The sequence below is a fragment of the Vogesella indigofera genome (assembly GCF_003633895.1).
In the GTDB taxonomy this organism is placed as follows: domain Bacteria; phylum Pseudomonadota; class Gammaproteobacteria; order Burkholderiales; family Chromobacteriaceae; genus Vogesella; species Vogesella indigofera.
Map to the genome: position 1 here is coordinate 280239 of NZ_RBID01000011.1, position 55482 is coordinate 335720.

The following is a 55482-nucleotide window of genomic DNA, read 5'->3' on the forward strand; positions in this document are numbered from 1 at the left end:
CTGTCCGCGGCATAGCCTGCCTGACAGTATCCGGCGCCGGCACCTTTGTCCGGCGATGGCCGTGCCGCGCAGGACAGACCTGCTCGCCGCGCGGCGGCAATTCTAGGGGAGTGCATCATGCATCGCATTTTGAAGTACGGCCTGCTGGCGGCGTGGCTCACGGTCGGCGGCAGCGCGCTGGCCGCGCCAGGCGGCACGGTGTTTACCGCCAACGAACAGGCGGCGTCGATCAGTCGGGTGCGGCTGGCGGATGGCGCCGCCAGCCACGTCAAGCTCGACATCGCACCACACAACCTGCAGCTGACTCCGGACGGCAAGCGGCTGCTGGTGGTGGGCGTCAGCGTGCACGCCGGCCACCATGGCAACAGCGCCGACGACGGCCGCCTGCTGGTGTTCGATGTGGCCGACACCGCCGCCCCGGCGTTCAGCCTGGCGGTGGCCGGCCATCCGGCGCACGTGATTACCGACCGCAGCGGCCAGCTGGCCTTTGTCAGCGATGCCGCCAACAACGTGCTGCAGGTATTCGATCTTGCCAGCCGCACCCTGCGGACGCGCATTGCTACCGGCGCCTATCCGCACGGCCTGCGCCTCAGCCCGGACGGGCAGCAGATCTACGTTGCCAACATGAAGGGCAACAGCGTGTCGGTGATCGATGTCGCCAGCCTGCGCGAGGTGGCGCAGATCGCGGTCGGCCGCGCGCCGGTGCAGGTGGCCTTCCTGCCCGACGGTCGTCACAGCTATGTGTCGCTCAGTGGCGAGAACAAGGTCGCCGTCATCGATGTGGTGCGGCGGCAGCTGCTGGACAAGATCGCGGTCGGCAATACGCCGGTGCAGCTGTTTGCCACCCCGGACGGCAAGTTGCTGTACGTCGCCAATCAGGGCAGCGCGGCGCAGCCGGACGAGCGGGTGTCGGTGATCGATACCGGCCGCGGGCAGGTGACGGCCACGCTGCGCACCGCCGCCGGCGCGCATGGCGTGGTGGTCAGCGCGGATGGTCGCCATGTGTTCGTCAGCAATATGGGCGCCGCCAGTTTCTCGGTGATCGATGTCGCGCAGCAGCAGGTGATCGCCAGCCACGCGGTGCAGGCGGGGCCGAACGGTATCGCCTACGCCGCCGATGCGGCCGGCAACTAGGCGCGGTGCGTGCTTGGATTACGCATGGCCGCGCGCGGTGCACTTTGATGCAGTGCGCGGCAAGCTGGCCAGCGCGGTGACGCCGACAGCGCGCGGCTACCAGCGCAGCGTGGCGAAGCGCGCCACCAGAAAATCCAGCAGCGCGCGTACCGCCGGCGACAGGTGGCGGCGCGACGGGTACAGCGCGTAGATAGTCATCGCTGGCGGCTGCCAGTCCGGCAGTACCTGTCGCAGGCGACCATCCTGCAGCAAAGTATTGGCGAGATAGGTCGGCTGCAGGCTGATGCCGCCGTCGGCCAGCGCCGCGTGCAGCAGCACGGTGGCGTCGTTGGCGGTGAAGCGGGTGGCCACGTTGACGGTTTCGGACTGCTCGCCGCGCTGGAAGCGCCAGCTGCTGCGGCCAACGTTGCTGTGCCCCAGGCAGCGGTGGCCGGCCAGCTCGGCCGGTGTCTGCGGCGTGCCGGCGGCGGCCAGATAGCCGGGGCTGGCTACCAGCACCGAATCGCATACCGCCAGCGGCCGCGCGATCAGCGCCGGGTCCGGCTCGCTGCTGATGCGGATCGCCAGATCGATGCGCGCTTCCACCAGGTTCAAGGTGGCATCGCCAACATTCAGGTCAATCTTCAGCTGCGGATGCTGCGCCAGAAACTCGGCGATCGCCGCCGCCAGATGGGCATGGCCGAAGGACATGCTGCTGGTCAGTCGTAGCTGGCCGCGCAAGCTGCCGTCCGCTGTCGCCACCTCGTCTTCCACTTCGGTGACCAGTGCCAGCAGCTGCTGGCAGCGGCGCAGCGCCTGCTCGCCGGCATCGGTCAGCGTCACGCGCCGGGTGGTGCGCTGCAGCAGCCGCGCGCCCAGCCATTGCTCCATCTCCGCCACGTAGCGGGTGACCATCGCGCGTGACATCTCCAGCCGCTCGGCGCTGGCGCTGAAGCTGCCGCTGGCTGCCACGTCGGCGAATACCCGCATCGCGGTGACTCTGTCCATGTTATCTGCTCGATTTATGCAACAAATATGCGCATATTATCGCGTTTATCTGCGCGGATAGAGAAACTATAGTGACGTCCATCAACCCGCGGCACTGGCCGCCATGAAAGGACACCCCATGTTTCGCACCACACTGATCGCCGCCTCCCTGGCCCTGAGCGCTACCGCCGCCCACGCCGCCCAGCCCTTGCAGCTGAAGGTGTACAACGCCGGCGAAGGCAGTTTCCACGCCAATGCCGTGGTGGTCAGCGGCGAGCACGAGGCGATGGTGATCGACAGCGGCTTTACCCGAGCCGATGCCTACCGCATTGCGGCCAACGTGCTGGACAGCGGCAAGACGCTGAAGACCATCCTGATCAGCAATGCCGACCCGGACTACTACTTCGGCGCCGAGGTACTGAAGCAGCTGTTCCCGCAGGCGCAAGTGGTGGCCACCCCGGCGGTGGCCGGCAAGATCCAGGCCAAGCTGGCCGGCAAGCTGGCGTTCTGGGGGCCGAAGATGGGCGTCAATGCACCGCAGCAGCCCATCGTGCCCAGTGCCTTGAAAACAGACACCCTGAGCGTGGACGGTGAAAAGATCGAGCTGCGCGGCACCCGTGGCGTGCTGGCGCACCGTCCGTATGTGTGGATTCCGTCGCTGCGCGCCATCGCCGGCAACGTCGCCGTGTTCAGCGGCCTGCACGTGTGGACCGCCGACACCCAGCAGCCGGCCGAGCGCCAGGCCTGGTTGGCGCAGCTGGACGAGATGGCCGCGCTCAAGCCCGCCATCGTGGTGCCCGGTCACATGGCCGCCGGCAGCAAGCTGGATAGCACGGCCATCGACTACACTCGCCACTACCTGCAGCGTTTTGACAGCGAGGCGGGCAAGACGGGCAATGCCGCCGAGCTGATCGCCGCCATGCAGCGCGCCTACCCGCAGGCCGGCATGGGGCTGGCGCTGGACATCGGTGCCAAGGTGAACAAAGGTGAAATGAAATGGTAAACGCCACCCTGCATTACTACTACGACCCGCTGTGCGGCTGGTGCTACGGCGCCGCGCCACTGCTGGCCGCCGCGGCCAACGTTGCCGGCCTCGCCATCGCGCTGCACGCCGGCGCGATGATGAGCGGCTCCAATCGCCAGCCGGTCACGCCGCAGCTGCGCCAGTACGTGATGGGCCACGATCAGCGCATCCAGCAGCTCACCGGCCAGCCGTTCGGCGATGGCTACTTCAACGGCCTGCTGCTGGATAGTGGCGCGGTGTTCGACAGCACGCCGCCGACGCTGGCCATCCTCGCCGCCCAGGCGCTGGGCGTGGACGGGTTGACCATGCTGCACCGCCTGCAGCAGGCGCACTATGTGGACGGGCAGCGCATCGCCGATCTGCCGGTGTTGCAGCAACTGGCTATCGAGCTGGGGCTGGACGGCGCCGCCTTCGCCGGCGAATACCAGCGCCAGCAGGGCGAGTTCGCCGCCCACGTTGGCCGCAGCCAGCGCGACATGGCCGCACACGGCCTGCGTGGCTTCCCGTCGCTGTTGCTGGAATTGAACGGCCAGCTGCAGCGGTTGGAGCTGTCGCCCTATCTGGGCAAGCCGGACGCGTTTGCCGGCTATCTGCAAGGTTTGCTGGCCGGTGCGGCCAACCATGGCGCGGTCGACGCGCCGCTGTGCACGCCGGACGGCTGCCACTGAGACGCGAAGTGGCCATAGCAATAAAAAACCGCCAGCCGGAAACGGCCTGGCGGTTTTGCCATGCTGGCGCCGACTCAGGGCTGCCAGGCGGACTTGGTGGCGGCATCCTTGAACTTGCTGCGGTTGGCGTCGCTGGCTGGCGGCTCGGAATCGCCAAAAATGGCGCGGATCCAGTGGCCGTCGGTCGGGTTTGGCATGATGATGAACTTGCTGCCGAACAGCTCGCGGTCTTCTTCCATCAGCCGGGTGCGCTCGTCGACATTCTTCACGTAGTACTTGCGGCGGAAGTCGTTCAGGTTGTCGCCCAGCATCACCACCACGTCGTAGCGCTGGGCGATGTCGTTCTGCCGTGGCTCCTTGTTGGAGCTTTCCCGCTGCAGGGTGACGTGTTCGGCGTCGGCGTTGGGAAAGCCTAGCGCCTTCAGGTTGCCGATGCCGTACTCGAAGGTCTTCTCGCCCTGGTCGCGGTTGCTGACATAGAACACTTCCACGCCCTTGGATTTGGCGTAGTTGAAGAACTCCACCGCGCCGGGCATGGCGCTGAACTTGTTCTCCGGCACCCACTTGTCCCAGACCACGTCGTCGAAGAAGTCCTTGTTGTTCTTGATCAGGTAGCCCCAGTAGTTGCTGGCATTGAGGATGGTGTCGTCGATGTCGGTAATCACCGCCAGCGGTTTGTCGCCGCTCTTGCGCTTGGCCAGCGCGCGATCCAGCTGCATGCGCGCCAGGTTGTAGGCTTGGTAATACAGCGCCTTGTACTCGGCGGAGGTCTGCTTCCAGGCGACGGCGGAGATCAGCAGGTTGTTGCTGCCGTCACCACTCGGCGCGTTGGTGGCGGCCGGGGTGTCGGCGAGGGCAGGGCCGGCCAGTCCCAGGCTGAGGCAGGCGGCGGCGAGGGCGTGGCAGGATTTGTTTAGGGGTGACTTCATGCGGTGTGGTCCTCTGTTCTCATTTGTTTTTGCCAAGGGCTGCTTGGTGTTGGCAGTGTAGCGAGGCCGCGACCAGCGCCAGTGCAGGTGTCGCGCCGGCAACAGGCCGCGTCGCAATACGCCGCGTGGCCGTGGGTCGGCGCCGAGATGCCTGCGCTTGATGCTGCTGGTTTTTCCGGAACATCCGCCGCTTCATGTCGATTTTTGCGCAATGAATGAGCGTGTCGCGTCGCTTTTGTCATGAATTGTTGCGTGTCGCAAAAATGCAAACTTGCTGCGTTGCGGCCAACCTTGGCCGCAACCAGTCTCGCGCGCGCAAAAAAAAAGCCAGCGCGTGGCTGGCTGAAGTACTTCTTTCAGAGGAAATCAATCTTGTTGCGGCTTGTTGCCTGCCGACTCCTGGTGTCAGCTCAGGCGCCGCCGACGGTGGATACCACCTGCCACTTGCCGTTCTTGACCTGGTAAACCGTGACCGCGCCGTTGTTGATGTCGCCTTTGGCGTCAAACGACACCTTTCCGGTGACGCCGGTGTAGTCGGTCTTGCCGACTTCGGCCAGATACTGCTTCGGGTCGCTGGAGCCGGCGCGCTTCATCGCCTCCACCAGCACGTGTACGGCGTCGTATTCGTACGGCGAGAACACCTGGATCTCGGTGTTGAACTTGCTCTGGAATTTGGTGTTGAAGGCGGCAAAGCCCGGCATCTTGTCGCGCGGCAGGCCGCAGGCGGAGGCATACAGGCTTTCGGCGGCGTCGCCCGCCAGCTTGATGAATTCCGGGGTCTGCATGCTGTCGCCGCCCATCAGCTTGGCCTTGATCCCCAGCCGCTTCATCTGCTTGGCCATCGGCCCGGCCTGGGCGTCCATGCCACCGTAGAACACCACATCCGGCTGGGCGCCCTTGATCGCGGTCAGGATGGCGTTGAAGTCGGTGGCGGTGTTGGTGGTGAATTCGCGCTTCACCACCGTGCCGCCTTTGGCGGTGACGGCCTTGGCGAATTCATCGGCCAGGCCCTGGCCATAGGCGGTGCGGTCGTCCACCACCGCCACCGTTTTTGCCTTCAGCGTGTCGATGGCGAACTGTCCCAGCGCCGTGCCTTGCTGCACGTCGTTGGCGATCATGCGGAAGGTGGTCTTGTAGCCTTGCCGGGTGTAATCGGGGTTGGTGGCGGAGGGCGAGATCTGCGGGATGCCGGCATCGGCATAGATGCGCGAGGCCGGGATGGTGGTGCCGGAATTCAGGTGCCCGACCACGCCGACCACGCCGGCGTCGATCAGGCGCTGCGCCACCTGAGTGCCGATCTTGGGATCGCCCTGATCGTCCTCGGACACCAGCTCGAAGCGGACCTTCTTGCCGCCGATCTCCACGCCTTCGGCATTGAGGTCTTCAATCGCCAGCTTGGCGCCGAATTCGACATCCTTGCCCAGATGCGAGATCGGGCCGGTGAGCGGCGACACCTGGCCGATCTTGATGGTTTCGACGCCGGCGGCGGCGGCATTGTCCGGCGCCGCGGTGGCTGCTTCCTGCTTGCCGCAGGCGGTGAGGGACAGTGCCGCAGCGGCAAACAGACTCAGTTTCGCAAAGTTTCTCATGTGTTTTCCTGAATGTAGATCGGGGTTGCCGTGATGCCGGGGGCAGGCTGCGTCTATGCGCAGTGTTTTTTCCGCCGCCGGGTGCTGGGTGGAACGCTTTATTGCAAAACGTGGGGCCGAGCGGCGGCCAGCCGGTTAGCCGGCTCGGCTGTCGCCCTTGCTGGCCGTATCAGCGCTGGCCCTCGAAGCCGCGCAGCACATTCACCGCGTTGACGCCGATGTCGTCGACCATGTAGCCGCCCTCCATCACGAACAGGGTCGGGCGGCCGATGCTGGCGATGGTCTGGCCGATCTTGAGGAAGTCTTCGCTTTCGAGGCGGAAGTGGCTGATCGGGTCGTCCTTGAAGGTGTCCACCCCCAGCGAGATCACCACCGCGTCCGGGGCGTAGGCGGCGATGGCGTCGCAGGCGTGGCGCAGTGCCGCGCCGTAGCCGTCCCAGCCGGTGCCGTGCGGCAGCGGGTAGTTGTGATTGAAGCCCAGCCCGGCGCCGGCGCCGGTTTCGTCCCGATGGCCGAGGAAGTAGGGGTAGGAGTGGCGTGGGTCGCCGTGCAGCGAGGTGAACATCACGTCGGCGCGGTCATAGAAGATGCTCTGCGTGCCGTTGCCATGGTGGTAGTCCACGTCCAGCACCGCCACCCGTTTGGCGCCGTTGTCCAGCGCGTGCTGGGCGGCGATGGCGGCATTGTTCAGGTAGCAGTAGCCGCCCATGTACTCGGCGGCGGCGTGGTGGCCGGGCGGGCGGCACAGCGCAAAGGCGCTGTGTTCGCCCTGCGTCAACGCGGCCATGCCGGTCAGCGCCAGATCGGCGCTGGTCTTCACCGCCTGCCAGGTGCCGGCGGTAATCGCCACACCGGCGTCCATCGCGTAAAAGCCCAGCTTGCCGTCGATGTGCACCGGCTCGATATCGCTGCGCAGATCGCGCACCGGCCAGATCAGCGGCAGCGCGTCATGCTGGCGACCCAGCGCCTGCCATTCGCGCCAGGCCTGCTCCAGAAAACGCACATAGCGCTCGCTGTGCACGCGGGCATAACTGGCGCTGCCGAATTCACGCGGCGCGATGACCTCGCCGAGGCCAACGGCCTGCACCCGCGCCAGAATGGTGTCGGCGCGGCTTGGCATCTCGAAACAGGGCTTCAGGACGCCGTCCTTGAGTTCGGTGGCGTGGTGCAGACGATGGGCATTGCTGTAGATGGTAAGCATGACGTGGTGCCGTACAGAGGAAGGTGACGGCAACCAGTATGTGGCGGCGGCTCGGAATTTACTTTGCTTTAAGCGCCTGCCATTCGCTATCCTGCGATAAGAACAGACTCTCTAAGTGGTAAAATGAGTACGAACAAACCAAAAAATGAACTGGATGCCGCAGACCGGACTATTCTGCGCCTGCTGCAGCAGGACGGTACGCTGTCCAATCCCCGGCTGGCGGAGCAGCTGTCGCTGAGCGTGACGCCGTGCTGGCGGCGGCTGAAGCGGCTGGAAGACGACGGCTATATCAAGGACTATCAGGCCAATCTCGACCGTCGCAAGCTGGGGCTGGACGTGCTGGCTTTCGTGCAGATCCGCTTCAGCGCGCACGGCGGCAACGAGCCGAACGCGTTCGAGGCGGCGATGTGTGCGCAGCCACAGGTGCTGTCCTGTCACAAAATCACCGGCGACGCCGACTACCTGCTGCAGGTGGTGGCCACATCGCTGGACGCCTACAGCGATTTTGTCGAAAACGTGCTGCGCCAGATGCCGGGAGTGGCATCCATCCACTCCAGCCTGGCACTGCGCGAGGTGAAGGCCGGCAGCCGCCTGCCGGTGTAGCCGCATCAAGCGTGAAAAAGGTTGGCCGCAAGCGGAACAGGGCTTGCGGCCAACCTTGTGGTTTGTGGGGAAGGCGAGGCAGGGCGGCAGGATGGTCAAAGGGGCGGATTGTGCCTATGTGCTGGCATGGCTGCTGTCGGCCAGTTCCAGTCGCTCATGAACACCGACAAGCAGGGAGATGAATGACCGCAGCAATCGTGAAAGCTGACATTAACGATTAAGCTAACAGGCGAGAAAAAGCGCAGCTTTTGCGAGTCCCGTGAGCGGAGCGAACGTTGTTGAGCGCATTGTTAGGCGTTAATTCTTAACCCCTGCCCACGCTTCATGCCAGGCTTTGAAGTCAAAATCATCGTTGTACATAAACAAAGAAGACACCGTATCGCTTACGAGCTCTTCCATATCGTTGATAACGTCGCCACCCGTTAGAACACCAACAATCGTGCCTCCTGTGCCAGGACCGGTAGGCTCATGCTTAGACCAATGAAAGGCGAACCGCTCTTGAAGGTAACTGCGAATGTAGTCTGGCGCAGACTTCCCGCCCCAGTGTTTTTCTGGATAAAACTCGGCGAGACGGAGCCACGCATATTCCAAGAAGTCGATTACGTCGTAACTTGCTTGCCGCATATCTGCTGTTACCCCGGTATCCCAGCCTTCTTGGGCATTTTCTCGCACTGCTTGATATAGCTTTGGCAATCCCTTTATGAACCGGTAGTGACTAGGATACTCAAGGTATCGACGAGCATAAGTATTCGACGTTTCCGGAGCGTCAGAGGGTTGCTCATTTTCTTCCGGACTTTTCAGCGGCGAGATTGGCGCAGTCTTTGGCCGCTGTAGGTACCACCCAATTACTACCGCTGCGATAGTAGCAACGGCCCCCATAATTCCGGCAATGAGTGTTGAGTCCAAGGTGCGGGTACCTTTTGCCTAACGATTAAGCTAACGGGCAGACAAAAGTGTAGCTTTTGGCTGTCCAGCGAACGAAGTGAGCGACGTTAAGCACATTGTTAGGCATCACGAATTCGACTCCATTGTTCTTTGTGTTGAGCGATTTCACTTTTTACAACCGAAACCTGCCTCTCCTTACGGCTGATACCAAGCTGCTTGGAGTTGCCACGAAGTGTTTGGGCTTCGGCATGTGTAAGGATGTAGCAATCGGCTGCTCGCTCCCCATGGATTACTACTACAACCAAAAAATCAAAATTGCGTGAGAGTGAGCCTATGGTGTTGTTTGTGCTATTGTTATGCAACAAGGTAGATTTGACCTGAATTCTTAATATTTTTCCAGATTTTGTAATTGCAGTTATATCGTAGCTATCTTGATTAATTTTTATTGCTGGGTAGGCTTCAATCTCATTCTCAAGGAGACGTGTTAGGGTGAGGTACTCACCGAATTTGCCAATGAATTTCATTTTGTTCTCAATTTTTATAGCGTCTAATGCTGGAATTCAGCGGCGGTCAGACAGCGCAGCTGTCTGACCGTCTGCTGGAGCGATTTGTTAGGTGCAGGCATTAAAAAAGGCCTCTGCGTTTTTTGCAATTTGTTCTAACTGTCCGAATTCGCTAACCAATCCAGCCTCAACACACCATTCTTCGGGTGCCCCTTGCAACCCCCGCAATTCGACTTGAAAGGCAACACTGCCCAATGATGTGCAGATTGCCGATAGATGAAAGTCTTGTTCGATTGATGCCCAAGAGTGTTGACCTTGCCATGGTTTTTTGAACTCTGCGAGTTCTTGAAAGAATTGGTTTAGCCCATTGGCGTCTGTATAGGCCCAAATATCGGTTGCGGCGGAGAGTTCAAAACCTTTGAGTTCAACGTGGAAATACTCGTCTCGATGGTGAGAGAAGACGAGTTCACGGCGTGATGATGTTGAGCGAATGGATAGCAATGTGGGTTCCACTGAGCAGTACCTAACAGTATTTATCCGGACCGCGACGTCCGTATAACATTTGATATTGAGATGCCATGAATTATCGTGTTCAAACCATTGGGGCGCAAGGACCTTGTCATACCAGAGTCCGTATAACAACCATCAATCAACCGAGCTACATGCATGTGCCATGCTTAATTCCAGTGAGGGCGTCTGGAGGTCAGGGACGAATCCTGCATTGGCTGCTTCGGAGACTGAAGCTGACATTATCTAGCCACGATTGAGAACGACAGCTCAGGGTCGGTAACGGTCAGCCCTCTTTCTCGGCTTGATGCACACATGAAAAAGCCCGGCCACCAAGGCCGGGCTTGCTGTGGGTAGCAGCTAGCTATTCCACGATCAGGCGTTTGCCGTTGCCGCTGCTGTGTTTCTTCGGCAGCGTCAGCGTCAGCACGCCGTTTTCGTACTTGGCGCTGGCGCCGTCACGGTCCAGGTCGGACGGCAGCTGCAGGCTGCGCGACACCATGCCGTAGTAGCGTTCGCTGCGCAGGTTCTGCTCGTCCTTGCTTTGCTTGTCGAACTGTTTCACTTCGGCCTTGATGGTGAGCTGGGCGCCCTCGATCTCGACGTGGATGTCGTCCTTGGACACGCCGGGCAGCTCGGCCAGCACGGTGAAACCGGTGTCGGTTTCCTTGACGTCGAGCTTGATCTGCGATGGCAGCGCATCGCCGTGCAGGGGCTTGATGAAGAAGCCGTGGCCGCTGAAGTCGCGGAACAGGTCGTCAAACAGGGTGCTGCGGGAAGGAAGCAGGCTCATCGTACTCTCCTTGGATAATCATATGCTTAGGGCGGCCGAGGTGGCTGCTCACCCCCGGTATAGTGCCCGTTGGCGCAAACGACAAGGAGGGCTGGGCGGCCGGCTTGATCTGGCGCAACAGGCGTCGCCGGCCACGGCAAAACGCGGCAATCAGCCGGGGCGGCAGCTGAGGCGCAGGTAGCTGCCGGCGGTGCGCAGATCCTGCTCGATGGCGCGGCGTACCGCGTTGGCGTCGCCGGCCTGCAGCGCATCCAGCAGCGCGTGGTGGGCGTCGTTCATGGTCTTCCACACCGCCAGATCCTGATGCAGCTGGTTGGAGATCGGGCCGACGTGCAGCCATACGGTCTCGATCAGCGACAGCAGCAGCGGCGAGCCGCTGGCGCGGTACAGTTGCAGGTGGAACAGCTCGTTGGCGTCGAGGTAGCCCTTGATGTCGTCCGCGGCGATGGCGCTGTCCATCGCGCGGCACAGCTGCAGCAGCTGCTCGCGTTCGCTGGCGGCCAGGCTTTGTGCGCCGCGGAAGGCGGCTTCGCCTTCCAGCAGGATGCGGTTTTGCAGGATGTCGTCGAACTGGGTCTCCGTCAGCTGCGGCACCTGCACGCCGCAGTTGGGGATGTTCAGCAGCGCCTTTTCTGCGGCCAACCTTTGCAGCGCGGCGCGCACCGGCATCTGGCTGACGCCCAGTTCCTCGGCCAGCTGGCGGATCTTCAGCCGCTCGCCCGGCAGCCAGCGTCCCAGCATCAGCCAGTGGCGCAGCGTGTCGTAGGTCTCGTCTTGCAGGGTGGAGGCGGTGCTGGTTTTCATGGTGCGCAGTCAGGACAAATTGGCGGCAAGCATAGCAGAAGCCTGCTGTGGGCTGGGCGCGGGCAGGGCGGTGCGATGGCCTGCGTGGTGGTGATGACCGCCGGTTGCTGGGGTGGCGGTGCCGGCTGGCGATGTGTGCCTGTGGTCGGGTCGCGTATGTTGTGGTCGTCGTCGTGGCGCAAGGTTGGCCGCAAGGGTGCGGCCATTTTTGTGGTTATTGCAAATATTTGATCAAATGTTGACATGGATATTTGATCAAATTTACGATGCGCGGCATGAGCTGCGTTTTGCTGCGGCGTCCCGCGCCGTCACGACGATGAGCGAGCCGGGCAAAAACGGTGGGCGACAGGCTACAAATAATCGAGACAGTCCACAGGAGAACGACCATGAACGAGCAACTGGCCGCGTTTATACGCGAGCACAACATTCACGAAGTGGAGTGCGTGATACCGGACATGACCGGCATGGCGCGCGGCAAGATCGTGCCCAAGGGGCTGTTTCTGGCCGAAGACACCATGAAAATGTCGAAGGCGGTGCTGACCATCACCGTCAACGGCGAATTCGCCGAGTTCGAGCGCTTTGCCGGCGCCAACGATCCGGACATGGTGTGCCGTCCCGATCCCGCCACCATCCGGCTGGTGCCGTGGGCGATCGAGCCGGTGGCGGTGGTGATCCACGATTGCGAGGATTTCGACGGCACGCCGGTCGGCATCTCGCCGCGCGCGGTGCTGCGCAAGGTACTGCAACTGTACGAGGCGCGAGGCTGGCGGCCGGTGGTGGCGCCGGAAATGGAGTTCTACCTGATCCGCCAGAACACCAATCCGCACGAGCCACTGCGGCCGCCGTCCGGCCGTGCCGGCCGCTCCGAGGTGGGGCGGCAGTCGTTCTCCATCGACGCGGTCAACGATTTCGACCCCTTCTTCCAGGAGCTGTCGGCATTCTGCGAGGCGGCGCAGCTGAAGGTGGAAACGCTGATCCACGAGGTCGGCGCCTGCCAGATGGAGATCAACTTCAGCCACGGCGACGCGATGGCGCTGGCCGATCAGGTGTTCCTGTTCAAGCGCGCGGTGCGCGAAACCGCCTACCGTCACAATATCTTCGCCACCTTCATGGCCAAGCCGATGGAAGGCGAGCCGGGCAGCGCGATGCACATCCACCAGAGCATCGTGGACTGCGACAGCGGCGCCAACATCTTCTCGAATGCCGATGGCAGCGCCAGCGAGCTGTTCTTCCACCACATCGGCGGCATGCAGCGCTACCTGCCGCGGGCGATGCCGATGTTCGCGCCGTACGTGAACAGCTACCGCCGCCTCAGCCGCCATACCGCGGCGCCGATCAATGTGCGCTGGGGCTACGACAACCGCACCTGCGGCATCCGTATTCCGCCGTCCGGCGCGGTGGCGCGGCGGGTGGAAAACCGCGTGCCCGGCGTCGACGTGAACCCGTATCTGGCGATGGCGGCGACGCTGGCTTGTGGTTACCTGGGCATGGTGAACCGGATCGAACCGTCGGCGCCGATGAACGACAGCGCCTACAACCTGGACTACGAACTGCCGCGCAGCCTGGAAGACGCGGTGGAGCTGATGCAGGACTGCCCGGAGCTGGCGGCGATCCTGGGCGAGGAGTTCGTGCAGGCATTCTGCGCGGTGAAGGAAAAGGAGTTCGAGACCTTCAACCGCGCCATCACCGCCTGGGAGCGCGAACACCTGCAGCTGCACGTGTAAGCGCTTGCTGACGATCTGCGGCGCGGCGGCGTCTACGTTCGATATGGGCGTGCGCATTGGCGACTGCTCAGCGGCGCCACCATAGGTTTTCGCCTGGTCTCGCGCTGGCTCGCGAGAGCGTCAACCGCGGCTCCGCGCGGCACCGGATGAACTCACGGCTTGCGGCCAACGTTGGCCGCAAGCCAATAAAGACACTACGAAGGAGACCCCATGGCCACTCGTCATGGCATCAACTGGGACAAGGCGCAGGCGCTGCAGGTCGCCGAGCGCAATGCTTTTATCGCCCGCATGCCGCGTTCGCGTGAGCTGTCATCGCAGGCCGCCGGCCACCTGCTGTTTGGCGTGCCGCTGCACTGGATGAACGACTGGTCGACGCCGTTCTCGCTGTACGTGGCGGCGGCGCAGGGCGCGCGCTTCCAGGACGTGGACGGCCACGATTACGTGGACTTCTGCCTCGGCGACACCGGCGCCATGTTCGGCCACAGCCCCAGGCCGGTGGCCGAGGCCATCGCCCGCCAGGCGCAACGCGGCTACACCGCGATGCTGCCCAGCGAGGATGGCGTATGGGTGGCAGCGGAGCTGGCGCGCCGCTTCGGCCTGCCGTACTGGCAGTTTGCGCTGTCGGCTTCGGACGCCAACCGTTTTGCCATCCGCTGGGCGCGGGCGATCACCCAGCGCAGCCAGGTGCTGATCTTCAACGGCTGCTACCACGGCACGGTGGATGATGTGTTTGTCGACCTGGTGGACGGCCAGCCGCAAACCCGCGACAGCCTGCTGGGGCAGGTGTACGACATCACCCAACACACCCGCAGTGTGGAATTCAACGATCTGGCGGCGCTGGAAGCCGCGCTGCAGGACGGTCAGGTGGCCTGCCTGCTGGCCGAGCCGGCGATGACCAATATCGGCATGGTGCTGCCGCAGCCGAGCTTCTGGCAGGCGGCACAGGCGCTGTGCAAGCGCTACGGCACCTTGCTGCTGATCGACGAAACCCACACCATCAGCAGCGGCCCCGGTGGCTACACACGCGCGCACGGGCTGCAGCCGGATCTGCTGGTGGTCGGCAAGCCGGTGGCTGGCGGCGTGCCGTGCGCGGTGTACGGTTTCAGTGCCGAGACCGCGCGCCGCGCCGAAGAAGCCAAGCGCAATGCGCCACCGGGGCACAGCGGCATCGGCACCACGCTCACCGCCAACCTGCTGGCGATGGCGGCGATGCGCGCCAATCTGGCCGAGGTGATGACCGACAGTGCCTACCAGTACATGTTCGGGCTGGCGGAAAGGTTGGCCGCAGGGCTGCGTGGCGTCATCGCGCAGCATGAGCTGCCGTGGTGCGTGACGCAGATCGGCGCGCGCACCGAGTTCCAGTTCACCGCCACGCCGCCCGTCAATGGCAGCGAGGCCGACAAGATCCTCGACAGCGAGCTGGAGCATATCGTGCACCTGTTCCTGCTCAACCGCGGTCTGCTGATCACGCCGTTCCACAACATGATCCTGGTGTGCCCGGACACCACCGCGGCCGATGTCGACCGGCTGGTGGCGGCGTTCGGCGATTTCGTGCAGCAGGTGCGTTGAGCGCGCGGCGTGCTGCGGTCGGGGCAGGACGGCAAGCTGGAATGGCCAAATTGACATGAAAACGGCCCGCCTGTTGGCGGGCCGTTTATTTGGCGTTGCCGCACGCGTGGCTTAGAACGTATTCACGATCTCGCGCGCTCACGCGAGACAAGGCGAAAACGGCTGAGGAAGCGGCGTTTATCCAGATATAAACAAGCATTCCGAAGCCGTTTTCAACGCTGTATCGCCCTGTGAGATCAGTTGCAGCAGATCGTGAACAGGTTCTTAGTGTGCCTGGCGCCGCGGCTGCGGGTGGCGGCGGGCCTTGGCGCTGGTCTTGCGCTTGGCTTGGGCAACGCTGCTGCGCTTGCCGTTGGCGTTCAGCGCGGCTTTGCGTGTCTTGCGCTGCTTGAGGGTTTGCTTGCTGCCGGTACGGTTGGCCCTGGCCGTGGTCTTTGCGTGGGTGCTGCGCTTGGCGGTGTTCGCTGCCGCCTTCTGGCGCTTGCGGGCGGCGAGGCTGCGCTGGCCGGCGCTGGCCTTGCGGCTGCTGACCACTTTGCCGTTTTTGACGCGCTTGCCCACCGCGCGCTGGCGAACTGCGGCTTTTTTGCCGACACGCGCCGCCTTGTTGCCGCGCACGCTCTGCTTGCCGTTGCGCAGCTTCTGGCGTGCCTTGCCGGCGCGTTGCGCCGTGGCCGCCTGCTTCAGCTGGCGTGACGATTTCCGGGCGGCCGGCTGGCTATGGCTGCGCTTGCTGCGGCGCGTTTCGGCCTGCTCGTGGCGTGGCTGTTGTCGCGGGCTGCTGGTTTTATCTTGGGTGGTGGTCGCTGTTGCGGGCTGAATATTGCGCGCTGGTACGTCATTTGCTTTATTACTGCCGCCGCTGGCGGGTGCGGCCTTGCTGGCGGCTTTGCTTTGGCGTGGCGGCTGGAAGTCGCCCGGCAGCGGGGCGTCTTCACCGGTGGCGAAGCTGTTGCCGGCGCAGCTCAGAATGAGGGCGCCAAGTGCTGCAGCGCAAAAACGGGACAATGGCATGGTCGGTAATGTCGTTGGCTAAATAATGTAGGTATAAATATCCGGCTGCGGTGCGTTGTGGCACCGTAACGGGCTTGTTATATTAGCACGCGCGCCGTTTCGGGCACGAACGGTCAATACGAGAATCGACGGAGATTACAAGTATGAAGAACACGAGAAGAACGCTGCTGGCGGGGATGTTGTTGTCGGTTTTTGCCGTGGCAGGTTGCGGCAAGAAGGCGGAAGAACCGGCGGCATCGGCAGCCAGTGATGCGGCGCCGGCAGTGGCGCAGGTGGCCGAGTACGTGGTGGGCACCGACGCTAGCTATGCACCATTCGAGTTCCAGAACGACCAGAGCCAGATCGTCGGCTTCGACATCGAGGTATTGAGCGCGGTGGCGGACAAGGGTGGTTTCAAGGTCAAGTTCGTCAATACGCCGTGGGAAGGCATGTTCGCCACCCTGGGGCAGGGCGACCGCGACATCCTGTCTTCGGCGATCACCATCACCGACGAGCGCAAGCAGAGCATGGATTTCTCCGAGCCATACTTTGAGGCACGCCAGCTGATCGCGGTCGGCAAGGGCGTCACCGACGTGAAGACCTTCCAGGACCTGAAGAACAAGAAGGTGGCGGTACAGACCGGCACCACCGGCGACGAAGTGGTGCAGAAGCTGCTGGGCAAGACCAGCTCCAGCATCAAGCGTTTCGAGAGCATGCCGCTGGCACTGAAAGAGCTGGAAACCGGTGGAGTTGACGCGGCGGTGGGTGACAACGGCGTGGTGATCAACTACGTGAAGAACAACCCGCAGCACGGCATGACCACGGTGGAAGACCTGCAGAGCTTCGCGCCGGAGTATTATGGCTTTGCGGTGAAGAAGGGTAATCAGGAGCTGCTGGACAAGGTCAACGCCGGTATCAAGGCGATCAAGGCTGACGGCACCTACGACCAGATCTTCAACAAGTATTTTGGCACCAAGTAATCAATTAGCTGCATGAAGAACCGGGCCCGCCTCGAGCCGGCCCGGTTTTTTTGCAGGGGGAAGCAATATGGATTTTCGCTGGGGAATGATCGCCGACTACGCGCCACTGTTCGTGGAAGGCGTGCAAATGACGATCATCATTACGCTGGTGGCGGTGGTGTTCGGCACCCTGATCGGCCTGTTCATGGGCATGGCGCGGCTGGCGGATGCGCCGCACGGCCTGAGCCGTTATCTGGTGCGTTACCTGGTGCGCATGCCGGCCGGCGCCTACGTGACCTTTTTTCGCGGCACGCCCTTGTTCGTACAAATCCTGCTGGTGCACTTTGCGCTGATGCCGCTGCTGATCCATCCGGTGGACGGCCTGGTGATCAACGGTGATGTCGCCCGCGACATCCGCCAGAATTACGGTGCCTTCATTTCCGGCCTGCTGGCGCTGACGCTGAACGCCGGTGCCTACATCACCGAGATCTTCCGTGCCGGCATCCAGTCCATCGACAAGGGGCAGATGGAGGCCGCGCGCTCGCTGGGGCTCTCCTACGGCCAGACCATGAAGTTCGTGATCGTGCCGCAGGCGTTCCGCCGCATGCTGCCGCCGCTGGGCAACGAGGCGATCATGCTGCTGAAAGACAGCTCGCTGGTGTCGGCGATCGGCCTGGCCGAGCTGGCCTTCGCCGCGCGGACCGTGGCCGGGGTGTATTCGCGCTACTGGGAGCCGTACCTGACCATTTCCTTTATCTACCTGGCATTGACCATGTTGATGGCGTGGGGGATTTCCCGTCTGGAGAAAAAGCTGCAGATCGGCGCGCACTGAGCGATGCCGGGTGCTTGGCAAAAAGGCCGCGGCAGCGGCCTTTTTGCTTGTCTGGCGGGCGTCTTGGTGTCATTTCGTGTTAGAATATCGAATATTTTGCCATGATTACGGATTTCCATGACCGACCAGCTTTTTGCCAAGGAAACACTCCCGATTAGCCTGGAAGAGGAGATGCGCCGTTCCTATCTCGATTACGCGATGAGCGTGATCGTCGGCCGCGCCCTTCCTGATGTCCGAGATGGCCTCAAGCCCGTGCATCGCCGGGTGCTGTACGCCATGCATGAGCTTTCCAACGACTGGAACCGTGCCTACAAGAAATCGGCGCGTATTGTCGGTGACGTGATCGGTAAGTATCACCCGCACGGCGATACCGCGGTGTACGACACCATCGTGCGTCTGGCGCAGAATTTCAGCCTGCGCTACCCGCTGGTGGACGGTCAGGGCAACTTCGGTTCCATCGACGGCGACAACGCCGCCGCGATGCGATACACCGAAATCCGCATGGCGCGCATCGCGCACGAACTGCTGGCCGACCTCGACAAGGAAACCGTCGACTTCGGCCCCAACTACGACGGCTCCGAGCAAGAGCCGCTGATCATGCCGACACGCATTCCGAACCTGCTGATCAACGGCAGCTCCGGTATCGCGGTGGGCATGGCCACCAATATTCCGCCGCACAACCTGAACGAAGTGGTCGATGCCTGCCTCGCCTTGCTGGACAACAGCGAGCTGACCATCGACGAGCTGATCGACATCATCCCGGCGCCGGACTTCCCGACCGCCGGCATCATCTACGGTACCGCCGGCATCAAGGAGGCGTACCGCACCGGTCGCGGTCGCGCCATCATGCGCGCCCGTGTCCACTTCGAGGACATCGGCAAGGGTGACCGCCAGGCGATCATCGTCGACGAGATTCCGTACCAGGTGAACAAGTCGCGGCTGCTGGAACGCATCAGCGAGCTGGTGCGCGAGAAGCTGATCGAGGGCATTTCCGACCTGCGCGACGAGTCGGACAAGTCCGGCATGCGCGTGGTGATCGAGCTCAAGCGCGGCGAAATGCCGGAAGTGGTGCTCAACCACCTGTACAAGCTGACCCAGTTGCAGGACAGCTTCGGCATCAACATGGTGGCACTGGTCGACGGCCAGCCGCGCCTGCTGAACCTGAAGCAGATCATCGACGAATTCCTGCGCCACCGCCGCGAAGTGGTGACGCGCCGTACCATTTTCGAACTGCGCAAGGCCCGCGAACGCGGCCACATCCTCGAAGGCCTGGCGGTGGCACTGTCCAACGTCGACGAGATCATCGCGCTGATCAAGGCTTCCGAAGCGCCGCCGCAGGCCAAGGCGGCACTGATGGGGCGCGCCTGGCGCTCGGAGCTGGTGGAAGGCATGCTGTCGCGCGTCGACCAGAGCTACGCCCGCCCGGATGGCCTGGCGGCCGAGTACGGCCTGCACGCCGACGGCTACCGCCTGTCCGAAGTGCAGGCCCAGGCGATTCTGGACCTGCGCCTGCAGCGCCTGACCGGGCTGGAACAGGACAAGATCGTCGGCGAATACCGCGAGATCATGGACACCATCCTGGACCTGATCGACATCCTGGCGCGTCCGGAACGCATCAACCAGATCATCCATGACGAGCTGACCGCGGTGAAGCTGCAGTACGGCGACAAGCGCCGCTCCGAGATTGAACCATTCGGCGGCGACATCAATATCGAAGACCTGATCACGCCGCAGGAGATGGTGGTGACCCTGTCGCACACCGGCTACCTCAAGGCGCAGCCGGTCGACGACTACCAGTCGCAGCGCCGTGGCGGCCGCGGCAAGCAGGCGGCGGCGACCAAGGACGACGACTTCATCAACACGCTGTTCGTGGCCAATACCCACGACTACGTGCTGTGCTACTCCTCGTTTGGCCGTTGCTACTGGATCAAGGTCTACGACATGCCGCAGGGCGGTCGTACCAGCCGCGGCAAGCCGATTGTCAACGTGCTGCCGCTGGCGGAAGGCGAGAAGATCAACGCGATGCTGCCGGTGAAGGCGTTTACCGGCAACGACAGTGCTGAGCTGGACGACGACATCGAAGTCAGCGACAAGGTCAAGGGCCCGTTCGTGTTCATGTGCACCGCCAACGGTACCGTGAAGAAGACACCGCTGGAAGCGTTCTCGCGGCCGCGCAGTGCCGGCATCATCGCCGTCAAGCTGGACGAGGGCGACAAGCTGGTTGGCGTGGCGCTGACCAGCGGCAACGACCAGATCATGCTGTTCTCCAATGCCGGCAAGGCGGTGCGCTTCGACGAAAGCGGCGTGCGTGCCATGGGTCGTAATGCCACCGGCGTGCGCGGCATGGCGCTGGGCGAAGGCCAGCAGGTGATTTCGCTGCTGGTGGCCAACAGCGACGAGCAGCAAGTGCTGACCGCCAGCGATGGCGGCTACGGCAAGCGTACCCGTGTCGGCGAGTTCCGCCACACCAGTCGCGGCACCCAGGGCGTGATCGCCATGGACCTGACCGACAAGACCGGCCTTGCGCTGGTGACCGCCAGTCTGGTGGAAGACAGCGACGACGTGATGCTGATCACCACCGGCGGCGTGCTGATCCGTACCAAGGTCGACCAGGTGCGCGAGACCGGCCGTGCGGCGCAGGGTGTGCGCCTGATCAACCTGGACGACGGCGAGAAGCTGATCTGCCTGGTGAAGGTCGCCGAAAGCGAAGACGACGCCGCGGAAGAGGGCGACGAGGCTGCGGCCAACCTTGAAGCGGGCGAGGGCGCGGCAGAATGACGGATGCGGCACCGGCCAACGAAAAGCTGCTGGCGACGGCGGGCGCGCTGTTCGTGTCCTTCCCGCACTGCGTGACGCTGGGCATGCAATACCTTGGCAGCGTTGGCCGCAAGCCGACGCTGAAGGTGGACTGGCGCGACGATCTGGTCGGCAATCCGGCCAGCGGCGTGCTGCATGGCGGGGTGATCACCTCCATCGTCGACACCACCAGCGCCATCGCGGTGACCGCGCACATGGACGAACTGGAAACCATTGCCACGCTGGACCTGCGCATCGACTACCTGAAGGCGGCCACGCCGGGCAAGGCCATCTACTGCACCGCCGAGTGTTACCGCCTGGCCAGCCAGATCGCGTTCACCCGTGCCGTGTGCTACCACGACAGCCCGGATGACCCGATCGCCCATGGCGTCGCCACCTTCATGCGCGACTCCAACCCGAAACCGATGCTGGTGGAGGGCGCGGCATGAGCCAGTTCATGGAAACCTTCCTCGCGCTGCGCGACGAGAAACGCTTCGCCGACATCATCGCCGCGGTGCCGTACGCCCGGCTGATGGGTGTGGCGTGCGGCGAAGACGAGAGCGGCGAGCTGCTGTTCTCGCTGCCGTTCGCCGAGCGCAATGTCGGCAACACCACGCTGCCGGCGCTGCATGGCGGTCTGATTGGCGGCTTTCTGGAAAATGCGGCCTTGCTGCACCTGATGTGGAACCGCGAGTCGCTGGAAGCGCCTAAGATCGTGGACTTCTCGCTGGATTACCTGCGTTCCGGCAAGGCCACCACGCTGTATGCGCAGTGCGAAATCACCAAGCAGGGCAAGCGCGTGGCGCACGTGCTGATCGAGGCCTGGCAGGAAGACCGCCGCAAGCCGGTCGCTGTCGCCCGTGCGCACTTCCTGCTCAGCACTCCTTCCTGATTTTGACGAGAAATAGAGGATAGTCATGGCCAAGGTGTACAACTTCTCAGCCGGTCCTGCCGTATTGCCCCACGAAGTACTGGCAACCGCCCAGGCGGAAATGCTGGACTGGCACGGCTCCGGCATGTGCGTGATGGAAATGAGCCATCGCGGCAAGGAGTTCATGGAGATCATCCACGATGCCGAGCAGGATCTGCGCGCGCTGATGGCGATCCCGGCCGGTTACAAGGTCTTGTTCCTGCAAGGCGGTGCCTCGCAGCAATTCTCCATGGTGCCGCTGAACCTGGCGCCGGTGGACGGCCACATCGACGTGCTGGATACCGGCCATTGGTCGAAGCTGGCGGTCAAGGAAGCGCGCCGCTACACCGGCGTCAACGTGGTGGCCAGCAGTAGCGACAGCAACTACGCCGTGGTGCCGGACGTCGCCAGCTGGCAGCGCACGCCGGATGCCGCCTACTTCCACTACACCTCCAACGAGACCATCGGCGGCCTGCAGTGCCCGTTCGTGCCGGAAGTGGGCGATACCCCGCTGGTGTGCGACATGTCGTCCGACTTCCTGTCGCGCGAGGTGGACGTATCCAAATTCGGCCTGATCTACGCCGGTGCGCAGAAGAATATCGGCCCGTCCGGCCTGACCGTGGTCATCGTGCGCGAAGACCTGCTCGGTCATGCCCAGGCGCAGACGCCGACCATGCTCGACTACCGCGTGCACGCCGACGCCGACTCGATGTACAACACCCCGGCCACCTATCCGATCTACATCGCCGGCCTGGTGTTCAAGTGGCTGAAGACGCGGGGCGGCATCAAGGGCATGCAGGCACGCAACGACGAAAAAGCCGGCTTGCTCTACCACATGATCGACAGCAGCAACGGCTTCTACTTCAGCCATGTGCAGGCGCCGTACCGCTCGAAGATGAACGTGGTGTTCCGCCTCAAGGACGAGGCGCTGGAAGACGTGTTCCTGTCCGAGGCGAAAAAGAACGGCCTGATGCAGCTCAAGGGCCATCGCTCGGTCGGCGGCATGCGCGCCTCGATCTACAACGCGATGCCGATCGAAGGCGTGAAGGCGCTGGTGCACTTCATGGAAGACTTCGCCCGCCAGCACGGCTGAGCGACAAGGTTGGCCGCAACGCAAAACCCGTCCGTGTGACGGGTTTTTTCATTGTTCGCAATCCGAATCAGTGTTTTTGCCGTGGCGACTGGTCGCCGGCGCATGAAGCAAGCATCATGTCGTTCTTGCTCCGGAGTCCCCATGACAGCCAATCGCCCCCTGATGTTCTTGTTGCTTGCCGCCGGTACCGTGGTCACCCTCAGCATGGGTATCCGCCACGGCTTCGGTTTTTTCCTGCCACCGATGACACAATCGTTCGGCTGGACGCGTGAAACCTTTGCCTTTGCACTGGGTTTGCAGAACCTGGTGTGGGGGCTGGCGCAGCCGTTTTCCGGCGCGCTGGCCGACCGGCACGGTCCCGGGCGCGTGCTGCTGGCCGGTGGCGTGCTGTACGCCGCCGGGCTGGGGCTGATGACGCTGTCCAGTAGCGGCGTGCTGCTTTCCGGTTCCGCCGGCCTGCTGATCGGCCTTGCCCTGTCGTGCACCACCTATAGCGTGGTGTTCTCGGTGATCGTGCGGGCGGTGGCGCCGGAATTCCGCTCCCGCGCCATGGGGCTGACGGCGGCGGCCGGCTCTTTTGGGCAGTTCATCATGGTGCCGGTCGAGCGCGGCCTGATCGACGGCCTGGGCTGGATGCCGGCGCTGTTGGTGCTGGCGGTCACCGCCGCCTTGCTGCTGCCGCTGGCGGCGCCGCTGGAAAAGGCCTACCGCCAGGCGCCGGCGCTGCCGGTCTTGCAGGGCAGCATGCTGCGCGGCATGAGCGACACCTTTGCCATGGCCTGGCAGCAGCGCTCGTTCCGCCTGCTGATGGTCGGCTATTTTGTCTGCGGCTTCCAGGTGGTGTTTGTCGGCGTGCACCTGCCGGCCTATCTGCGCGATCACGGCCTGTCCGGCGAGGTGGCCAGTCTGGCGCTGGCGCTGATCGGCTTGTTCAACATCGCCGGCACCTACGTCGCCGGCCACCTCGGCAGCAGCCGGCCGAAGCCGATGCTGCTGGCCGGGATCTACTTCCTGCGCAGCATCGTGGTCACCATCTTCATTCTGGCACCGCTGACGCCGTGGTCGGTGGCGCTGTTTGCCGCGGCGATGGGCTTCTTGTGGCTGTCGACGGTGCCGCTGACCAATGGCGTGCTGGTCAGCCTGTTTGGCGTGCGCCACCTGGGCATGCTGTCGGGTGCGGTCTTTTTCTCGCACCAGGTCGGCAGCTTCCTCGGGGTGTGGCTGGGCGGGCGGCTGTACGATCGTACCGGCAGCTACGACGTGGTGTGGTGGCTGACGGTGTTGCTGGGGTTGCTGGCCACTGCGGCCAACCTGCCGGTGCGCGAGCAGCCGGTGCCGGCGGTGGCGGCGCAGTCATGAACTGGCTGGCGGCAGCGTGCGGCGTGCTGGTGCTGGCGGCGGGACTGTGGGCGTATCTGCGCCCGGATTTCGTGGTCGATGCGGCAAACCTGATTGCCGCCTGTTTCTGAAGGGGATGACATGTTGACTGGGGAGCGGCTGGCACGGCTGCAGCAATTGTGGGAAGACAACGAGGCACACGACCGCCATGCGGCCGCCCGTGCCGAGAAGCGGCTGACCATTACGCCGCAGACCGGGCGTTTCCTGTACCAGCTGTCACGCACCCGCCGGGCACGTATCACGCTCGAAATCGGCACCTCCAGCGGCTATTCCACGCTGTGGCTGGCACTGGCGGCGCAGGCGCACAAGGGGCAGGTGGTGTCGGTGGATCATTCCGCGCACAAGATCGCACTGGCGCACGCCAACCTGCAGGCGTTCGCGCTGGAGCCGGTGGTAACGCTGCACGCCGACGACGCGTTCGCGGTGCTAGCCAATACCGCCGACGAATCGGTCGATCTGCTGTTTCTCGACGCCGACCGGCAGCGTTATCCCGGCTACTGGCCGGAGATCACGCGCATCCTGGCGCCCGGTGCCTTGCTGGTGATGGACAACGCCTTGTCCCATGTCGAAGAATGTGCGCCTTTTGTACAAGCAGTGCTTGCTACGCGTGGCTATCTCGCGGAAACTTACCCCATCGGAAAAGGCCAGTTTGTCATACTGAAAGACTTGTAAATCGTGTCGGAACAACAGCTCAAGCAACACCGCGATGCCATCGACCGCATCGACATCGAGATTCTCCATCTTCTCAACCAGCGCGCCCAGCACGCCCGTGAAATCGGCGAGATCAAGGGTGGCGGCATCATCTACCGACCGGAGCGCGAGGCGCAGGTGCTGCGCCGCATCAAGGAGCAGAACCCCGGGCCACTGCCCGGTGAATCCGTGGCACGGCTGTTCCGCGAAATCATGTCGGAATGCCTGGCGCTGGAAAAGCCGCTGTCCATTGCCTACCTCGGCCCGGAGGGCACCTTCAGCCAGCTGGCGACGCTGAAGCACTTCGGTCATGCCGCACGCACCGTCGCCTGTTCCTCCATCGACGAAGCCTTCCGGCTGGTGGAAGCGCGGGCGCTGGATTATGTGGTGGCACCGGTGGAAAACTCCACCGAGGGCGCGGTTGGCCGCACGCTGGACCTGATGGTCAGCACGCCGCTGAAAGTGTGCGGCGAAGTGGTGCTGCGCATCCATCATCACCTGCTGCGCAATAGTGCCGGCACCGACGGCATTCGCCGCGTCTATGCCCATGCCCAGGCGCTGGCACAGTGCCACGAGTGGCTGAACAAGAACCTGCCGGCCGATGTCGAGCGGGTGTCGGTGGCCAGCAATGCCGAGGCGGCAAGGTTGGCCGCAGAGGACGGCAGCTGCGCCGCGATTGCCGGCCAGGCGGCGGCGGAGCGCTTCAACCTGCTGAAGCTGGCGGAAAACATCGAGGACGAGCCGAACAACACCACCCGCTTCCTGGTGCTGGGGCATCAGGATGTCGGCCAGACCGGCCAGGACAAGACCTCGCTGATCGTGTCGGCGCCGAACCGTCCGGGTGCGGTGCACTACCTGTTGGCGCCGATTGCCGACAACGGCGTATCGATGACCAAGTTCGAATCGCGGCCATCGCGTGCCGGGCTGTGGGACTACGTGTTCTTCATCGATGTCGAAGGCCACCACGACGACCCGAATGTCGCCAAGGCGCTGCAGGGGCTGATGGAGCGTACCTCTTTCGTGAAGGTGCTCGGCGCCTACCCGCAAGCCGTTCTCTGAAATATTGCCAGGCCGGCATCGCGCCGGCCGTTGATGGATGACCTCTCATGACTATCCAGTCTATTTGCCTGTTTTGTGGTTCCAACAAGGGGACGCGCGCCGCTTACGAGCAGGCGGCGTGCGAGCTGGGCCGGACGCTGGCGCAGCGTGACATCGCCCTGGTGTACGGCGGCGGCAATGTCGGCCTGATGGGTGTCGCCGCAGATGCGGCGCTGGCGGCCGGCGGCCGCGTGATCGGCGTGATCCCGGGCTTTTTGCGCGAGAAAGAACTGGCGCACCAGGGCCTGTCCGAGCTGCATGTCACGCAAACCATGCACGAGCGCAAGGCGCTGATGGAAGACCTGTCCGGCGGCTTTGTCGCCTTGCCCGGCGGCTTCGGCACCTACGACGAACTGTTCGAGATGCTGACCTGGGGCCAGCTGTCGGTGCACAGCAAGCCGATCGGGCTGCTGAATGTCGACGGCTTCTTCGACCCCCTGCTGGCAATGATCCGCCACGGCGTGGCCGAGGGCTTTGTCGCGGAAGGCAATCTGCAGCTGTTCGTGGTGGCGGCAACCATCGACGAGCTGCTGGCCAAGATGAACGCCTACCGGCCGGCACCGGTCAACAAGTGGTTGTCGCACGACCGCATCTGAGTTTGTCGCCGGCCTCGCCGGCTTTTCTGTTTATACGGGGACGGTTTTCATGATTATCGTGATGTCGCCAGCCGCCAGTGCGCAAAGCATTGAAGACGTGATCGGCAAGATCCGTGCGGCGGGCTTGAGCGAGCACGTCTCGCGCGGCACCGAGCGCACCATTATCGGTGCCGTCGGCGACGAGCGCTCGCTGCAGCCGAGCATGTTCGAGATGATGCCGGGCGTGGAGCGGGCGCTGCGGGTGCTGAAGGACTACCGCATCGTGTCGCGCGAAGTGCAGCCGGACAATACGGTGGTGCACGTGCGCGGGCTGGCCATCGGCGGTGCCGCGGTGCAGGTGATCGCCGGGCCGTGCGCGGTGGAAACCGCACCCCAGATGCAGCAGGCGGCCAGGCTGGTGCGCGAGGGCGGCGCCCGCTTGCTGCGCGCTGGCGCCTTCAAGCCGCGCACCAGTCCGTACAGCTTCCAGGGGCTGGGCGTGGTCGGGCTGGACTATCTGCAGGAGGCGGCGCGGCAGCAGGGGCTGCCGGTGGTGTCGGAGCTGATGGACATCCGCCTGCTGGATACCTTCCTCGAGTACGACATCGACGTGATCGAGATCGGTGCACGCAATATGCAGAACACCGACCTGCTGAAAGAGGTTGGCCGCATCAACAAGCCGGTGATCCTCAAGCGCGGCCTGTCGGCGACGGTCAGCGAGTGGCTGATGGCCGCCGAGTACATTGCCATCGGTGGCAACCACAACATCATCTTTTGCGAGCGCGGGGTGCGCAGCTTTGACCCGGCCGCGCGCAACACGCTGGACGTGACCGCGATTCCGCTGCTGAAGCGCGAGACGCACCTGCCGGTGATCGTCGACCCCAGTCACGCCGGTGGCAAGGCGTGGCTGGTACCGGCGCTGTCGTGCGCGGCGCTGGCGGCGGGGGCCGACGGCCTGATGCTGGAGGTGCATCCCGATCCGGCGCAGGCGTGGTGTGATGGTGATCAGGCGCTGGATGGTGCGGCGTTTGGCAGTCTGATGGCGCAACTGCGCCCGTTGGCCCAGGTGCTGGGCCGCAGCTTGGCATAAGGGGAGCGTGATGAGTGACCAGGAGCAGGAAATCGTAAGGCTGACCCAGATCGACAACTACCGCTTCGACAATCGTTTTGAAGGCGGGGACTATCAGTTGCTGACCGACGAGCCGGCGCCGCTTGGCGACAATAGCGGGCCGTCACCGTCGCAGCTGCTGGTGGCCGCCGCGGCCAACTGTCTGTGCGCCAGCCTGTTGTTCTCGTCGCGCAAATTCCACCTCGATGTCGCGCCGCTATCGTGCGAGGCGGTGGCCACCATCGGTCGCAACGAACGCAAGCGACTGCGGGTGACGCGCATCGATGTCACGTTGCAGTGTGGCAAGCCGGTGCAGGGTCAGCCCAATCTGGAACGGCTGCTGAGCAGCTTCGAGGATTTTTGCACCGTGTCGCAGAGCATCGGCCAGAGCATCACCATTGCGCTGACGGTGCTGGATCAGGATGGCACGGTACTGAAGTCGCCCGCCGCCTGAGCTGCCTGAGCGCGGCACCAACAAAAAACCGGATGGGGTGACCATCCGGTTTTTTGCGTTTACAGGTAGCGCAAGAACAGCGGCACCAGGATCTCGGCGATCCAGCCCAGCAGCAGCGGTGGTACCAGCAGCGCGAACAGGATGCCCCACCATGGCGTGCGCTGTTGCGGTCGGCTGATGGCGAGCAGGGTGCGGTACAGCGCGTAGCCGGTAAGGGCAACAAATGGCGGCAGTGTGGCCAGCGCCTGCAGCGGGCGTCCGGCCAGTAGCGGGTTGAGCAGCAGCATGCCGGCCAGCAGGCAGGCCTGGCTGAGGAAGTAGCTGCCCATCTTCAGCGACAGTCCTCGCAGCAGCACGCCGGAGCGGCGGTATTCGCCGCAGCCGAGCAGCGCCAGTGCGCCGGCCAGCCCCAGCCACAGGTAGGCATAGAACAGTGGCAGCCACACCGGCACCAGCGCCAGCGACGGCAGGTACAGGCGAAAGAAGACGGCGCTGACGACATAGGCGGACACCACGGCCAGTACGGCGGTCACGCTGTCGCTGGCGATCAGCCGCCACAGTGCGTGCAGCAGATATAGCAGCAGTGGCGACAGCAGGATCAGGCTGGAGAGGGAGGGCGTCATGCCGCGGCCAGTGCCCGTTGCAGCGCCACGGCGATCAGCTCGCCCATCTGCGCCAGGTAGTGGGTCTGCATGTCCTGCGAGAAGCGTTGACTGTCCTCGCTGCCCAGTACCAGCAGGCCGAAGGCCTCGCCCTGCTGGCGCAGCGCGATGGTGGCGAACGATTGCAGTACCGGCTGGCTCGGGAACCAGCTCAGGATTTCGTCGTTGACGTAAGGGCCGCAGTACGGTGCGCACAGGTTGCCGGCCAGCAGGCGGATGTCCTGCTTGGCGTTGTAGAACGGGCTGGGGTTGGCCGCATCGTGCCACAGTCGCAGTGCCACGCGCTGCAGGCCGAACTGCTTGTCGAAGGTGCGCACGATGGCGTCAACGGCCTGTTCCAGGGTGTCGGCCTGCATCAGCGCCAGGCTCAGCTGGTGGCAGCGCGACAGGATCAGGTCGTTCTGCTCGCCATGCCTTACCAGCTGCACCAGCCGCGCTTCCAGCTGGCGGTTCTGGTCTTTCATTTCCAGCAGCTGGCGCTCGGCGAAGGACACCACCACGCGGTCGTGGCTGCTTTTCAGGCCGAAGCGCGGCGCGTGCTGGTTGAGGAAGTCCGGATGGGCATCAAGAAAGGCAAGAACATCATCATTTTGCACGCTGCGACTCCGCTGTCAGGTCAGATTTCAATTTCACCGGTAAATACGGTCACCGCCGGGCCGGTCATCTTCACCGGATGGCCGGGGCCGCCCCATTCGATATTCAGGTCGCCGCCACGGGTATGTACCAGCACGCGGCTGTCGAGCTGGCCGCGCTGGATGCCGGCCACCACCGCGGCACAGGCGCCGGTGCCGCAGGCCAGGGTTTCGCCCGCCCCGCGCTCGTAGACGCGCAGGCGGATTTCGCCGCGGTTCACGATCTGCATGAAGCCGGCGTTGACCTTTTCCGGGAAGCGCGGATGCGACTCCACCAGCGGGCCCTGCTGTGCCACCGGGGCGCTGTCCACGTTATTGACGACACAAACCGCGTGCGGGTTCCCCATCGACACCACGGTAACGTCGATCGAGTCGTCACCAATGGCCAGCGGGTGGGTGATGGCATCGCCGTCGGCAATGAACGGCACCTCCAGCGACTTCAGACGCGGTACGCCCATGTCCACCGTGATCAGGCCGTTGCCGTGGTATTCCGGCACGATCACGCCCTTGGCGGTTTCGACGCGGATGGCGCGCTTGTTGGTCAGCTTTTGCTCGGTGACGAACTTCACGAAACAGCGGGCGCCATTGCCGCACTGTTCCACTTCGCTGCCGTCGTTGTTGAAGATGCGGTAGCGGAAGTCGTTTTCGCCGGCGTGCGGGGCTTCCACCAGCAGCAGCTGGTCGAAGCCGATGCCGAGGTGACGGTCGCCAAGCTGGCGCAGGCGCTCCGGCGTCAGGCCTACTGTCTGGCGGATACCATCCACCACCACAAAGTCGTTGCCGAGGCCGTGCATTTTGCTGAACTTGAGTTTCATGGGAGGTACGCGTGTGAGGTACGGCAAAGTAAAAGGCCATCATAACCGAATAATTTGGCGGCAAACAGCATCGAGACATGGCGTGCATTGACACCTTACTGACCAGTAAGTAGAGTCGCGGAATGAAGCCTGAAACCGACGCCCGTATTACCGATACGCGCAAAAAAATCCTCGACCTGGCGGAAGCACTGATGCTCTCGCGCGGGTTCAATGCCTTCAGCTACCAGCACATCAGTGCCGAGCTGGGGGTGCGCAATGCCGCCATCCACTATCACTTCCCGAAAAAGAGCGATCTGGGCGTGGCGCTGATCGAGCGCTACTGCCGCCGCTTCGAGCGCTTCACCCAGGCACAGGCCGAACTGTCGCCGGGCGAGCAGCTGGAAAAGTATTTCGAGCTGGCCGACCGCTATTTCGGGCAGCAGCAGATCTGCCCGAGCGGCATCCTGTCGGCCGAGCTGCAGACCCTGCCCGACGACATGCGGCTGCAGACGCAGGCCTTTGTCGCGCTGATGCGCGGCTGGGCGGCGGACATCGTGCGCCGTGGCCGCGACGCTGGGGTGATGCACTATCCCGGCACCGCCGAGGGCATGGGCGACGTGGTCTTTGCCGCGATGCAGGGCGCGCTGCAGCTGGCGCGTTTCGACCAGCAGGCGCTGCAAGCGGTCAAGCTGCAGATACGGCTGCTGCTGGGCTGCCAGTAGTCATTCAGATAACAAGCAAATAACAACACGACAACACGAGAAGAGGGTTTGATGGAACAACAAAAAAACAGCATGTGCCGCATGGTGGACAAGACCGCGGCGCTGCCGGGCGGGCTGCGCTCCTGGGCGATCACCAAGCTATTCGGCAACTTCGTCCCGTTCCTCGGGACCGCCGGCCTGCGTTTCGACGAGGTCAGCCGCGAGCGCATGGTGGTCAGCATCCGTAACCGCAAGAAGGTGCAGAACCACATCAAGGGCCTGCATGCGGCGGCGATGGCGCTGCTGGCGGAAACGGCGACCGGTTTCGTGGTCGGCATGAACGTGCCGGACGACAAGCTGATGCTGCTGAAATCGATGAAGGTCGAGTATCTGAAGCGGGCACAGGGCGACATGAAGGCAGTCGCGACGCTGGACCGTACCCAGGTTGGCCGCATGGCAACGGAAGAAAAAGGTGACGTGCTGGTGGACGTGGTGGTGACCGACGAGTCCGGCGAATCCCCGATCCGCTGCGAGATGGTGTGGGCGTGGGTGCCCAAGAAACGCAATTGAGGGCGACACGATGAGCTATGACACGATCACCGTCGAGGTGCGGCAGCAGGTCGCCCACGTGGCGCTGAACCGTCCGGACAAGGCCAACTCGCTCAACGAGGCGATGTGGCAGGAGTTGCAGCAGGCGATGGAGTGGTGCGATGCACAGTCGGAGGTGCGCGTCGTGGTGCTGTCCGGCAACGGCAAGCATTTCTGCGCCGGCATTGACCTCGCGATGCTGATGAACATGCAGCGCGCCATCGAGGACAGCTGCGAGGCGCGCAAGCGCGACAAGTTGCGGCGGCTGATCGTCGGCCTGCAGGCCAATGTCAGCAGCCTGGAGCTGTGCCGCAAGCCGGTGATTGCCGCCATCCACGGCGCCTGTGTCGGTGGCGCACTGGACATCGTGCTGGCCGCCGACATCCGCCTTGCCGCCGAGGGCGCCGTATTCAGCGTGCGCGAGGTCGATGTCGGCATGGTCGCCGATGTCGGCAGCCTGCAGCGTCTGGCACGGGTGGTGGGCGAGGGCAATGCCCGCGAGCTGGCGCTGACCGCGCGTGACGTGCCGGCGGACGAGGCGCGGGCGATGCAGCTGGTCAATCGCGTATTGCCGGATCGCGAGGCGCTGTTGCAGGCGGCGGAGGCGATGGCGCTGCAGATCGCGGCCAAGTCGCCGCTGGCGGTGCAGGGCACCAAGGAAGTCCTCAACTACAGCCGCGACCATAGCGTGGCCGAGGGGTTGAATTACGTGGCGACCTGGAACGCGGCGATGCTGATGTCGGAAGACATCCAGGTGGCGGTGATGGCGGCGGTCAGTGGTGAGCGGCCGGTGTTCCGCGACTAGTTGGTAGCGCCCTGTCGCCGCGGCAGAAGTCTGCGCGTCGCGACCGGCGCCGTTCACGGCTTGCGGCCAACCTTGTCGCCAAGGTTGGCCGCAATGTTTTTTGGGATGACTGTCGGCCACTGCCGGCGGCCGGCCAATGAAAAACGGGCCACGAAGGCCCGTTGTTGTTGCCGGCGTCGCGCCGCTGTTACAGCTTGATCAGCGTCGACTTCAGCTCGGTGTACTTCTCCAGCGCGTGTAGCGACTTGTCGCGGCCGTTGCCGGACTGCTTGAAGCCGCCGAACGGGAAGTTCATGTCGCCGCCTTCGTCGTAGCAGTTGACCCACACCGTGCCGGCGCGCAGGCGGCGCGACACCTTGTGCGCGGTGCTCAGGTCGCTGGTCCACACCGCGGCGGCGAGGCCGTACTCGCTGTCGTTGGCGATCTGGATCGCCTCGTCCACATCCTTGAAGGTGATGATGGACAGCACCGGCCCGAAGATCTCCTCGCGGCAGATGGTCATGTCCGGCCCGGTGCAGACAAAGGCGGTCGGCTCGATGAACAGGCCCTTGTCGGTATGCGCGGCCTTGCCACCACACACCAGTTCCCCACCCTCGGTCAGGCCCTTGTCGATATAGGACAGCACCTTGTCGTACTGCACGCGGTCGACGATGGCGCCCATGCTGGTGGCCGGATCCAGCGGGTCGGCCGGCTGGTAGTGCGCGGCCGCCTTCTTGAACTCGGCGATGAAGGCGTCCTTGATGTCTTGATGAACCAGCAGGCGCGAGCCGGCGGTACACATCTCGCCCATGTTGTAGAAGATGGCGCCGGCGGCGGCGCGTGCTGCCTTGGCCAGATCCGGGCAGTCCGGCAACACGATGTTGGGCGACTTGCCACCCAGCTCCAGCCAGGCGCGCTTGAGGTTGGATTGCGCGGCATCGGTGGCGATCAGCTTGCCGACGCCGGTGGAGCCGGTAAAGGCGATGCAGTCGATGTCCATGTGCATCGCCAGTGCCTTGCCGACGTCGCCGGCACCCGGCAGCACCTGGAACACGCCGTCCGGCATGCCGGCCTGTTTGGCCAGTGCTGCGAGGCGGATGGCGGTCAGCGGCGATTTTTCCGACGGCTTGACGATCACGGCGTTGCCGGCGGCCAGCGCCGGGCCGAATTTCCAGCTTGCCATCAGGATCGGGAAGTTCCACGGCACCACGGCGGCGACCACACCGATGGCTTCACGGGTGACCAGGCCGACGATTTTCGGGTCCACCGGGGCGACTTCGCCGCCGATCTTGTCGATGGCCTCGGCGAACCACTCCACGCAGTAGGCGGCACCGGGCACGTCCACGCTGGTGGTGTCGCCGATCGGCTTGCCGGCGTCCAGCGTTTCCAGCAGTGCCAGTTCGTCACCATGCTCGCGGATCAGCGCGGCGAAGCGCTTCAGGATGCGGCCGCGGGCCAGCGGCGCCAGCTCCGACCATTTGCCGCTGTCGAAGGCGCGGCGCGCGGCCTTGACCGCCTGTTCCACTTCCGGCGCGCCGGCCCAGCTGATGCTGGCCAGGTGCTGGCCGTTGGCCGGGTTGATGCAGTCGAAGGTGCGCCCGTCTGCTGCTGCAACATACTGGCCGTCGATGAAGGCGCGGCCTTCGATGGTGAGCGTGCTGGCAAAAGCTTGCCATTCTGCATGGGTGCGAGCCATGGTGTTTCTCCTTTGTTGTGTCGGGTCCGCCCCGTAGCAGGAGGCGGTTCAGAACGTCGGCGGAGAGCTGGCGCTGACGATCTCGCAGCACTCGTCGCTGACGTTGCGGAAGCGGTGCGGCTGGCGACTGTCGAAGTAATAGGCGTCGCCGGGGCCGAGGATGCGGGCTTCGTTATTGACGGTGATCTCGATCTGGCCGCGAATGATCACGCCGCCCTCCTGGCCGTCATGGGTGAGCATGTCCGGTCCGGTGTCGGCAAACGGCTCGTACACTTCGCGCAGGATGGCGATGTCGCGCCGCTCGTGCGAGGTGCCGACCAGCAGCAGCTGAATCTGGTCGTTGCCGAGGTTGGGCAGTTCGTCCTTGTTGTAGAACACGCGTGGTGCTTGCGGGTCTGCATCGAAGGTGAAAAAGTCGGACAGGGTCATCGGCAGACCCTCCAGCACTTTTCGCAGTGAACTGATCGACGGGCTGACGCGGTTCTGCTCGATCAGCGAGATCGTACCGTTGGTGACGCCCGCTCTTTTGGCCAGTTCACGCTGCGAAAGACCCATGCGTTCGCGAACCATCCTTAATCGTGCTCCAACATCCATGCTTCCTGTCCAATCTGTATGTTAATAATTTTAGACGTACAACGATGAGGATTTTGACCACTTTAAGCCCGTCTGTTGCGCCGCAATAACGAAATTTCTTTGCAACCCGTGCATTTTATAGTCAAAATCAGTGTGTGATTGCAAGTTTGTTGTATATTTTTTTAAACAACTGTTGCTCAGAGCTTCACGACATCACCCAAAGGAGAGTGCTATGTTAATCGGCGTTCCGAAGGAGATCAAAAATCATGAGTACCGTGTCGGCCTGACACCGTCCGGTGCGCGTGAACTGGTGGCACACGGCCACAAGGTGCTGGTGCAAAGTCAGGCCGGACTCGGCATCGGCTTTGCCGACGAGCAGTACCTGCAGGCCGGCGCCACCATCGTGTCGCGGCCGGAAGAAATCTTTGCCAAGGCCGAGATGATCATCAAGGTCAAGGAGCCGCAGCCGGCCGAGTGCCGCATGTTGCGCCCGGGGCAGTTGCTGTTTACCTATCTGCATCTGGCGCCGGATCCGGAACAGGCGCAGTTGTTGCTGGAATCCGGCGCCGTGGCCATCGCCTACGAGACGGTGACCGACGAGCGCGGTGGCCTGCCGCTGTTGGCGCCGATGTCGGAAGTGGCCGGCCGCATGGCAGTACAGGCCGGCGCCCACGCGCTGGAAAAGGCGCAGGGTGGCCGCGGCGTGCTGCTCGGCGGTGTGCCCGGTGTGGCGCCGGCGCGGGTGGTGGTGCTGGGCGGCGGGGTGGTCGGCCTCAATGCGGCGCGGATGGCGCTGGGACTGGGCGCCGATGTGACCTTGCTTGACAAGTCGCTGGCGCGGCTGAAAGAGATCGACATGCTGTTCGGCAGCGGCATCAAGACGCTGATGTCCAACAGCAGCAATATCGAGGAAGCGGTGCGCGACGCGGATCTGATCATCGGCGCGGTGCTGGTACCGGGCGCGGCGGCGCCGAAACTGCTCAACCGCGCGATGCTGAAACAGCTGCGCGCCGGGGCGGTGCTGGTGGATGTCGCCATCGATCAGGGCGGCTGCTTTGAAACCAGCCGGCCGACCACGCACCAGCACCCGACCTATATTGTTGACGGCATCGTGCACTACTGCGTTGCCAACATGCCCGGTGGTGTCGCCAGAACCGCCACCATGGCGCTGACCAATGCCACGCTGCCTTATGCACTGGAGCTGGCGGACAAAGGTTGGCCGCAGGCCCTGCATGACAATGTCCATCTGCGTCACGGCCTGAACATCTGTTGTGGCAAAGTGACTTATGCGGCGGTAGCGCGCGATCTCGGTTACGACTACGTCGATCCGCTGACCGCGCTGAAGTCGGCGCTGTAAAACCAACCGAGGTAACCATGCAAGCGATTATCGGCATCCCTTGTGATGTCAAAACCATAGGCCTGTTTCCCTTCCACGCGGTGGGCGAGAAGTACATCACCGCGGCGGTGGGGGCGGCCGGCGGCGTGGCCGTGCTGATCCCGTCGCTGGGTGACGCGGCGCAGCTGGACACGATTATTAATCTGGTGGACGGCATCCTGCTGCCCGGTTCGCCGTCCAATATCGAGCCGCACCACTATCAGGGTGTGCCCAGCCGCCCCGGCACCCTGCACGACAAGGCGCGCGACGCCACCACGCTGCCGCTGGTGCGGCGGGTGATCGACGCCGGCATCCCGCTGTTGGGCATCTGCCGCGGCTTTCAGGAGATCAACGTGGTGCTGGGCGGTGAGCTGCACCAGCACGTGCAGGAGCAGCCGGGGCTGAATGACCACCGCGAGCCGCAGACCGAGGACCTGGACCTGATGTACGGCCCGGCGCACAGCGTGCAGTTCACCGCCGGCAGCTGGCTGCAGTTCTGGCTCGGCCGCGACAGTGCCAAGGTCAACTCCATCCATCAGCAGGGTATCAAGCGGCTGGCCGACGGCCTGATCGCCGAGGCGGTGGCCGAGGACGGGCTGATCGAGGCCTACCGCGTCGGCAGCGCCAGTAACTTTGCCTATGCCGTGCAGTGGCATCCAGAATGGAAGTACTGGGACAACGACGTGTCCCAGGCAATTTTCGAGGCTTTCGGCGCAGCTTGCCGGGAGCGCCGTATGCGTCGCAACCAATAGACGTACTCGGCAAAACCGCCGGCAAGACCGGTAAAAAAGAGGAAATGCATCATGAATCACCAATTGTTTGAATGGCTGCGCGACAACCGTATCACCGAGATGGAATGTATCGTTCCGGACATGACCGGCGTCGCCCGCGGCAAGATCGTCCCGAAAGACAAGTTTGTTTCCGACCAGGAAATGCGCCTGCCGGAAGCCGTGCTGATCCAGACAGTCACCGGCGACTATCCCGATGACAGCATGCTGGACCTGACCGACCCGGACATGGTGCTGATGCCGGATCCGAACACCATGCGCTTCGTGCCGTGGGCCACCGATCCGACCGCGCAGCTGATCTACGATGCGCTGCGTCCGGATGGCTCGATGGTGGAAGTCGCCCCGCGCAACGTGCTCAAGCGCGTGCTGGCGTTGTATGAGGCCCAAGGTTGGGAGCCGGTGGTGGCACCGGAGATGGAGTTTTACCTGCTGTCGCCCAACCCTGATCCTGATATTCCACTGGCACCGCCTATCGGTCGTACCGGCCGTGCCGAATTCGGTCGCCGCTCCTACGCCATCGACGCGGTCAACGAGTTCGATCCGCTGTTCGAGGACATCTACGACTACTGCCACGCGCAGAATCTGGAAGTCGACACGCTGATTCACGAAATCGGCACCGCGCAGATGGAAATCAACTTCATGCACGGCAATGCGCTGGATCTGTCCGACCAGGTGTTCCTGTTCAAGCGCACCGTGCGCGAGGCTGCTTTCCGTCACGGCATGTACGCCACCTTCATGGCCAAGCCGATGGAAGCGGAGCCGGGCAGCGCGATGCACATTCACCAGAGCGTGCTCAACAAGCACACCGGCAAGAACCTGTTCTCCGGTGAAGACGGCAAGCCGACCGAGCACTTCTTCCACTTCATCGGCGGTCTGCAGCACTACCTGCCGGAGTGCATGCCGTTCTTCGCGCCGTACGTGAACTCCTTCCGTCGCCTGTCGCCGTACACCGCGGCACCGACCAACGTGGAGTGGGGCTACGACAACCGTACCGTCGGCCTGCGCGTGCCGCACTCGTCGCCGGCCGCGCGCCGCGTGGAAAACCGGGTGCCGGGCGTGGACGTCAACCCGTACATCGCCATGGCCGCCACCTTGGCCTGCGGCTACCTCGGCATGATGAACAAGATCAAGCCACGCGACCCGCTGGCCAGCGACGCCTACGAGCTGCCGTTCCAGTTTCCGCACGGCACCGAGGAGGCACTGGTGCGCCTCAAGGCCTGCACCGACGTGGCCGAGGTGATGGGGCCGCGCTTCGTCGAGATGTATGTCGGCATGAAGGAAAAGGAATTTGCCGAATACTTCCGCGTCATCAGTCCGTGGGAACGCAAGTTCCTGCTGCTGCACGTGTAATTGAGTAGCAAGCGGGAGGCGCAGACCTCCCGTTATTCAAACCAGGAGAGATTTCATGAAGCATCAGCGCAGCACAGCCCAATGGCGGGAAATGGACGCCGCACATCACCTGCACCCGTTTACCGACACCGCCTCCCTGAACGAACAGGGGGTACGCATGATTACCCATGCGGACGGCATCTACCTGTGGGATAGCGAAGGCAACAAGATTCTCGACGGCATGGCCGGTCTGTGGTGCGTCAACATCGGCTACGGCCGCAAGGACCTGCCGGAAGTCGCCAAGCGCCAGATGGAAGAGCTGGCTTATTACAATACCTTCTTCAAGACCTCGCACCCGGCGGTGGTCGAACTGTCGCACCTGCTGGCGGAAGTGGCACCCAAGGGCTTTGACCACGTGTTCTACACCAACTCCGGCTCGGAGTCGGTGGACACCATGATCCGCATGGTGCGCCGCTACTGGGATGTGAAAGGCAAGCCGGAGAAGAAAACGCTGATCGGGCGCTGGAACGGCTACCACGGTTCCACCATCGGCGGCGCCAGCCTGGGCGGCATGAGCTATATGCACGAACAGGGCGACCTGCCGATTCCGGGCATCGTGCACGTGCAGCAGCCGTGGCACTACAAGTACGGCAAGGGTATGAGCGCCGACGAGTTCGGCAAGCTGGCTGCCAGCTGGATCGAGGACAAGATTCTGGAAGTGGGCGCCGACAAGGTGGCCGCCTTCGTCGGTGAGCCGATCCAGGGTGCCGGCGGCGTGATCATTCCGCCGGCCAGCTACTGGCCGGAAGTGGAACGCATCTGCCGCAAGTACGACATCCTGCTGGTCGCCGACGAGGTGATCTGCGGCTTCGGTCGTACCGGCCACTGGTTCGGCCAGCAGCAATTCGGCTTCACCCCGGACATCTTCACCACCGCCAAGGGCCTGTCGTCGGGCTACATGCCGATCGGCGCCGTGTTCGTCAACAACGAGGTGGCGACAACGTTGGCCGCAGGCGGCGATTTCAACCACGGCTTTACCTACTCCGGTCACCCGGTGGCGGCAGCGGTGGCCCACGCCAACGTCAAGGCGCTGCGTGACGAGGGTATCGTCGCCGCCGTGCACGAGGACACCGGCCCGTACATGCAGAAACGCTGGCGCGAGGCGTTCTCCCGCTTCGAGCATGTCGACGACGTGCGCGGTGTCGGCCTGATCCAGGCGTTTACCCTGGTCAAGGACAAGGCCAGCCAGACGCTGTTCGACAACTGGGGCGAGATCGGCCTGATGTGCCGCGACATCTTCTTCAAGCACGGCCTGATCATGCGTGCCTGCGGCGATCACATCGTGTCGGCACCGCCGCTGATCATCAGCAAGGACCAGATCGACGAACTGATCACCACCGCGGTCAAGTGCATGGAAATCTTCGAGCAGCAGCTGAAGGAACGCGGTCTGGCCTGAGCCTGAGGCCGTGACGGCACGGCTTTTACGAGCAGCAAAGCGGGTTTGATTATACAATCGACCCGCTTTTTTCATTGCCGGACGGCTAGCGCGCGGCCGGCGGCCATGCCAGTGACGTGAGCGCGCGGCTGGCAAGCACCGGCGGCTTTGGTTATGCTGATACGGCATGCTGCTTTCCTGATACTCCAGACTCAAAACGAGGCCACGGCTGACAATGGCTGACGAATCGCAACGCCCCATCATCGTAAAACGCATCAAGAAAGGCCACGGCGGCCACCACGGCGGTGCCTGGAAGATCGCCTACGCCGACTTCGTGACCGCGATGATGGCTTTTTTCCTGTTGATGTGGCTGCTGGGCTCGACTTCGGCCGGCGCCCTCAGCGGCATCTCGCAGTACTTCCAGATGCCGCTGAAGCTGGCGCTGCAGGGCGGCGAGGGCGCTGGTGACGCCACCGCGGTGATCCCCGGCGGCGGCACCGACCTGACCCGGCAGTCCGGCCAGGTCAAACGCGGCAATCCGGACCCGAGCAGCGGGCAGAAGCGGGCAGAACTGAGCAAGCTGCAGCAGCGCATCCAGCAAAAGCTGCAGCAGAAGATGGAGCAGAGCGCGGTACTGAAATCGTTCAAGGACCAGGTCAAGCTGGAAATGACGCCGGAAGGGCTGCGCATCCAGCTGATCGACGAGCAGAACCGGCCGATGTTCCAGTCCGGCGGCGCGCTGCCGATGGAACACACCCGGGTGCTGCTGCAGGAAATCGGCCGTGAGCTGAACGAAGTGACCAACAAGATCAGCATCTCCGGCCATACCGACGCCACCCGCTTTGCCGGGGCGGCCACCGGCTATACCAACTGGGAGCTGTCGGCCGACCGTGCCAATGCCGCGCGCCGCGAGCTGATCGCCGGCGGTATGCTGGATGAGAAAGTATTGCGCGTGGTCGGGCTGGCGTCGGCGGATCCGCTGAACAAGCAGAACGTGTTCAGCTCGGAAAACCGCCGTATCGCCATCGTGATCCTGAACGAGGAAACCGAGAGCCAGATTCGTGGCCAGGGGCCGGTCGCGGAAGCGGCGCCGGTGGCGGCTGCAGGAGCACCGGCAGCGCCATGAGGCTGACAGCCTTGCTGCGTCATACTGGCATCCAGCTGCTGGCGGTGCTGCTGGCCTGGGTGTTTTGGGCGCCGCTGCTCACGCCGCTGCCCTGGCTGGCGGCGCAGTGCCTGCTGGCGCTGCTGCTGGCCAGCGTGCTGCGCTGTTCGCTGCCGCAGCGCCTGCTGCACCTGCTGTTCATGCCGCTGGTGGTGCTGGCGCTGTGGCAGCAGTGGGCGCCATGGCTGTATCTGTGCGGCTTCGTGCTGCTGTTTGCCCTCAGCCGCAATGCGCTGACCGAGCGGGTGCCCTTGTACCTGTCGTCGCAGGAAAGCATCGCCACGCTGGCGCACTGGCTGCCGCCGGGCGCGGCGGTGCTGGATCTGGGTAGCGGTGACGGCCGGGTGGTGCTGCAGCTGGCGCGCCAGCGAGCCGACCTGCAGCTGTGTGGTGTGGAGAACGCGCTGCTGCCGTGGCTGTGGTCGCGCTGGCGCTACCTGCGTGCCGGGCGGCCGGCCAATGTCAGCCTGCATTACGGCAATTTCTGGGATCTGGACTGGTCACGTTTCGACGTGATCCATGCCTTCCTGTCGCCGGCGCCGATGGCGCGGGTGTGGGCGCACTTCCAGCAGCATGCGGCCAACCATGCGCAGCTGGTGAGCAACAGCTTCGGGATCGCGGCGGTGCCGCCGCAGCAACGGCTGCCACTGAACGGGCCATTACAAAAAGAACTCCTCATCTGGGGACACAATCATGGACATCGCTAACTGGCTGTCATCGCTGTCGGAAAACCGCTGGCCGATCCTGCCGGCCACCGCGGTCGAGGTGCGACAGATGCTGTCGCTGCCCGGCGATCGCATCGTGTTTTCCGAGCTGGCCAACCTGACCCTGTCCGATCCCTTCCTGCTGCTGGACCTGATGCGGCTGGTCGGCGCCTCGCGCGCACTGCAGCGCAGCGAGGCGCACCCCACCGTCGAGCAGATGCTGATGATGCTGGGGCTGGAGGTGATCACCGCGCGCTATCGCCAGATTCCGGCGCTCTCCACGGTGCACGGCAAGCTGGATCAGGAGGTGGTCGATGCCGTCGGCGACTGGCTGGGGCGCTCGCGGGTTGCCGCCTTCATCATCAAGGAATGGCTGGCGATCACCGGTGAATACAAGGTCGAGGACTGCTTCATCGCGGCGCTGGTATACAACCTGCCGGCCTGCCTGTACCTGATCTACCGTAACCGCATTCCGGGCGGGCCGTTGCTGCACGAGGTGTCGGATGTGTTCGCGCTGGACTACCCCAAGATCGTCGAGCAGTTCATCCAGCGCATGCCGTTGCCGTCCGGCCTGCTGGGTACCCTCGGCGCCGGGCCGGTCAACCGCCGCAAGCAGTTGCTGAAGCTGGCGATTGCCACCGCCAACGCGGTGGACCAAGGCTGGTGGCGGCCGCAGTGGAATATCGGTATCGAGGCGGCGGCCAAGCTGATCGGCTGCCGGGTCGACGACGCGCAGCAGGTGGTGCAGCAGGCGATCCTGCAGGTGGCCCGTCACCCGCGCGCGCTGGGCTACACCTACCCGGCGCGGGCCTATCTGTACATTCCCGGCCCGTTCCCGGAGCGAAACAAGCAGGACGAGGTCGCCTCCCTCACCGGCGAGCAGCAGCTGGAAAAGGCGCTGCTGGAGTCGCTGCGCCATCTCGCCAACGACATCCAGTTCGAACGCATCATGTTCCTGCGCTACGACCAGCCCAGCCATTCGCTGAAAATGCGCTACCAGATCGGGCTGGAAGACAACCACCCGCTGCGCAAGCACATCGTGGCGCTGGAGCCGGGCTCGTTCTTCGCGCTGCTCACCAGCCGGCCGCAGAGCTTCCATGCGCCGGCTTCGACGCGCGCGCAGCTGGCACGCAAATACCAGGACGAATTCTTCACCCATCTCGGCGAAGGCCACTTCGCCTGCATGTCGGTGTTTTCCGGTCACAAGCTGGCCGGAGTCTTCTTTGTTGACAACTATCGCAGCAACAAGGCGATCGACGACGACACCTACCACCGCTTCAAGGAAACGGTGTTTCGCGTGTCGCAACTCACTTTCTAGGCATGACATTCCATAAAATCATTACCTCGGCCGCCAATGACGAGATGAAATCGCTGGCGCGGCTGCTGGACAACGCCCGCGAGCGGCGCAAGCAACAACTGCTGGTACTGGAAGGGCTGCACCTGCTGCAGGCCGCGCTGGATGCCGGGCTGCCACTGCACGCGGTGTACGTCAACGAGGCGGCGCAGCAGCATCCGGAATGGCTGGCGCTGCAGGGTCGCATCGACCGTGCCGTGCCGTGCAGCCTGGTCAGCACCGCGGTGCTGGCCAAGGTCACCGCGCTGGCGACGCCGGCGGAAGTGCTGGTGCTGTGCCCGCGGCCACAGGGCAGCGCCGCGCAGCAGGAAGCGGCGGTACTGCTGGACGACGTGCAGGACCCGGGCAATATGGGCACCATCCTGCGCTGCGCCGCTGCGGCCAACGTGCGCCAGGTGTACCTGTCCAAGGGCTGTGTCGACGTCTACTCGCCCAAGGTGCTGCGTGCCGGCATGGGTGCCCACTTCGTGCTGCAGATCCACGAGCAGGCCGATCTGGCTGCCGAGCTGGCGCGCTGGCCCGGCGCCAGGCTGGCGACGCACCTGGAAGGCAGCGTGTCGCTGTACAGCGAAGATCTGCGCGGTGCGGTGGCCTTCGTGTTCGGCAACGAAGGCAAGGGCGTGTCGGCGCCGGTGCTGGCCGCCTGCGACCGCCGCGTGCGCATCCCGATGCCCGGCCACGCTGAATCGCTGAACGTGGCGATGGCGGCCACCGTCTGCCTGTTCGAACGCGTGCGCCAGGGCGAGGCGGCGGCCCCCGGTGCCGCGTAATCAGCGCTTTGCCAATCGGGCGGCGCTCACTACAATACGCGGCCTGTTATTACACGCGCGGTGCCGCCAGCGGCCTGACGCTACTCCGGAGTGAAGAATGGAACCCGTACGACTTTCAAAACGCATGGCTGAAATGGGGCTTTGTTCTCGCCGCGAGGCCGACAGCTATATCGAGCAGGGCTGGGTCAAGGTCAACGGCAGCGTGGCGGTGCTGGGGCAGAAGGTGGTGACCGGCGACGACATCCAGCTCGACAAGAAAATGACCCAGGCGCAGGAACGCCGCGTCACCATCCTGATCAACAAGCCGATGGGCTACGTCTCCGGCCAGGCCGAGATGGGCTATCTGCCGGCGGCGGCGCTGATCACGCCGGACAACCACTGGGAAGAAGACAAGTCCGGGCTGCGCTTCTCGCGCGACCACATGAAAGGGCTGGCACCGGCCGGCCGCCTCGACATCGACTCGGTCGGCCTGCTGGTGCTGACCCAGGACGGCCGCGTGGCGAAAGAGCTGATCGGCGAGACCTCCGATGTGGAAAAGGAATACCTGGTGCGCGTCGAGGGCGAGCTGTCCGACGAAGGCCTGCGCCTGCTCAACCACGGCCTGTCGCTGGACGGCAAGGCGCTGATCCCGGCCAAGGTGTGGTGGCAGAACGACGACCAGCTGCGCTTCATCCTGAAGGAAGGCAAGAAGCGCCAGATCCGCCGCATGTGCGAGGCCGTCGGCCTGCACGTGGTCGGCCTCAAGCGTATCCGCATCGGCAAGGTGATGCTGGGCGACCTGCCGACCGGCAAGTGGCGCTACCTGGCGGCGGACGAACAGTTCTCCTGATTCCTGGCCTTGCGGCCAACCTTGTTGGTCGCCATTTCACGCAGCCGGCAGGGACACAGTCACGATAAAGCGGGCAGGGTGATGAGCTTCTTTTTGCAGCGGTGGTTGGGCGGCGGCGGCCCCTGGGGGCGGCAGGAGGTGTCGCAGGCGGTGGAGCGGCTGATCGACGAGGTCGATCCCAAGGTGCGGCTGCTGCCGCGCAGCCAGCAACAGCTGCAGCGCGGCGTGCGCGACACCCTGCGCTACGCCAGCGAGCTGATCGAGCACCTGCCGGCGCCGCTGGATCTCAGCCCCGCCGGCTACACCACCGACCGCCGCGTCGGTCTGCTGTTCGCGTCGCCGGAAAGCCTGTGCCGCGTGCTGCAGGGCAGCGAGGCGCTGCAACAGTATTTCTCCCATCCAGCCAATCCCGACACTGCCTACCTGCTGCTGGTCATGCAGCCACAGGCGCGCCAGCGCCTCGGCAGCCAGCTGCTGCCCGATGGCCAAGTGCAGAACGACGTGCCGCAGCAGGTGATCAGTTTCGAGCAGCACCGTGTGGTGGCAGCCTACGACAGCCTGAAAAATCTGCGGCAACTGGCCGGCATGGAGGCGTTCAACGCCTTGTGTCGCGACCTGGCGCGGCGGGTGGCGCTGTTCGATGCCCGCCGTCAGCAGCTGGAGGCCGAGCGCCAGCGCGTGCTGTTGCGACTGGCGGCCGGCGGCCAGACGCTGATCAACGCCGATGCGCTGCGCGGCCGCGATGACGTCAAGGACGCCGAGTTGCCGCAACGCTTGCAGCAGCTGGATGCGGAACTGACGGTGATGGGCAAACAGCTGTCGCTGCCGGGCAAGCTGGATTACCTGCGTCAGGTGCTGCGCCAGCCGCAGCAATACATCAAGGCCGGGCTGGAGTCGACATGGCTGGACCGCATGGGGGTGGTGACACCACCGGACCTGGGTGGCGCACAGCTGGATTTCGGCCTGATGAAGCTGGGCGAGGCCGACGACAGCGTGCGCGAACGGGTGGTGTTTCCCGGCAGCATCACGCGCCGCGACCTGCAGCAGTGGCGCGAACGTTGGCCGCAGTGAGGCGGCCAACGGCGGCAGTCAGACCGGTTCAGGGTCGCTGACAAAACCTCGCCGCGCAGCTGAGCCAAGGCGGCGTAATACAGAACCAGGGGTTTTGTTAGCGACGCCTATTCCTGCGGCAGGGTCGCCTTGCCGTAGTGCAGGAACACCTCGTCGCGCACCCAGCCCTTGGTGTGGTACAGCTTTTGCGCGGCCTGGTTGTCGCGGGCGGTGGACAGTTCCAGTCGCACGAAGCCGTTGTCGCGGGCGTAGCGTTCGATGTGGCCGAGCAGGCCGCTGGCAATGCCGCGCTGGCGGTCTTGCGGCCGGGTGAACAGGTCGTACAGCACGTAGATCGGCGCCGCCGCCAGCGAGCAGAACGATGGGTACAGCTGGCAGAAGCCGAGCACCTCGCCGTTGCTGTGTTCCGCCAGGAAAATCACCGATTCGTTCTTGGTCATGCGCGCCTGCAGGAAGCGCCGTGCCAGCTCGCGGTCGCTGCTTTCGCCGTAGAACTGGCGGTACTCGTCAAACAGCACCGCCAGTGCGGTCAGGTCGTTGTGTCCGGCGCGGCGTATCGTCGGGTCACTCATCACTTGCTACTCCTTCTTTTCCGTCAATCACGATCAGCGGCACCATCATCTCGGCGGCAGACAGCCCGCCGTGGTTGCCCAGCAGTTTGGGCAGCGGGGCGTCGGCCGGCGAATCCAGCAGTCCCCAGTCCTCTTTCAGCAGCAGCACATAGTCGCCGACGCGTGCGGCCAACCTCGGGTCGTTTACGTCGGCGCCGGGGCCGAACCAGGCCTCGTCCAGCAGCTGCGTCGCCGGCAGGCACCACGCGGCATGGCCGAGCAGGCGTGCGGCCAGCTGCGGGAAGTCCGCCAGCCGTTCCGGCTTCACGTGGCAGAACGCCACCCGCGGTTCGCCGGACAGCGGCTGGCGCAGGCAGGCGGCCAGCTCCGGGAAATCGCGCAGCTGCAGCAGGCGCGGCGGCGGGATGTCCATCTGGCCGTGATCGGCGCTGATGCACAGTACGGCGTCGCGGCCGGACAGCGTGGCGGCAAAGGCGGCGCAGTGCGCTTCGATACGCTGCAACAGCTGGCGGCAACGCGGGTGCGTGGTGCCCTTGTGGTGCATGATCGAATCCAGGTCCGGGATGTAGGCGTAGATGAACTGCGGCGCGCTCGCCTCGCGCCGCAGCGTGTCCAGCTGGCGGAACAGGTCCTCGTACGACGCCCAGCCCTGGCGCGCTGCGCTGCCGCCGTGGTGCAGGCTGTAGGCGGAGTCGAGGATGTAGTTCGGCTGCAGCACGATCTGGCGCCGCGGCCCGGTGAGCGCCGAGGGCGTGCGGTACACCGCGCGCGCCAGCTCGGCCGGGTCGTCCGGGGTGTGGTGGCCGCGGTGACGTACCGTCAGCGGCAAGGGCGTGACCACGGCATCGACCTCCGGCGCCGCCAGGTGCCAGCCGGTGAGGGTGTGCACGCTGGGCGGCAGCCCGGTGAGGTAAGTGGTAATGGCGCTGGTGGTGGTGCTGGGAAACACCGACGTCAGCGCCAGCGTCTGCTGCTGGCGCAACCAGCCGCCGGGTGACAGCTCGGCCAGCTGCTGGCAGCCCATGCCGTCGATGACCAGCAGGATGATGGTTTGCGCCTGCTCCAGTCGTGCCAGCGACGGGTGCTGCAGCGGCGGGCAGGGGCTGTGGCTGCCGTGCAGGCGGGCGGCGAGGTTGGCGATGCCGTGCTCCGGGTGCGGGAACACCAGGCCGGCGGCGGTCAGCTGTGGTCGGGTCGGTTGCGTCACTTGCGGCGATGGCCAGGTTGCGGTAATACCTGTACTTTTACCATTTTCACCGCATTCCAGATAGCCGATGGCCGCTTATCCTGTTTCCTGTACCAGTTGCGGCGCCTGTTGCGCCGCGTTCCGGGTGTCGTTTCACCGCGCCGAGCTGGCCGGCCCCGAGCGCCGTGGCGTGCCGCCGGCCATGGCGGTGGTCGAGATCGGCAACACCATGCGCATGTGCGGCACCGACGAGCACACCCTGCGCTGTGTCGCGCTGCAGGGCACCGTCGGCGAGTCGGTCAGCTGCAGCATCTACGCCGACCGGCCGTCGCCGTGCCGCGAATTCGGCGCGCTGGCCGATGTCGGCATCTACGAGCGCGCCTGTAATCGCGCCCGTGCGCGCCACGGCCTGCCGGCGCTGCCGGTGGACGACTAGGGCCGGCGCCACGGTTAAACCCGTGTTGACCGGCCTCAAATCACAACAGCACCAGATGGTTGTCCCACTTCACCGGGAAGTGCTGGCTGCGCGCGGCGACGATCTGCAGCTGCTGGCTGTCGATCCACACGATGTCGCCCAGCTCGTTGCTGACGATGAAGTGGCGCTGGTCCGGTGTCGCGGCGATGCCGGCCGGCTTGCTCAGTGCCACCGCACCCAGAAACTCGCCGGCACCGGACCAGAACACCACCTGGTCACCCTTGGTGGCGGTGCAGGCGATGCGGGTCGGCGTCGCCGCCACGCTGGCGGCGTAGCCGTTGCAGGTGGCGGCCAGTTCCGGCGGCAGCAGCAGGTTGCGCAGCCCGCTGTTTTCGTGCCACAGGCTGGCCAGAGGCGCGCTGCCTTCGCCCTCGTACTGCAGGGCTACCGCGTAGTGGCCGTCGGCCACCGCCGCCAGATGGCGCAGCGACAGCTTGTTGTCCGGTAGGCGGAAGCTCGCCACGCTGCGGCCAACGTTGAGGTCGATGATGTCCAGGCTGGGCTGCATGCTGTGCACGTTGAGCTTGATGCGGCCGCTCTCCGGCAGCGTCAGGATGCCGCCGTTGGCGACCAGGATGCGGCCGTCAGGCAGCGGCAGCAGCTGGTGCGGGCCGATGCCGCCGGACGGCAGCTCGCGCAGCGGTGCCAGCGTCAGCGCGTCGCGCAGGGTCAGAATGCCGTCGCCGCTGTCGATATTGCTGTCGGTGGTGACCAGCACGCCGCCGGGCAGCACGATGCCGTGGCCGAAGCCGTGGCGGTCGTCGGGATAGTCGTACCACGCCAGTGTCTCGCCGCTGTGCCAGTCGAGGCGCGCGATGAAGCTGCCGGGGCGGCGCGCGAACACCAGGCACTCGTGCGGCCGGCCGGGCAGCAGCGCGATGTGGTGGCCGCGTTGCGGCAGGGTGGCGGCTGTGCTGCGGCCGGCGGCGCCGACGCGGTGCTCGTTGCGGCCAACGTCGTAGGCCGACAGCAGCTGCAGCGCTGTCTCGCCGGCCAGGCTGCGCAGTGGCCACGCCAGCAGCGTGGCGGCCACGCCCTGCAGCAGGCGGCGGCGTTGCGGATCAGTCGCCATCGGATTCATTGAAGCTGAGGGTGATGTCCAGGCTGTCGGCGACCGGGCCTTCCAGTAGGGTCAGCAGCGCAGCCAGCGCCTGCACCGCCGCCTTTTCCTTGCCGCTGCGGCCAACCTGCACCAGGTCGTCCGGCAGCTGCGCCAGTCCCTTGCCCACCGCCGCTACCCGCTGTCGCAGCTGCTGCGCCAGCGCCTGCTGCTGGGCCTGTTCCAGTAATTGCGCCAGCGCGAAGTCCTTGCCCTTGCCGCCGATCAACAGCTGTTGCAGCAGGTCGAACTGCGCCTGCAGCAGCCGCTTGCCGCTGTGGCTGCGCTGGCCGCTGACCAGCTCCGGCTTCTGGCTGGAAAGCCGCGACAATTCCTTGTGCAGCTCGTTGTTGCCGGCCAGCGTCAGGTTGATGATCTCCTCCAGCGCCTGCTGGCTGGACGGCAGGTCGTCGGCCGTTTCGCCGGCAGCAATACGCGCGGCAAAGCGTTGCCACTGGCGCTGCAGCTCGGCGCTGTGCCCGCCGAGTTCGTCGGCGTTGCGCTGCAGCCAGGTGCAGACGCCGGGCGTGGCCAGGCTGGCCGTGGGGCGGTACAGCAGGTATTCGATGGCGGTGTAGCCCTTGGCTGCGGTGCCGGTGGTGTCGAAGACGTCGGCCTCGTGCGCGGCGCTGCGGCTGACCGCGCTGTCGACCAGCGCGGTGCGCGTCGGCCTGAAGGCGATGGTGCGCTGGCTGCGCAGCTGCGCCGTCGGCCCCCAGTTCAGCGCCGCGACGCGCATCCAGCTGCCGTAGGCCTGTTGCCACTGCTGGCGTACCGCCGCGAGGCCGGCATTGTCCGGCCGGGCGCAGCTTTGCTGCAGCTGGCTGGCCAGCGCACGGTTGGCGTCTGCCAGCTGCTGGTAGCGCGGCAGCAGGGTGTCGTTGAGCACGTACTGCACGTAGCGCGGCGTTGCGTCAGGCGGCGCGGCGGTGTCGGCGTGGGCTGCGCCGGCGAGCAGCAAGGCCGACAGGGTCAGGATGGGTTTCAGTTGCATGATTGCTCCGCCGAAGCCGGTGCCAGGGCAGGCGCCGGCTTCAGGTTCAAAGGGATTCGAGGAAGCGCAGCAGGGCGGCGCGGTCGGTCTTGTCGAAGGCCATGAAGCGCTGCTTGGCGGCCTCGGCCTCGCCGCCGTGCCACAGGATGGCTTCGCCCAGGTTGCGCGCGCGACCGTCGTGCAGGTAGCGGGTGTGGCCGTTGACGTCGGCAAACAGCCCGATGCCCCACAGCGGCGGCGTTTTCCACTCCTGGCCAGTGGCCAGCCCGTCGGGACGGCCGTCGGCCAGGCCCGGGCCCATGTCGTGCAGCAGCAGGTCGGTGTAGGGGCTGATCTTCTGGCCGGAGACTTCCGGCAGGCCGCGCAGCGTACCGGTGGTGTAGCTGGCCACGTGGCAGCTGCTGCACTGCGCCTGGTTGAACAGCCACTTGCCGCGTCGCACCTCGGCGCTGTCTGCCTCGCGCTGCGCCGGCACCGCCAGCGTGCGGCTGTAGAAGATCACCGCGTCCAGCTTGTCTTTCGGGATTTCAGGCGTGCCGCCGCGTGCGGCTTGGCGGCAGTCGCGCTGCGCGGGCAGGCACTCTTCCTGCGGGAAGTGGCGCGAGGTGATGCCGATGTCGCCGTTGAAGGCGCCGGCAGACTGGTGGGCGATGGTGGCGACGTTGGCCTTCCAGCCGAAGCGGCCGATCAGGGTCTTGCCGGCGTAGGCGTCGTGCACGTAGTTGGCGCGGCCGGACACGCCAAGGTCGGCCGCAGCCTGCGTGCGGGCGTTGGCCAGGATGTCCTGTTCGCGGATCGCCTCCAGCAGGCCCAGACCGATCATTTGCGGCGCGATGCGTGGCGACACCTGCACTTGCGGGTGCAGCGGGCCGTAGCCCAGCTCGGTAAAGCGGTACTGCGGCTGCAGCAGTTCGAACGGCTCGCCGTCGGGGAAACTGCTCGCCAGCGGTTGGTAGCTGACCTGCACCTTGCCTTCCGGCTTCACGCCGGGGATGGCGTCGTTGTTGAACTGGCCGCCGTAGTTCGGCTCCGGCTGCGGGCCGTTGCTACCTGGGACAGACAGGCGGAACAGCAGCGCCATCGGTTGCTCGGCCTGCAGCTGGTTCTCGAACAGTGGCGGTGCGCCGCGGCCGTCCAGCGCGTGACAGGCGCCGCAGGAGCGGGCGATGAAGTGCGGCCCCAGCCCGTCGCGGGCGGTGGTTGACGACGGCGCCTCGACCCAGGCCTTCTTGAAGAAGGAGTTGCCGACGAAGAAGCGCGTCTGCCGTTCGGACGCCATATTGGCCGCCGACAGCGAGAACGCGTTGCGGCCGGTCTCGTACACGGTGGTGTCGCCGCCCAGCTTCTCGTCACCGTCGTGGTATGGCGCCAGCTCCGGCAGCGAGGTGAAGCCGACCAGCCCGCCGAGGATCAGGCCGGCGGCCAGCCACGAGGCGGGGCGCAGAAAGAGTTGTGTCATGGTGTGTTCCGGATAGGCAAAACCCGCCCGGTAAGCCGGGCGGGGATATCGGTGGTTGACGGCAAGGGCGCTTAGCCGTTGACGTTCAGCTTCCTGATGCCGATGGCCTTGGCGGCTTCCACCAGGCTTGCGGCCTGTTTCTTCAGCGCGGCGACGGTGGCCTGCACGCGGCTGCGGCCGTCCTTGTTGACGATTTCCTGGTCGAACGGCGCCTTGATCGCCTCGGCACGGGTCAGGGTGGCGGCCATGTCCGCGCTCACGCGCTCGGCTGCCTTGGCATTGCTGGCGGCGACCAGGTCGCGCAGGCTGGCGCCCTTGAGCTGGCTGCCGTCCACGCGGGTGTACTCGCCCAGCCACACGTTCTGGATGCCGCGGGCGTTGGTGACGATGTCGCGGTGGGTGTTGTCGGAGAAGCAGGAGTGCTCGTCTTCCTGGTTGCGGCTGTCCAGTGCTACTTCGATACGCTCGCCGGCCAGTTCTGCCCGCGACAGCACGCCGATGCCGACCAGCATCTGGCGCAGCGCGTCCGGTTTTTTCTCGAACTTGGCGCGGAAGTTGTTGCTGTTCGGCTGCCAGGCGGCAACCAGATAGCTCAGGTCGTCGACCAGCAACTCGGTAGCGGTTTTCAGGTACTCGCGGCGGCGGTCGGCGTTGTTGCCCTGGCCGTCGACAAAGTCGGTGTAGCTGCGCTTGCCGGCGCCGTTGCTGTCGAAGTCCTGGCCCCACAGCAGGAATTCGATGGCGTGGTAGCCGGTGGAGATGTTTTCTTCACCGCCGCGCTCGTTCAGCGAGCTGAGCAGCTTCTTGCTGATCACCACCTTGCGGTTGTTGACCACGCCTGCGCTCGGCTTGCCCTTGACGCCATCGATATAGGCTTCGTCCAGCGGCCAGGCGTTGATCTGGCCTTCCGGGCCGCGGGCGTCGTCGATCGGGCCGCCATAGAAGCGGAAGGCTTCGGTCTGGCCGTATGGCTCGCGTGCGGCCAACCATGCCTGGCGTGCCTGGTTCAGGCCGGCTTCGCTCGGGGCGGCGACAAAGGCGTTGATCGCGTTCTGCAGTGCCTTGGCGGTGAGCAGCGAATCTTCGTAGCTGGCGAACACGATCTGGCTGTATTGCTGTACCACTGCCTCGCGGCTGACCTCGGCGGCCGAGGCGTGGACAGGAGAGAGCAGGGCGCCGAGCAAGGCGGCCGCGAGCAGGGTTTTGCGCATGATGGAATCCGGCTGAGTAATGAGTGAAAAACGAAGGATTCATGATAATCACTCGCAGTTGGTGTGGTCAATTTAATCGAGAATCGTTCTTGTTTTTGTGCCATTTTGTCATATTGCGCGGGCGTTCGCGCCGCGGGCTGGCTTCGTGGTATCCTTGCGCCCCTTTCAAATTACCCCGCCCCGGCATGCGAGACCCCTGCGACCACTACACCATGGACCTAATCGGCGGCAGCCGCGCCAAACCCGGGCGCAAGCCGCTGGGCGAGCGCGCGATGACGGCTGCCGAGCGCAAGCGTCGTTCGCGCGAGCTGCGTCGCAACCGCCTGCAGGAACTGTCGGTGACGGTGGAGCTGTCGCGCGACGCGCAAAAGGCGCTCGACAAGATGATCGAGTGGTGGGGGGTCAGCAAGAAAGAAGCGATCAACCGGGCGATGCTGATCGCCTGCCAGTCGCAGACCGGGCGCACCGGCATGCTGTTCGACCTTGATCCCGCCTTTTTGCTGACCGAGCGCGGCAACAAGCGCCGCCAGCGCTGAGGCGGCGGCCGGCAGCCGGGGTGGCTGTCGTTCGCCCTGTGTTGCTGACTGGTGACCTGTCGGTCAGTACGTGTTGTCCGCTGCCGTTTCCCAGGCCTGTTGTTGCCCCCAGCCGCCACGGCAAGGTTGGCCGCACGCCGCTATTCCCGGAAAATCAGACCAGGCGTCACGCTGCTGACACCTGCCGCCACGTCGGTCATGCCACGTCAATTCATGACGTCGCTATATCGCGACAGCCCTTTCCCGTGATTGACGCAGATCAAGCGAGCCATGCCATTTGGAATTAATAATGGCCGATTGTTTCAAGAGGAAGTGGCTGCCATGGCACTCAAACAGCTTTCGCCCGCCGATGTGATGCTGGGCAAACCGCTGGAGCAGGCGGTGTACAACGCGGATGGCCATCTGCTGCTGAACAAGGGCTCGGTGCTGCGCGACCCCGGCGCCAAGCAAAAACTGCTGGCCATGGGCCACAAGGAAGTGGTGCCCGGTGCCGCGCCGGTGGCGCCGGCTGCCAGCACGCCGCGGGCGGAACAGCTGCGCGAGCCGGTGTTCGCGCTGGTGCAGCACGCGGCGGTGACGCTGAACGCGATGCTGGTCGACCAGCAGGCCGATGTCCATCGCGACCAGTTCATCACCCGCATCCGCTCGCTGGCCGGCCGCCTGCAGGCCGCCTGCCTGCAGGACCCGGAAGCCGCCATCGCCGCCATCCACCTGTTTCACGAAGGCGAGTATGCGCTGCGCCACCACCTGTCGGTGGGCGTGGTCAGCGCGCTGCTGGCCGAAGCCGATGGCCGTCTGGACAAGGCACAGCAGCATTCGCTGATCTGCGCCGCGCTCACCCACGACATTGGCATTTACAGTCTGGCCAACCACAGTGGCGGGCTGACCGAGGAAAAACGCCGCGAGATCAACCAGCACCCGATCACCAGCTGCGCCATCCTCAAGGACATCGGCGTCGACGACGAGCTGTGGCTGGAAGCGGTATTGCAGCACCACGAGCGGCAGGACGGCAGCGGCTACCCGCTGTGCCTGTCCGGCGGCGCCATCTCGCTGCATGGCAGCCTGCTGGCGGTGGCCGATGTCTACTGCGCGATGACCCGGCCGCGGCCGTACCGGCCCAAGGCCTACTTCCCGATGGCGGCGATGCGTGACCTGTATGTCGGACAGAGCCAGCAGCTGGACAATGCGCTGATCCAGAAGCTGATCAAGGCGCTGGGGCTGATCCCGCCCGGCACCATCGTCAAGCTGAAAAACGGCGAAATCGCGGTGGTGAAAAAGCGCAGCACCAATAACGCGCCGCAGGCCTACTGCCTGTACAACCGCCAGGGCATGCCGATGGCGTCGCCGGAGGCGCGCAATACCTCACTGCCGGACTACAGCATCCAGGGGCGGGTCGACTACGACGACTGCCGCAATGTCGAGGCCGCGATGCGCCGCATCTGGGCCTGAACAAAGCCCGTCGTTGCGGCCAACGTTGGCCGCAGTCGCGACCGCTGCTTGCGCCGGAGGGCGAGACGGTACACAGACAAACAAGCCCGGTGCAGTTGTGCCGGGCCTGTGTGTTTTCGGGGTGTGCTCGGAACCGGTTCAAAGTCTCGCGAGCCAGGGCGAGACAAGGCAAAAACGACTGAGGAAGCGGCGTTTAACTGGATATAAACCAGCATGCGAAGGCGTTTTTAACGCCGGATCGTCCCATTGAGCTCCGTTGCGGCAGACATTGAGCAGGTGTTCAGTCCGCGCCGAACCAGCCCTGTTGCTGCGCGTGGGCCAGCCGCTCGACCAGGTAATCCCACAGTGCCGGGCAACCTTCGCGGATCGGCGGGCCGATGCGCCGTACCACGCGTGCGTGGCTGATGCCGTTTTCGCGCCAGCTCTGGCCGTTGTTGGCCAGGTTCAGCAGCACCGGCATCGCGCGGTCGGCGGCGTGGGCAAAGCGCGCCTCGGCGGTCTCGCCGTCCTCGAACTCCAGCCATAGCGACATGAAACGCTGCGCCTGCGTGTCCGGCAGCAGCCCGAAAATCCGCGTCACCGCCGCCAGCTCCGCCGCCTTGCGCTCTTCCCAGCCGTCTTCGGCGTAGACGATGGTGTCGCCGGTGTCGATCTCGCCGATGTCGTGCACCAGCAGCATCGCCACCACATGGCTGATGTCGACCGGCTCCGCCGCGTACGGTGCCAGCGACGCCGCCAGCATCGCGATCTGCCAGCTGTGCTCGGCGGAGTTTTCCTGCCGTTCCAGCCCCAGCGGCCGCGTCTTGCGGGTGACGCCCTTCAGTTTGTCCAGTTCCAGGATGAAATCGATGATCTGCTGCATGGTGTTTTCCTTGTGAACAGCCTGCGATTCTAGCGCCGAGCGGCGCCGCGGTCGAACCGCAGGCGTACTGCTGCGGCGAGAAGAGTGGCGGGCGGCTGGCGCTGCCGGGGTGATGGTCGAGGCCGATTGCGTTGCCGGGCGGCGGCCAGCTAGCGGTATTTTGCCAAGATGCGCGGTACGGTGTTGTCGTGCAGCAGTCGGGCGATGGCGCGATTGAGTTGCGGCAGGCTGATCCGGCTGTGGCGGGATAGCGCACAGCCGGCGCGGTAGCTGTTGAGCACCAACGGCGGGTGCAGTGCGACCGGTAACTGTCCCAGTTTTTGCTGGTAGCGCAGGTAGAGCTGGTTGACGGCGGCGTGGCGGGTGCGGCCGGCTTCCAGCTTTTTCAGGTTGCTGCTGGCGTTGGGGGCGTCGTCGCGGACTAGGTTGCTGCCGAGGTGGGCTTCCAGTTCCGGGTAGTGGAAGCCGTGAATGGTGCCGATGCTTTGTCCGGCCAGCGCGGCGATGCTGCCGGGGCGTGGCTGGTCGCGACGGGTAACCAGCAGGTCGGCATTGGGCAGGAACGGCCGGGACCAGCGGAATGG

57 protein-coding genes (1 of these 57 cut by a window edge) are annotated in these 55482 nt (G+C 64.5%); 34 read left to right on the forward strand and 23 right to left on the reverse strand.

Features of this window, described 5'->3' with window-relative positions:
* The first annotated feature begins 117 nt into the window (after positions 1-117).
* Complete coding sequence (locus C8E02_RS03645; RefSeq protein ID WP_120809680.1) at positions 118-1134, forward strand: YncE family protein; 1017 nt, start codon at positions 118-120, stop codon at positions 1132-1134.
* Between the two features lie 96 nt (positions 1135-1230).
* On the opposite strand, the gene C8E02_RS03650 is transcribed toward C8E02_RS03645, so the two are convergent.
* The gene (locus tag C8E02_RS03650; protein ID WP_120809681.1) at positions 1231-2121 is read right to left on the reverse strand and encodes a LysR family transcriptional regulator; all 891 of its coding nucleotides are present in this window, start codon (positions 2119-2121) and stop codon (positions 1231-1233) included.
* A 118-nt stretch (positions 2122-2239) separates the two neighbouring features.
* Here C8E02_RS03650 and C8E02_RS03655 point away from each other — a divergent pair, with 118 nt between their 5' ends.
* Both C8E02_RS03655 and C8E02_RS03660 read left to right on the forward strand, forming a co-directional pair.
* Positions 2240-3103 carry an MBL fold metallo-hydrolase gene (locus tag C8E02_RS03655; protein ID WP_120809682.1) on the forward strand — a complete coding sequence of 288 codons (864 nt, stop codon included), beginning with the start codon at positions 2240-2242 and terminating at the stop codon, positions 3101-3103.
* The gene (locus C8E02_RS03660) at positions 3097-3792 is read left to right on the forward strand and encodes a DsbA family protein (protein ID WP_120809683.1); all 696 of its coding nucleotides are present in this window, start codon (positions 3097-3099) and stop codon (positions 3790-3792) included. Before C8E02_RS03655 ends, C8E02_RS03660 begins: the two co-directional genes overlap by 7 nt.
* 74 nt (positions 3793-3866) lie before the next feature.
* On the opposite strand, the gene C8E02_RS03665 is transcribed toward C8E02_RS03660, so the two are convergent.
* From C8E02_RS03665 to C8E02_RS03675, 3 genes are all read right to left on the reverse strand, one after another.
* Positions 3867-4721, reverse strand: a complete 855-nt coding sequence (locus C8E02_RS03665; RefSeq protein WP_120809684.1) for a 5'-nucleotidase, lipoprotein e(P4) family — start codon at positions 4719-4721, stop codon at positions 3867-3869.
* Between the two features lie 410 nt (positions 4722-5131).
* Complete coding sequence (locus C8E02_RS03670) at positions 5132-6310, reverse strand: branched-chain amino acid ABC transporter substrate-binding protein (protein WP_120809685.1); 1179 nt, start codon at positions 6308-6310, stop codon at positions 5132-5134.
* Positions 6311-6479: 169 nt separating this feature from the next.
* Positions 6480-7511 carry a histone deacetylase family protein gene (locus C8E02_RS03675; RefSeq protein ID WP_120809686.1) on the reverse strand — a complete coding sequence of 344 codons (1032 nt, stop codon included), beginning with the start codon at positions 7509-7511 and terminating at the stop codon, positions 6480-6482.
* Positions 7512-7634: 123 nt separating this feature from the next.
* Between C8E02_RS03675 and C8E02_RS03680 the strand changes: the two genes are divergently transcribed.
* Positions 7635-8114 (forward strand): Lrp/AsnC family transcriptional regulator, encoded by a 480-nt coding sequence (locus C8E02_RS03680; protein ID WP_120809687.1) that lies wholly within the window; start codon positions 7635-7637, stop codon positions 8112-8114.
* A 297-nt stretch (positions 8115-8411) separates the two neighbouring features.
* On the opposite strand, the gene C8E02_RS17130 is transcribed toward C8E02_RS03680, so the two are convergent.
* The 5 genes from C8E02_RS17130 to C8E02_RS03700 form a co-directional block, all read right to left on the reverse strand.
* Positions 8412-9020 (reverse strand): hypothetical protein, encoded by a 609-nt coding sequence (locus C8E02_RS17130; protein ID WP_147424423.1) that lies wholly within the window; start codon positions 9018-9020, stop codon positions 8412-8414.
* A 98-nt stretch (positions 9021-9118) separates the two neighbouring features.
* Positions 9119-9523 (reverse strand): hypothetical protein, encoded by a 405-nt coding sequence (locus C8E02_RS17135; protein WP_147424424.1) that lies wholly within the window; start codon positions 9521-9523, stop codon positions 9119-9121.
* Between the two features lie 87 nt (positions 9524-9610).
* Positions 9611-10015, reverse strand: a complete 405-nt coding sequence (locus C8E02_RS17140) for a DUF6228 family protein (protein ID WP_147424425.1) — start codon at positions 10013-10015, stop codon at positions 9611-9613.
* Between the two features lie 358 nt (positions 10016-10373).
* Positions 10374-10802, reverse strand: a complete 429-nt coding sequence (locus C8E02_RS03695) for an Hsp20/alpha crystallin family protein (RefSeq protein WP_047966329.1) — start codon at positions 10800-10802, stop codon at positions 10374-10376.
* 150 nt (positions 10803-10952) lie between these two features.
* Complete coding sequence (locus C8E02_RS03700; protein WP_120809690.1) at positions 10953-11606, reverse strand: GntR family transcriptional regulator; 654 nt, start codon at positions 11604-11606, stop codon at positions 10953-10955.
* 386 nt (positions 11607-11992) lie between these two features.
* Here C8E02_RS03700 and C8E02_RS03705 point away from each other — a divergent pair, with 386 nt between their 5' ends.
* Together C8E02_RS03705 and C8E02_RS03710 are read left to right on the forward strand one after the other, a co-directional pair.
* The gene (locus C8E02_RS03705; RefSeq protein ID WP_120809691.1) at positions 11993-13330 is read left to right on the forward strand and encodes a glutamine synthetase family protein; all 1338 of its coding nucleotides are present in this window, start codon (positions 11993-11995) and stop codon (positions 13328-13330) included.
* Between the two features lie 210 nt (positions 13331-13540).
* Positions 13541-14899 carry an aspartate aminotransferase family protein gene (locus C8E02_RS03710; RefSeq protein ID WP_120809692.1) on the forward strand — a complete coding sequence of 453 codons (1359 nt, stop codon included), beginning with the start codon at positions 13541-13543 and terminating at the stop codon, positions 14897-14899.
* Positions 14900-15163: 264 nt separating this feature from the next.
* Here C8E02_RS03710 and C8E02_RS03715 read toward each other — a convergent pair whose 3' ends face one another.
* Positions 15164-15913 carry a hypothetical protein gene (locus tag C8E02_RS03715; RefSeq protein ID WP_120809693.1) on the reverse strand — a complete coding sequence of 250 codons (750 nt, stop codon included), beginning with the start codon at positions 15911-15913 and terminating at the stop codon, positions 15164-15166.
* A 143-nt stretch (positions 15914-16056) separates the two neighbouring features.
* Between C8E02_RS03715 and C8E02_RS03720 the strand changes: the two genes are divergently transcribed.
* From C8E02_RS03720 to C8E02_RS03775, 12 genes are all read left to right on the forward strand, one after another.
* On the forward strand, positions 16057-16872 hold the full coding sequence (locus C8E02_RS03720; RefSeq protein WP_047966324.1) for a basic amino acid ABC transporter substrate-binding protein: 816 nt from the start codon (positions 16057-16059) through the stop codon (positions 16870-16872).
* 67 nt (positions 16873-16939) lie between these two features.
* Positions 16940-17683, forward strand: a complete 744-nt coding sequence (locus tag C8E02_RS03725) for an amino acid ABC transporter permease (protein ID WP_120809694.1) — start codon at positions 16940-16942, stop codon at positions 17681-17683.
* A 117-nt stretch (positions 17684-17800) separates the two neighbouring features.
* Positions 17801-20461: a DNA gyrase subunit A gene (gene gyrA, locus C8E02_RS03730; RefSeq protein ID WP_120809695.1), complete on the forward strand. Its 2661-nt coding sequence runs from the start codon at positions 17801-17803 to the stop codon at positions 20459-20461.
* On the forward strand, positions 20458-20928 hold the full coding sequence (locus C8E02_RS03735) for a PaaI family thioesterase (RefSeq protein ID WP_120809696.1): 471 nt from the start codon (positions 20458-20460) through the stop codon (positions 20926-20928). The genes gyrA and C8E02_RS03735 overlap by 4 nt, the downstream gene beginning before the upstream one ends.
* Positions 20925-21371, forward strand: coding sequence for a PaaI family thioesterase (locus C8E02_RS03740; protein ID WP_120809697.1), 447 nt, complete (start codon positions 20925-20927; stop codon positions 21369-21371). The genes C8E02_RS03735 and C8E02_RS03740 overlap by 4 nt, the downstream gene beginning before the upstream one ends.
* A 25-nt stretch (positions 21372-21396) precedes the next feature.
* On the forward strand, positions 21397-22482 hold the full coding sequence (serC, locus tag C8E02_RS03745; protein ID WP_120809698.1) for a 3-phosphoserine/phosphohydroxythreonine transaminase: 1086 nt from the start codon (positions 21397-21399) through the stop codon (positions 22480-22482).
* Between the two features lie 141 nt (positions 22483-22623).
* Positions 22624-23841: an MFS transporter gene (locus tag C8E02_RS03750; protein ID WP_245961056.1), complete on the forward strand. Its 1218-nt coding sequence runs from the start codon at positions 22624-22626 to the stop codon at positions 23839-23841.
* Positions 23842-23961: 120 nt separating this feature from the next.
* The gene (locus C8E02_RS03755; protein ID WP_120809699.1) at positions 23962-24552 is read left to right on the forward strand and encodes an O-methyltransferase; all 591 of its coding nucleotides are present in this window, start codon (positions 23962-23964) and stop codon (positions 24550-24552) included.
* A 3-nt stretch (positions 24553-24555) separates the two neighbouring features.
* Positions 24556-25629 carry a prephenate dehydratase gene (pheA, locus tag C8E02_RS03760; protein WP_047966316.1) on the forward strand — a complete coding sequence of 358 codons (1074 nt, stop codon included), beginning with the start codon at positions 24556-24558 and terminating at the stop codon, positions 25627-25629.
* Positions 25630-25676: 47 nt separating this feature from the next.
* Positions 25677-26264: an LOG family protein gene (locus tag C8E02_RS03765; protein WP_120809700.1), complete on the forward strand. Its 588-nt coding sequence runs from the start codon at positions 25677-25679 to the stop codon at positions 26262-26264.
* Positions 26265-26313: 49 nt separating this feature from the next.
* Positions 26314-27333: a 3-deoxy-7-phosphoheptulonate synthase gene (aroF, locus tag C8E02_RS03770; RefSeq protein WP_120809701.1), complete on the forward strand. Its 1020-nt coding sequence runs from the start codon at positions 26314-26316 to the stop codon at positions 27331-27333.
* A 10-nt stretch (positions 27334-27343) separates the two neighbouring features.
* Entirely contained in the window at positions 27344-27805 is a 462-nt protein-coding gene (locus C8E02_RS03775) for an OsmC family protein (protein ID WP_120809702.1), read from the forward strand.
* A gap of 59 nt (positions 27806-27864) precedes the next feature.
* On the opposite strand, the gene C8E02_RS03780 is transcribed toward C8E02_RS03775, so the two are convergent.
* From C8E02_RS03780 to dapF, 3 genes are read right to left on the reverse strand one after another with little or no spacing between them, the layout of a single operon-like run.
* Positions 27865-28428 (reverse strand): hypothetical protein, encoded by a 564-nt coding sequence (locus C8E02_RS03780; protein WP_053068074.1) that lies wholly within the window; start codon positions 28426-28428, stop codon positions 27865-27867.
* Entirely contained in the window at positions 28425-29063 is a 639-nt protein-coding gene (locus C8E02_RS03785) for a DUF484 family protein (RefSeq protein ID WP_120809703.1), read from the reverse strand. Before C8E02_RS03785 ends, C8E02_RS03780 begins: the two co-directional genes overlap by 4 nt.
* A gap of 20 nt (positions 29064-29083) precedes the next feature.
* The gene (gene dapF / locus C8E02_RS03790) at positions 29084-29914 is read right to left on the reverse strand and encodes a diaminopimelate epimerase (RefSeq protein ID WP_120809704.1); all 831 of its coding nucleotides are present in this window, start codon (positions 29912-29914) and stop codon (positions 29084-29086) included.
* 122 nt (positions 29915-30036) lie between these two features.
* On the opposite strand from dapF, the gene C8E02_RS03795 reads away from it, so the two are divergent.
* The 3 genes from C8E02_RS03795 to C8E02_RS03805 are packed head-to-tail and all read left to right on the forward strand — an operon-like array spanning position 30037 to position 31987.
* Complete coding sequence (locus C8E02_RS03795; protein ID WP_120809705.1) at positions 30037-30615, forward strand: TetR/AcrR family transcriptional regulator; 579 nt, start codon at positions 30037-30039, stop codon at positions 30613-30615.
* A 51-nt stretch (positions 30616-30666) separates the two neighbouring features.
* Complete coding sequence (locus tag C8E02_RS03800) at positions 30667-31164, forward strand: DUF4442 domain-containing protein (RefSeq protein WP_120809706.1); 498 nt, start codon at positions 30667-30669, stop codon at positions 31162-31164.
* 10 nt (positions 31165-31174) lie between these two features.
* A complete protein-coding gene (locus C8E02_RS03805) occupies positions 31175-31987 on the forward strand; it encodes a crotonase/enoyl-CoA hydratase family protein (protein ID WP_120809707.1) in 813 nt (270 codons plus the stop codon).
* A 187-nt stretch (positions 31988-32174) separates the two neighbouring features.
* Here C8E02_RS03805 and C8E02_RS03810 read toward each other — a convergent pair whose 3' ends face one another.
* Both C8E02_RS03810 and C8E02_RS03815 read right to left on the reverse strand, forming a co-directional pair.
* Positions 32175-33662, reverse strand: coding sequence for an aldehyde dehydrogenase (locus C8E02_RS03810; protein ID WP_120809708.1), 1488 nt, complete (start codon positions 33660-33662; stop codon positions 32175-32177).
* Positions 33663-33710: 48 nt separating this feature from the next.
* A complete protein-coding gene (locus C8E02_RS03815) occupies positions 33711-34256 on the reverse strand; it encodes a cupin domain-containing protein (RefSeq protein ID WP_047966306.1) in 546 nt (181 codons plus the stop codon).
* Positions 34257-34467: 211 nt separating this feature from the next.
* Here C8E02_RS03815 and ald point away from each other — a divergent pair, with 211 nt between their 5' ends.
* From ald to C8E02_RS03865, 10 genes are all read left to right on the forward strand, one after another.
* Positions 34468-35592: an alanine dehydrogenase gene (ald, locus tag C8E02_RS03820; protein WP_120809709.1), complete on the forward strand. Its 1125-nt coding sequence runs from the start codon at positions 34468-34470 to the stop codon at positions 35590-35592.
* A 17-nt stretch (positions 35593-35609) separates the two neighbouring features.
* Positions 35610-36362 (forward strand): gamma-glutamyl-gamma-aminobutyrate hydrolase family protein, encoded by a 753-nt coding sequence (locus C8E02_RS03825; RefSeq protein WP_120809710.1) that lies wholly within the window; start codon positions 35610-35612, stop codon positions 36360-36362.
* Positions 36363-36413: 51 nt separating this feature from the next.
* Entirely contained in the window at positions 36414-37748 is a 1335-nt protein-coding gene (locus C8E02_RS03830; RefSeq protein ID WP_047966303.1) for a glutamine synthetase family protein, read from the forward strand.
* 55 nt (positions 37749-37803) lie between these two features.
* Positions 37804-39183, forward strand: a complete 1380-nt coding sequence (locus C8E02_RS03835) for an aspartate aminotransferase family protein (RefSeq protein ID WP_120809711.1) — start codon at positions 37804-37806, stop codon at positions 39181-39183.
* Positions 39184-39397: 214 nt separating this feature from the next.
* On the forward strand, positions 39398-40288 hold the full coding sequence (gene motB, locus C8E02_RS03840) for a flagellar motor protein MotB (RefSeq protein ID WP_120809712.1): 891 nt from the start codon (positions 39398-39400) through the stop codon (positions 40286-40288).
* Positions 40285-41034 (forward strand): class I SAM-dependent methyltransferase, encoded by a 750-nt coding sequence (locus C8E02_RS03845; protein WP_147424426.1) that lies wholly within the window; start codon positions 40285-40287, stop codon positions 41032-41034. The genes motB and C8E02_RS03845 overlap by 4 nt, the downstream gene beginning before the upstream one ends.
* Positions 41021-42349, forward strand: coding sequence for a histidine kinase (locus C8E02_RS03850; RefSeq protein WP_120809714.1), 1329 nt, complete (start codon positions 41021-41023; stop codon positions 42347-42349). Before C8E02_RS03845 ends, C8E02_RS03850 begins: the two co-directional genes overlap by 14 nt.
* A gap of 2 nt (positions 42350-42351) precedes the next feature.
* Complete coding sequence (locus C8E02_RS03855) at positions 42352-43155, forward strand: TrmH family RNA methyltransferase (RefSeq protein ID WP_047966298.1); 804 nt, start codon at positions 42352-42354, stop codon at positions 43153-43155.
* 97 nt (positions 43156-43252) lie between these two features.
* Positions 43253-43984, forward strand: coding sequence for a pseudouridine synthase (locus tag C8E02_RS03860; RefSeq protein ID WP_120809715.1), 732 nt, complete (start codon positions 43253-43255; stop codon positions 43982-43984).
* Positions 43985-44065: 81 nt separating this feature from the next.
* On the forward strand, positions 44066-45055 hold the full coding sequence (locus C8E02_RS03865) for a hypothetical protein (protein WP_147424427.1): 990 nt from the start codon (positions 44066-44068) through the stop codon (positions 45053-45055).
* Between the two features lie 107 nt (positions 45056-45162).
* On the opposite strand, the gene C8E02_RS03870 is transcribed toward C8E02_RS03865, so the two are convergent.
* Together C8E02_RS03870 and C8E02_RS03875 are read right to left on the reverse strand one after the other, a co-directional pair.
* Positions 45163-45627, reverse strand: a complete 465-nt coding sequence (locus C8E02_RS03870) for a GNAT family N-acetyltransferase (protein WP_120809717.1) — start codon at positions 45625-45627, stop codon at positions 45163-45165.
* Positions 45620-46834: an alkaline phosphatase family protein gene (locus tag C8E02_RS03875; RefSeq protein WP_120809718.1), complete on the reverse strand. Its 1215-nt coding sequence runs from the start codon at positions 46832-46834 to the stop codon at positions 45620-45622. Before C8E02_RS03875 ends, C8E02_RS03870 begins: the two co-directional genes overlap by 8 nt.
* Before the next feature lie 67 nt (positions 46835-46901).
* On the opposite strand from C8E02_RS03875, the gene C8E02_RS03880 reads away from it, so the two are divergent.
* Positions 46902-47249 carry a YkgJ family cysteine cluster protein gene (locus C8E02_RS03880; protein WP_047966294.1) on the forward strand — a complete coding sequence of 116 codons (348 nt, stop codon included), beginning with the start codon at positions 46902-46904 and terminating at the stop codon, positions 47247-47249.
* 40 nt (positions 47250-47289) lie between these two features.
* Here C8E02_RS03880 and C8E02_RS03885 read toward each other — a convergent pair whose 3' ends face one another.
* The 4 genes from C8E02_RS03885 to C8E02_RS03900 all read right to left on the reverse strand — a co-directional run bounded on the left by C8E02_RS03885 (position 47290) and on the right by C8E02_RS03900 (position 52051).
* Positions 47290-48360, reverse strand: a complete 1071-nt coding sequence (locus tag C8E02_RS03885) for a DUF1513 domain-containing protein (RefSeq protein WP_170152092.1) — start codon at positions 48358-48360, stop codon at positions 47290-47292.
* Entirely contained in the window at positions 48350-49381 is a 1032-nt protein-coding gene (locus C8E02_RS03890) for an imelysin family protein (protein ID WP_120809720.1), read from the reverse strand. The genes C8E02_RS03885 and C8E02_RS03890 overlap by 11 nt, the downstream gene beginning before the upstream one ends.
* A gap of 46 nt (positions 49382-49427) precedes the next feature.
* Complete coding sequence (locus C8E02_RS03895) at positions 49428-50840, reverse strand: di-heme oxidoreductase family protein (protein ID WP_120809721.1); 1413 nt, start codon at positions 50838-50840, stop codon at positions 49428-49430.
* Between the two features lie 71 nt (positions 50841-50911).
* Positions 50912-52051 (reverse strand): imelysin family protein, encoded by a 1140-nt coding sequence (locus C8E02_RS03900; protein ID WP_120809722.1) that lies wholly within the window; start codon positions 52049-52051, stop codon positions 50912-50914.
* 185 nt (positions 52052-52236) lie between these two features.
* On the opposite strand from C8E02_RS03900, the gene C8E02_RS03905 reads away from it, so the two are divergent.
* Positions 52237-52587 (forward strand): hypothetical protein, encoded by a 351-nt coding sequence (locus C8E02_RS03905; protein WP_047966290.1) that lies wholly within the window; start codon positions 52237-52239, stop codon positions 52585-52587.
* Between the two features lie 321 nt (positions 52588-52908).
* The gene (locus tag C8E02_RS03910) at positions 52909-54036 is read left to right on the forward strand and encodes an HD-GYP domain-containing protein (RefSeq protein ID WP_047966289.1); all 1128 of its coding nucleotides are present in this window, start codon (positions 52909-52911) and stop codon (positions 54034-54036) included.
* A 280-nt stretch (positions 54037-54316) separates the two neighbouring features.
* Here C8E02_RS03910 and C8E02_RS03915 read toward each other — a convergent pair whose 3' ends face one another.
* The gene (locus C8E02_RS03915; RefSeq protein ID WP_120809724.1) at positions 54317-54898 is read right to left on the reverse strand and encodes an HD domain-containing protein; all 582 of its coding nucleotides are present in this window, start codon (positions 54896-54898) and stop codon (positions 54317-54319) included.
* Positions 54899-55047: 149 nt separating this feature from the next.
* Positions 55048-55482, reverse strand: partial view of a substrate-binding periplasmic protein gene (locus C8E02_RS03920; RefSeq protein ID WP_120809725.1) — the 3' portion only. Its footprint extends 288 nt past the window's final position; only the last 435 of its 723 coding nucleotides appear in the window; the start codon falls outside the window, past its right edge — the gene reads right to left on this strand; it ends in the stop codon at positions 55048-55050.

Coding starts and splice junctions, on each gene's coding strand:
- C8E02_RS03645 (WP_120809680.1), top strand. CDS start 118: ATGCATCGCATTTTGAAGTACGGCCTGCTGGCGGCGTGGCTCACGGTC.
- C8E02_RS03650 (WP_120809681.1), bottom strand. CDS start 2,121: ATGGACAGAGTCACCGCGATGCGGGTATTCGCCGACGTGGCAGCCAGC.
- C8E02_RS03655 (WP_120809682.1), top strand. CDS start 2,240: ATGTTTCGCACCACACTGATCGCCGCCTCCCTGGCCCTGAGCGCTACC.
- C8E02_RS03660 (WP_120809683.1), top strand. CDS start 3,097: ATGGTAAACGCCACCCTGCATTACTACTACGACCCGCTGTGCGGCTGG.
- C8E02_RS03665 (WP_120809684.1), bottom strand. CDS start 4,721: ATGAAGTCACCCCTAAACAAATCCTGCCACGCCCTCGCCGCCGCCTGC.
- C8E02_RS03670 (WP_120809685.1), bottom strand. CDS start 6,310: ATGAGAAACTTTGCGAAACTGAGTCTGTTTGCCGCTGCGGCACTGTCC.
- C8E02_RS03675 (WP_120809686.1), bottom strand. CDS start 7,511: ATGCTTACCATCTACAGCAATGCCCATCGTCTGCACCACGCCACCGAA.
- C8E02_RS03680 (WP_120809687.1), top strand. CDS start 7,635: ATGAGTACGAACAAACCAAAAAATGAACTGGATGCCGCAGACCGGACT.
- C8E02_RS17135 (WP_147424424.1), bottom strand. CDS start 9,523: ATGAAATTCATTGGCAAATTCGGTGAGTACCTCACCCTAACACGTCTC.
- C8E02_RS03695 (WP_047966329.1), bottom strand. CDS start 10,802: ATGAGCCTGCTTCCTTCCCGCAGCACCCTGTTTGACGACCTGTTCCGC.
- C8E02_RS03700 (WP_120809690.1), bottom strand. CDS start 11,606: ATGAAAACCAGCACCGCCTCCACCCTGCAAGACGAGACCTACGACACG.
- C8E02_RS03705 (WP_120809691.1), top strand. CDS start 11,993: ATGAACGAGCAACTGGCCGCGTTTATACGCGAGCACAACATTCACGAA.
- C8E02_RS03710 (WP_120809692.1), top strand. CDS start 13,541: ATGGCCACTCGTCATGGCATCAACTGGGACAAGGCGCAGGCGCTGCAG.
- C8E02_RS03715 (WP_120809693.1), bottom strand. CDS start 15,913: ATGCCATTGTCCCGTTTTTGCGCTGCAGCACTTGGCGCCCTCATTCTG.
- C8E02_RS03720 (WP_047966324.1), top strand. CDS start 16,057: ATGAAGAACACGAGAAGAACGCTGCTGGCGGGGATGTTGTTGTCGGTT.
- C8E02_RS03725 (WP_120809694.1), top strand. CDS start 16,940: ATGGATTTTCGCTGGGGAATGATCGCCGACTACGCGCCACTGTTCGTG.
- gyrA (WP_120809695.1), top strand. CDS start 17,801: ATGACCGACCAGCTTTTTGCCAAGGAAACACTCCCGATTAGCCTGGAA.
- C8E02_RS03735 (WP_120809696.1), top strand. CDS start 20,458: ATGACGGATGCGGCACCGGCCAACGAAAAGCTGCTGGCGACGGCGGGC.
- C8E02_RS03740 (WP_120809697.1), top strand. CDS start 20,925: ATGAGCCAGTTCATGGAAACCTTCCTCGCGCTGCGCGACGAGAAACGC.
- serC (WP_120809698.1), top strand. CDS start 21,397: ATGGCCAAGGTGTACAACTTCTCAGCCGGTCCTGCCGTATTGCCCCAC.
- C8E02_RS03750 (WP_245961056.1), top strand. CDS start 22,624: ATGACAGCCAATCGCCCCCTGATGTTCTTGTTGCTTGCCGCCGGTACC.
- C8E02_RS03755 (WP_120809699.1), top strand. CDS start 23,962: ATGTTGACTGGGGAGCGGCTGGCACGGCTGCAGCAATTGTGGGAAGAC.
- C8E02_RS03765 (WP_120809700.1), top strand. CDS start 25,677: ATGACTATCCAGTCTATTTGCCTGTTTTGTGGTTCCAACAAGGGGACG.
- aroF (WP_120809701.1), top strand. CDS start 26,314: ATGATTATCGTGATGTCGCCAGCCGCCAGTGCGCAAAGCATTGAAGAC.
- C8E02_RS03775 (WP_120809702.1), top strand. CDS start 27,344: ATGAGTGACCAGGAGCAGGAAATCGTAAGGCTGACCCAGATCGACAAC.
- C8E02_RS03780 (WP_053068074.1), bottom strand. CDS start 28,428: ATGACGCCCTCCCTCTCCAGCCTGATCCTGCTGTCGCCACTGCTGCTA.
- dapF (WP_120809704.1), bottom strand. CDS start 29,914: ATGAAACTCAAGTTCAGCAAAATGCACGGCCTCGGCAACGACTTTGTG.
- C8E02_RS03795 (WP_120809705.1), top strand. CDS start 30,037: ATGAAGCCTGAAACCGACGCCCGTATTACCGATACGCGCAAAAAAATC.
- C8E02_RS03800 (WP_120809706.1), top strand. CDS start 30,667: ATGGAACAACAAAAAAACAGCATGTGCCGCATGGTGGACAAGACCGCG.
- C8E02_RS03805 (WP_120809707.1), top strand. CDS start 31,175: ATGAGCTATGACACGATCACCGTCGAGGTGCGGCAGCAGGTCGCCCAC.
- C8E02_RS03810 (WP_120809708.1), bottom strand. CDS start 33,662: ATGGCTCGCACCCATGCAGAATGGCAAGCTTTTGCCAGCACGCTCACC.
- C8E02_RS03815 (WP_047966306.1), bottom strand. CDS start 34,256: ATGGATGTTGGAGCACGATTAAGGATGGTTCGCGAACGCATGGGTCTT.
- ald (WP_120809709.1), top strand. CDS start 34,468: ATGTTAATCGGCGTTCCGAAGGAGATCAAAAATCATGAGTACCGTGTC.
- C8E02_RS03825 (WP_120809710.1), top strand. CDS start 35,610: ATGCAAGCGATTATCGGCATCCCTTGTGATGTCAAAACCATAGGCCTG.
- C8E02_RS03830 (WP_047966303.1), top strand. CDS start 36,414: ATGAATCACCAATTGTTTGAATGGCTGCGCGACAACCGTATCACCGAG.
- C8E02_RS03835 (WP_120809711.1), top strand. CDS start 37,804: ATGAAGCATCAGCGCAGCACAGCCCAATGGCGGGAAATGGACGCCGCA.
- motB (WP_120809712.1), top strand. CDS start 39,398: ATGGCTGACGAATCGCAACGCCCCATCATCGTAAAACGCATCAAGAAA.
- C8E02_RS03845 (WP_147424426.1), top strand. CDS start 40,285: ATGAGGCTGACAGCCTTGCTGCGTCATACTGGCATCCAGCTGCTGGCG.
- C8E02_RS03850 (WP_120809714.1), top strand. CDS start 41,021: ATGGACATCGCTAACTGGCTGTCATCGCTGTCGGAAAACCGCTGGCCG.
- C8E02_RS03855 (WP_047966298.1), top strand. CDS start 42,352: ATGACATTCCATAAAATCATTACCTCGGCCGCCAATGACGAGATGAAA.
- C8E02_RS03860 (WP_120809715.1), top strand. CDS start 43,253: ATGGAACCCGTACGACTTTCAAAACGCATGGCTGAAATGGGGCTTTGT.
- C8E02_RS03865 (WP_147424427.1), top strand. CDS start 44,066: ATGAGCTTCTTTTTGCAGCGGTGGTTGGGCGGCGGCGGCCCCTGGGGG.
- C8E02_RS03870 (WP_120809717.1), bottom strand. CDS start 45,627: ATGAGTGACCCGACGATACGCCGCGCCGGACACAACGACCTGACCGCA.
- C8E02_RS03880 (WP_047966294.1), top strand. CDS start 46,902: ATGGCCGCTTATCCTGTTTCCTGTACCAGTTGCGGCGCCTGTTGCGCC.
- C8E02_RS03885 (WP_170152092.1), bottom strand. CDS start 48,360: ATGGCGACTGATCCGCAACGCCGCCGCCTGCTGCAGGGCGTGGCCGCC.
- C8E02_RS03890 (WP_120809720.1), bottom strand. CDS start 49,381: ATGCAACTGAAACCCATCCTGACCCTGTCGGCCTTGCTGCTCGCCGGC.
- C8E02_RS03895 (WP_120809721.1), bottom strand. CDS start 50,840: ATGACACAACTCTTTCTGCGCCCCGCCTCGTGGCTGGCCGCCGGCCTG.
- C8E02_RS03900 (WP_120809722.1), bottom strand. CDS start 52,051: ATGCGCAAAACCCTGCTCGCGGCCGCCTTGCTCGGCGCCCTGCTCTCT.
- C8E02_RS03905 (WP_047966290.1), top strand. CDS start 52,237: ATGCGAGACCCCTGCGACCACTACACCATGGACCTAATCGGCGGCAGC.
- C8E02_RS03910 (WP_047966289.1), top strand. CDS start 52,909: ATGGCACTCAAACAGCTTTCGCCCGCCGATGTGATGCTGGGCAAACCG.
- C8E02_RS03915 (WP_120809724.1), bottom strand. CDS start 54,898: ATGCAGCAGATCATCGATTTCATCCTGGAACTGGACAAACTGAAGGGC.